The 55391-nt window shown below is 60.3% G+C and carries 57 protein-coding genes and 4 pseudogenes (2 of these 61 cut by a window edge); 20 read left to right on the forward strand and 41 right to left on the reverse strand.

Features of this window, described 5'->3' with window-relative positions; all coding sequences use genetic code 11:
* The 5 genes from IVA80_RS10485 to IVA80_RS10505 all read right to left on the reverse strand — a co-directional run.
* Window positions 1–199, reverse strand: the start of a protein-coding gene (locus tag IVA80_RS10485; protein ID WP_247428835.1) for a hypothetical protein. Its footprint begins 317 nt before the window's first position; only the first 199 of its 516 coding nucleotides appear in the window; its start codon is at window positions 197–199; the stop codon falls past the left edge of the window.
* Between the two features lie 294 nt (window positions 200–493).
* Window positions 494–964, reverse strand: a complete 471-nt coding sequence (locus IVA80_RS10490; protein WP_247428837.1) for a hypothetical protein — start codon at window positions 962–964, stop codon at window positions 494–496.
* A gap of 260 nt (window positions 965–1224) precedes the next feature.
* A complete protein-coding gene (locus IVA80_RS10495) occupies window positions 1225–1374 on the reverse strand; it encodes a hypothetical protein (RefSeq protein WP_247428839.1) in 150 nt (49 codons plus the stop codon).
* 400 nt (window positions 1375–1774) lie between these two features.
* Window positions 1775–2008 carry a hypothetical protein gene (locus IVA80_RS10500; RefSeq protein ID WP_247428841.1) on the reverse strand — a complete coding sequence of 78 codons (234 nt, stop codon included), beginning with the start codon at window positions 2006–2008 and terminating at the stop codon, window positions 1775–1777.
* 158 nt (window positions 2009–2166) lie between these two features.
* Window positions 2167–2502 carry a nuclear transport factor 2 family protein gene (locus IVA80_RS10505; protein WP_346347984.1) on the reverse strand — a complete coding sequence of 112 codons (336 nt, stop codon included), beginning with the start codon at window positions 2500–2502 and terminating at the stop codon, window positions 2167–2169.
* A gap of 370 nt (window positions 2503–2872) precedes the next feature.
* Between IVA80_RS10505 and IVA80_RS10510 the strand changes: the two genes are divergently transcribed.
* Window positions 2873–4762, forward strand: coding sequence for an MASE1 domain-containing protein (locus IVA80_RS10510; RefSeq protein ID WP_247428843.1), 1890 nt, complete (start codon window positions 2873–2875; stop codon window positions 4760–4762).
* Between the two features lie 9 nt (window positions 4763–4771).
* Here IVA80_RS10510 and IVA80_RS10515 read toward each other — a convergent pair whose 3' ends face one another.
* Window positions 4772–5227 (reverse strand): response regulator, encoded by a 456-nt coding sequence (locus tag IVA80_RS10515; RefSeq protein ID WP_247428846.1) that lies wholly within the window; start codon window positions 5225–5227, stop codon window positions 4772–4774.
* Between the two features lie 457 nt (window positions 5228–5684).
* Between IVA80_RS10515 and IVA80_RS10520 the strand changes: the two genes are divergently transcribed.
* The 4 genes from IVA80_RS10520 (at window position 5685) to IVA80_RS10535 (ending at window position 8482) form a co-directional block, all read left to right on the forward strand.
* Complete coding sequence (locus IVA80_RS10520) at window positions 5685–5903, forward strand: hypothetical protein (RefSeq protein ID WP_247428848.1); 219 nt, start codon at window positions 5685–5687, stop codon at window positions 5901–5903.
* Between the two features lie 1126 nt (window positions 5904–7029).
* Complete coding sequence (locus IVA80_RS10525) at window positions 7030–7518, forward strand: hypothetical protein (RefSeq protein WP_247428850.1); 489 nt, start codon at window positions 7030–7032, stop codon at window positions 7516–7518.
* Between the two features lie 28 nt (window positions 7519–7546).
* Complete coding sequence (locus IVA80_RS10530) at window positions 7547–7939, forward strand: hypothetical protein (RefSeq protein ID WP_247428852.1); 393 nt, start codon at window positions 7547–7549, stop codon at window positions 7937–7939.
* 108 nt (window positions 7940–8047) lie between these two features.
* Entirely contained in the window at window positions 8048–8482 is a 435-nt protein-coding gene (locus IVA80_RS10535) for a hypothetical protein (RefSeq protein ID WP_247428855.1), read from the forward strand.
* Window positions 8483–8689: 207 nt separating this feature from the next.
* On the opposite strand, the gene IVA80_RS10540 is transcribed toward IVA80_RS10535, so the two are convergent.
* The 3 genes from IVA80_RS10540 to IVA80_RS10550 all read right to left on the reverse strand — a co-directional run bounded on the left by IVA80_RS10540 (window position 8690) and on the right by IVA80_RS10550 (window position 14718).
* A complete protein-coding gene (locus IVA80_RS10540) occupies window positions 8690–11881 on the reverse strand; it encodes an ABC transporter substrate-binding protein (protein ID WP_247428857.1) in 3192 nt (1063 codons plus the stop codon).
* A 138-nt stretch (window positions 11882–12019) separates the two neighbouring features.
* Window positions 12020–13729 carry an arylsulfatase gene (locus IVA80_RS10545; protein ID WP_247428859.1) on the reverse strand — a complete coding sequence of 570 codons (1710 nt, stop codon included), beginning with the start codon at window positions 13727–13729 and terminating at the stop codon, window positions 12020–12022.
* Complete coding sequence (locus IVA80_RS10550) at window positions 13726–14718, reverse strand: formylglycine-generating enzyme family protein (RefSeq protein WP_247428861.1); 993 nt, start codon at window positions 14716–14718, stop codon at window positions 13726–13728. The genes IVA80_RS10545 and IVA80_RS10550 overlap by 4 nt, the downstream gene beginning before the upstream one ends.
* Before the next feature lie 131 nt (window positions 14719–14849).
* On the opposite strand from IVA80_RS10550, the gene IVA80_RS10555 reads away from it, so the two are divergent.
* Window positions 14850–15215, forward strand: coding sequence for a hypothetical protein (locus IVA80_RS10555; protein ID WP_247428863.1), 366 nt, complete (start codon window positions 14850–14852; stop codon window positions 15213–15215).
* A 50-nt stretch (window positions 15216–15265) separates the two neighbouring features.
* Here the strand turns inward: IVA80_RS10555 and IVA80_RS10560 are convergent.
* From IVA80_RS10560 to IVA80_RS10595, 8 genes and pseudogenes are all read right to left on the reverse strand, one after another.
* Window positions 15266–15607: pseudogene (locus IVA80_RS10560) on the reverse strand (IS30 family transposase); the annotation flags it as partial.
* A 734-nt stretch (window positions 15608–16341) separates the two neighbouring features.
* Window positions 16342–16698: a hypothetical protein gene (locus tag IVA80_RS38580; RefSeq protein WP_346347985.1), complete on the reverse strand. Its 357-nt coding sequence runs from the start codon at window positions 16696–16698 to the stop codon at window positions 16342–16344.
* Window positions 16698–18380 carry a DNA polymerase/3'-5' exonuclease PolX gene (locus IVA80_RS10570; RefSeq protein WP_247428865.1) on the reverse strand — a complete coding sequence of 561 codons (1683 nt, stop codon included), beginning with the start codon at window positions 18378–18380 and terminating at the stop codon, window positions 16698–16700. Before IVA80_RS10570 ends, IVA80_RS38580 begins: the two co-directional genes overlap by 1 nt.
* Before the next feature lie 25 nt (window positions 18381–18405).
* Window positions 18406–18921, reverse strand: coding sequence for an inorganic diphosphatase (locus IVA80_RS10575; protein WP_247428868.1), 516 nt, complete (start codon window positions 18919–18921; stop codon window positions 18406–18408).
* A gap of 43 nt (window positions 18922–18964) precedes the next feature.
* Window positions 18965–19156: a hypothetical protein gene (locus IVA80_RS10580; protein ID WP_247428870.1), complete on the reverse strand. Its 192-nt coding sequence runs from the start codon at window positions 19154–19156 to the stop codon at window positions 18965–18967.
* A 584-nt stretch (window positions 19157–19740) separates the two neighbouring features.
* On the reverse strand, window positions 19741–20928 hold the full coding sequence (locus IVA80_RS10585) for an MFS transporter (RefSeq protein ID WP_247428873.1): 1188 nt from the start codon (window positions 20926–20928) through the stop codon (window positions 19741–19743).
* Window positions 20929–21225: 297 nt separating this feature from the next.
* Entirely contained in the window at window positions 21226–22254 is a 1029-nt protein-coding gene (locus IVA80_RS10590; RefSeq protein ID WP_247428876.1) for a glycosyltransferase family 4 protein, read from the reverse strand.
* A gap of 126 nt (window positions 22255–22380) precedes the next feature.
* Complete coding sequence (locus IVA80_RS10595; RefSeq protein WP_247428879.1) at window positions 22381–24000, reverse strand: alpha-amylase family protein; 1620 nt, start codon at window positions 23998–24000, stop codon at window positions 22381–22383.
* A gap of 1294 nt (window positions 24001–25294) precedes the next feature.
* Here IVA80_RS10595 and IVA80_RS10600 point away from each other — a divergent pair.
* Both IVA80_RS10600 and IVA80_RS10605 read left to right on the forward strand, forming a co-directional pair.
* The gene (locus IVA80_RS10600) at window positions 25295–25651 is read left to right on the forward strand and encodes a PRC-barrel domain-containing protein (RefSeq protein ID WP_247428882.1); all 357 of its coding nucleotides are present in this window, start codon (window positions 25295–25297) and stop codon (window positions 25649–25651) included.
* Window positions 25652–25791: 140 nt separating this feature from the next.
* The gene (locus IVA80_RS10605) at window positions 25792–26160 is read left to right on the forward strand and encodes a response regulator (protein ID WP_247428966.1); all 369 of its coding nucleotides are present in this window, start codon (window positions 25792–25794) and stop codon (window positions 26158–26160) included.
* 51 nt (window positions 26161–26211) lie between these two features.
* Here the strand turns inward: IVA80_RS10605 and IVA80_RS10610 are convergent.
* From IVA80_RS10610 to IVA80_RS10625, 5 genes and pseudogenes are all read right to left on the reverse strand, one after another.
* Window positions 26212–27385, reverse strand: a pseudogene (locus IVA80_RS10610) (PHB depolymerase family esterase).
* A 5-nt stretch (window positions 27386–27390) separates the two neighbouring features.
* Window positions 27391–27810 (reverse strand): CopG family transcriptional regulator, encoded by a 420-nt coding sequence (locus IVA80_RS10615; RefSeq protein WP_247428884.1) that lies wholly within the window; start codon window positions 27808–27810, stop codon window positions 27391–27393.
* A gap of 43 nt (window positions 27811–27853) precedes the next feature.
* A pseudogene (locus IVA80_RS10620) lies at window positions 27854–29013 on the reverse strand (glycosyltransferase family 4 protein).
* Window positions 29014–29026: 13 nt separating this feature from the next.
* Entirely contained in the window at window positions 29027–29161 is a 135-nt protein-coding gene (locus tag IVA80_RS38330) for a hypothetical protein (protein WP_256467356.1), read from the reverse strand.
* Window positions 29155–29364: a hypothetical protein gene (locus tag IVA80_RS10625; RefSeq protein ID WP_247428887.1), complete on the reverse strand. Its 210-nt coding sequence runs from the start codon at window positions 29362–29364 to the stop codon at window positions 29155–29157. Before IVA80_RS10625 ends, IVA80_RS38330 begins: the two co-directional genes overlap by 7 nt.
* Window positions 29365–29466: 102 nt before the next feature.
* Between IVA80_RS10625 and IVA80_RS10630 the strand changes: the two are divergent.
* A pseudogene (locus IVA80_RS10630) lies at window positions 29467–29904 on the forward strand (DNA ligase); the annotation flags it as partial.
* 384 nt (window positions 29905–30288) lie between these two features.
* Here IVA80_RS10630 and IVA80_RS10635 read toward each other — a convergent pair.
* Genes IVA80_RS10635 through IVA80_RS10645 form a run of 3 tightly spaced genes read right to left on the reverse strand, consistent with a single transcriptional unit; the run spans window position 30289 to window position 31968 of the window.
* The gene (locus IVA80_RS10635; RefSeq protein WP_247428890.1) at window positions 30289–30459 is read right to left on the reverse strand and encodes a hypothetical protein; all 171 of its coding nucleotides are present in this window, start codon (window positions 30457–30459) and stop codon (window positions 30289–30291) included.
* Window positions 30460–30519: 60 nt separating this feature from the next.
* Window positions 30520–30837, reverse strand: coding sequence for a hypothetical protein (locus IVA80_RS10640; protein ID WP_071911000.1), 318 nt, complete (start codon window positions 30835–30837; stop codon window positions 30520–30522).
* A gap of 24 nt (window positions 30838–30861) precedes the next feature.
* Entirely contained in the window at window positions 30862–31968 is a 1107-nt protein-coding gene (locus tag IVA80_RS10645; protein WP_247428894.1) for a DUF1236 domain-containing protein, read from the reverse strand.
* 229 nt (window positions 31969–32197) lie between these two features.
* Between IVA80_RS10645 and IVA80_RS10650 the strand changes: the two genes are divergently transcribed.
* Entirely contained in the window at window positions 32198–32425 is a 228-nt protein-coding gene (locus tag IVA80_RS10650) for a hypothetical protein (protein WP_071910996.1), read from the forward strand.
* 181 nt (window positions 32426–32606) lie between these two features.
* Here IVA80_RS10650 and IVA80_RS10655 read toward each other — a convergent pair whose 3' ends face one another.
* On the reverse strand, window positions 32607–33023 hold the full coding sequence (locus IVA80_RS10655; protein ID WP_256467357.1) for a DUF305 domain-containing protein: 417 nt from the start codon (window positions 33021–33023) through the stop codon (window positions 32607–32609).
* 188 nt (window positions 33024–33211) lie between these two features.
* Here IVA80_RS10655 and IVA80_RS10660 point away from each other — a divergent pair, with 188 nt between their 5' ends.
* Window positions 33212–33412 carry a hypothetical protein gene (locus IVA80_RS10660; RefSeq protein ID WP_071917262.1) on the forward strand — a complete coding sequence of 67 codons (201 nt, stop codon included), beginning with the start codon at window positions 33212–33214 and terminating at the stop codon, window positions 33410–33412.
* Here the strand turns inward: IVA80_RS10660 and IVA80_RS10665 are convergent.
* The 6 genes from IVA80_RS10665 to IVA80_RS10690 form a co-directional block, all read right to left on the reverse strand.
* A complete protein-coding gene (locus tag IVA80_RS10665) occupies window positions 33409–34482 on the reverse strand; it encodes an FAD-dependent oxidoreductase (protein ID WP_247428899.1) in 1074 nt (357 codons plus the stop codon). The two genes, IVA80_RS10660 and IVA80_RS10665, sit on opposite strands and share 4 nt — an antisense overlap.
* A 514-nt stretch (window positions 34483–34996) precedes the next feature.
* Complete coding sequence (locus IVA80_RS10670) at window positions 34997–35512, reverse strand: LysR family transcriptional regulator (RefSeq protein WP_346347986.1); 516 nt, start codon at window positions 35510–35512, stop codon at window positions 34997–34999.
* A gap of 203 nt (window positions 35513–35715) precedes the next feature.
* On the reverse strand, window positions 35716–36378 hold the full coding sequence (locus IVA80_RS10675) for a peroxiredoxin-like family protein (RefSeq protein WP_247428901.1): 663 nt from the start codon (window positions 36376–36378) through the stop codon (window positions 35716–35718).
* Between the two features lie 117 nt (window positions 36379–36495).
* Window positions 36496–37341, reverse strand: coding sequence for a hypothetical protein (locus IVA80_RS10680; RefSeq protein WP_247428903.1), 846 nt, complete (start codon window positions 37339–37341; stop codon window positions 36496–36498).
* Window positions 37342–37352: 11 nt separating this feature from the next.
* Complete coding sequence (locus IVA80_RS10685) at window positions 37353–38768, reverse strand: ATP-binding protein (protein ID WP_247428905.1); 1416 nt, start codon at window positions 38766–38768, stop codon at window positions 37353–37355.
* Complete coding sequence (locus IVA80_RS10690) at window positions 38765–39430, reverse strand: response regulator (protein WP_247428907.1); 666 nt, start codon at window positions 39428–39430, stop codon at window positions 38765–38767. The genes IVA80_RS10685 and IVA80_RS10690 overlap by 4 nt, the downstream gene beginning before the upstream one ends.
* 101 nt (window positions 39431–39531) lie before the next feature.
* On the opposite strand from IVA80_RS10690, the gene dsbD reads away from it, so the two are divergent.
* The 6 genes from dsbD to IVA80_RS10720 all read left to right on the forward strand — a co-directional run bounded on the left by dsbD (window position 39532) and on the right by IVA80_RS10720 (window position 45128).
* Window positions 39532–41361 carry a protein-disulfide reductase DsbD gene (gene dsbD, locus IVA80_RS10695; protein ID WP_247428910.1) on the forward strand — a complete coding sequence of 610 codons (1830 nt, stop codon included), beginning with the start codon at window positions 39532–39534 and terminating at the stop codon, window positions 41359–41361.
* A 24-nt stretch (window positions 41362–41385) separates the two neighbouring features.
* Entirely contained in the window at window positions 41386–42033 is a 648-nt protein-coding gene (locus IVA80_RS10700) for a DsbA family protein (RefSeq protein WP_247428912.1), read from the forward strand.
* A gap of 32 nt (window positions 42034–42065) precedes the next feature.
* Window positions 42066–42734, forward strand: coding sequence for a L,D-transpeptidase (locus tag IVA80_RS10705; RefSeq protein WP_247428914.1), 669 nt, complete (start codon window positions 42066–42068; stop codon window positions 42732–42734).
* Window positions 42735–42953: 219 nt separating this feature from the next.
* Window positions 42954–43466 carry a DoxX family protein gene (locus IVA80_RS10710; protein WP_247428916.1) on the forward strand — a complete coding sequence of 171 codons (513 nt, stop codon included), beginning with the start codon at window positions 42954–42956 and terminating at the stop codon, window positions 43464–43466.
* Window positions 43467–43569: 103 nt separating this feature from the next.
* On the forward strand, window positions 43570–44205 hold the full coding sequence (locus tag IVA80_RS10715; RefSeq protein WP_247428918.1) for an NrsF family protein: 636 nt from the start codon (window positions 43570–43572) through the stop codon (window positions 44203–44205).
* Window positions 44206–44570: 365 nt separating this feature from the next.
* Window positions 44571–45128 (forward strand): DoxX family protein, encoded by a 558-nt coding sequence (locus tag IVA80_RS10720; RefSeq protein ID WP_247428920.1) that lies wholly within the window; start codon window positions 44571–44573, stop codon window positions 45126–45128.
* 268 nt (window positions 45129–45396) lie between these two features.
* On the opposite strand, the gene IVA80_RS10725 is transcribed toward IVA80_RS10720, so the two are convergent.
* The 7 genes from IVA80_RS10725 to IVA80_RS38200 all read right to left on the reverse strand — a co-directional run bounded on the left by IVA80_RS10725 (window position 45397) and on the right by IVA80_RS38200 (window position 51346).
* A complete protein-coding gene (locus IVA80_RS10725; protein ID WP_247428922.1) occupies window positions 45397–45741 on the reverse strand; it encodes a protein-disulfide reductase DsbD N-terminal domain-containing protein in 345 nt (114 codons plus the stop codon).
* Between the two features lie 159 nt (window positions 45742–45900).
* Window positions 45901–46869 carry a PHB depolymerase family esterase gene (locus tag IVA80_RS10730; RefSeq protein ID WP_346347987.1) on the reverse strand — a complete coding sequence of 323 codons (969 nt, stop codon included), beginning with the start codon at window positions 46867–46869 and terminating at the stop codon, window positions 45901–45903.
* Window positions 46870–46905: 36 nt separating this feature from the next.
* Complete coding sequence (locus IVA80_RS10735) at window positions 46906–47496, reverse strand: DoxX family protein (RefSeq protein WP_247428928.1); 591 nt, start codon at window positions 47494–47496, stop codon at window positions 46906–46908.
* Window positions 47497–47644: 148 nt separating this feature from the next.
* Complete coding sequence (locus IVA80_RS10740) at window positions 47645–49033, reverse strand: tetratricopeptide repeat protein (protein ID WP_247428931.1); 1389 nt, start codon at window positions 49031–49033, stop codon at window positions 47645–47647.
* A gap of 40 nt (window positions 49034–49073) precedes the next feature.
* The gene (locus tag IVA80_RS10745) at window positions 49074–50438 is read right to left on the reverse strand and encodes an OpgC domain-containing protein (protein ID WP_346347988.1); all 1365 of its coding nucleotides are present in this window, start codon (window positions 50436–50438) and stop codon (window positions 49074–49076) included.
* 252 nt (window positions 50439–50690) lie between these two features.
* Window positions 50691–51044, reverse strand: coding sequence for an SDR family NAD(P)-dependent oxidoreductase (locus IVA80_RS38195; protein ID WP_253075730.1), 354 nt, complete (start codon window positions 51042–51044; stop codon window positions 50691–50693).
* Complete coding sequence (locus IVA80_RS38200; protein WP_346347989.1) at window positions 51041–51346, reverse strand: SDR family NAD(P)-dependent oxidoreductase; 306 nt, start codon at window positions 51344–51346, stop codon at window positions 51041–51043. Before IVA80_RS38200 ends, IVA80_RS38195 begins: the two co-directional genes overlap by 4 nt.
* A 167-nt stretch (window positions 51347–51513) precedes the next feature.
* Here IVA80_RS38200 and IVA80_RS10755 point away from each other — a divergent pair, with 167 nt between their 5' ends.
* Window positions 51514–52131 carry a TetR/AcrR family transcriptional regulator gene (locus tag IVA80_RS10755; protein ID WP_247428935.1) on the forward strand — a complete coding sequence of 206 codons (618 nt, stop codon included), beginning with the start codon at window positions 51514–51516 and terminating at the stop codon, window positions 52129–52131.
* 77 nt (window positions 52132–52208) lie between these two features.
* Here the strand turns inward: IVA80_RS10755 and IVA80_RS10760 are convergent, their stop codons facing one another.
* Both IVA80_RS10760 and IVA80_RS10765 read right to left on the reverse strand, forming a co-directional pair.
* Entirely contained in the window at window positions 52209–52820 is a 612-nt protein-coding gene (locus tag IVA80_RS10760) for a transglutaminase-like cysteine peptidase (protein WP_247428937.1), read from the reverse strand.
* 60 nt (window positions 52821–52880) lie between these two features.
* Window positions 52881–54110: a DsbA family protein gene (locus tag IVA80_RS10765; RefSeq protein WP_247428939.1), complete on the reverse strand. Its 1230-nt coding sequence runs from the start codon at window positions 54108–54110 to the stop codon at window positions 52881–52883.
* A 326-nt stretch (window positions 54111–54436) separates the two neighbouring features.
* Here IVA80_RS10765 and IVA80_RS10770 point away from each other — a divergent pair, with 326 nt between their 5' ends.
* Window positions 54437–54616, forward strand: a complete 180-nt coding sequence (locus tag IVA80_RS10770) for a hypothetical protein (RefSeq protein WP_247428941.1) — start codon at window positions 54437–54439, stop codon at window positions 54614–54616.
* A gap of 246 nt (window positions 54617–54862) precedes the next feature.
* Window positions 54863–55391, forward strand: the 5' portion of a protein-coding gene (locus IVA80_RS10775) for an NAD(P)H-binding protein (RefSeq protein WP_247428943.1). Its footprint extends 179 nt past the window's final position; 529 of the gene's 708 nt are visible here — the first part of the coding sequence; its start codon is at window positions 54863–54865; the stop codon falls past the right edge of the window.

Raw genomic sequence — 55391 nt, forward strand, 5'->3', positions numbered from 1 at the left:
TGGAGCGAATGATAGCTGGTCGCGACACTATGAGGCGTGGCTGCTGCGAGTTGCGGTCGATCCTCTCCGCTATGTCGTGGTGGAGACGACGGATGGCCCTGATCTGGCGAAAGTCACAAACGAACGTCGCGCTATGCCGATCTGCCAAAGCGCTGATCCGCGTGCCGGCAATCACAGCCGCGCGCACCTTCTCGACCAATTCCGGCTTAGGTGTGTGAGTCGGGTTGGTATGCCGGAAGCTGACGCACGCCAAGCACTGCCGATGCCACCGACCGTCCCCCTGCAAGTAGCTCTTGCCATGGATGGCATATGAATGTCCGTGCGAGCAGAACTCTCGACCGCCACGATGGCCCTTCTTCTTATCGGCCAGTTTGCGATTGCGCTCGACCAGCGCCAGAGCCCATGAGCCCCAATTTCGATACCCGACGCAGTGCTTTTCAAATTCGTTTGCAGATACGATGGCCTTTGTGCCTCTGACGTAACCCGTCAGCCATCATTTGCTCATCCCGTTTTCGAGGGCTGACATACACGCGGTGGCCTGCGCAGGCCTCATGTATTCTTCCTGATGTGGGATAGCGGCACGCGCGTTGATTGTGTCAAGGCATTCGCCTAGCGTCGCGCAGTCGGCTGGAGGGGGGCAATTTATACAGATTTCAGCGACGGCACAGTCGGGGATGCTAAAATTTCGCGCCTGCAATTCTGGGAATATCGGAATATCCTCTTCAGCGACGTTCGCCGGCCGCACGGGAAGATTAGGATCCGGGCGTCCCTTTCTCTTGTCCGCCAGCTTGCGGTTGCGCTCAGCAAAGACCAATGCCTTTGCGCCCCACTCCGGACAGAGCTCGCAGTGCTTATCGAATGCCTTCTTGGAGCAGATTGTGTTTCCGCCACGACCGACGATTGTACGTAACGTCTCGCCAGCCTCCAAGCGCGTCATGAAGCTCGCGGCCTCGGTGGCATTCATCGTAAACACTGCGCCTGCGATCAGTTCGGAAAGGCACGACTTGCAGACCCGTGGGGCCGTCTTGCCGGTTCGGAAGCTCGACAACGGCAAGCTCTGCTCACATCGACGACCGTCTCCATTCGTTGGATAGTGGGCGCGGAATGCGCAACGCGGACCCGAATCCTGAATCGCGATAACGTGGAATCAGTCGCGGCCATCAGATTAGCGCATTCAGCGAGGATGGATTTTGAGTCGCAGCCGGCTTAAGAATGCGGCGCGGCTCATGCCATACCGCCTCGTTGCCAGTCCTGCGTACCGACCTGTTCAAGCAGCCCGTCATAATCGCCTACCGGATTCGGCGCCGTCGTGCTCCAGGTCGCGCCGGCCACCAACTGCCCATCGCTCTTGGAGATGCGGATCGAATGGAACATCGCGTTCGCGATTAGAGATAAGGGAACGAAAGCCCCTGCCAGGCTTTAAGCAACATGAGGCCGTCGCTCGCCGGTACTAACACGGCGCATGTCGCGGATAGCCAAAGGTCGTTGCCTACGACCCGCTGCTCTGAATACAAGCGCTCGCGCAGATAGCCAAAAGCGGCGGTCTCCAGTTTCCCCCATATCGACATTGACTAGCCGGGCCATCGTTCGAGAGATCGGCGAGAGGCTACGCGCGTCGCTGAAACCAGAGCCGAAACTGCCGGCGCGCCTCAAAACGCAAATCGACCGGCTTCGCGAATTGGAGCGCCCACCGTCAATCGTTCCCGATTCGGAGCATTGGAAAACAGCGGGTACACGACCAAGATTCGAGACATGCCGTCCGATCGGACGATGTCTATTGCGCGGCGCGTCCCTTGCCTGACTGTTCCTCTACGGCTGTCGCGGTTTCTTCCAAGCCCTTTTCGTAATTGCCCGCGAACCTCTCAATGCTATCGGCCCACATTCTCAGCATTGAGACCTGGAAGCGCATAATCGGCTTCAGGGCATTCATGCCGATTGCTGTCGCTGCGGTGATGCGCCCTTGTGGGTCGCGCGCGATACGGTTTGCGCTAGCGATCGTGTCTGCCATGCGGTTCGCTCCTTCGCTCTGGTGTTATATGACCTAAAGCTAAGTGTCGGGTCGTGCACAGCGTGATTCTAAACACTCGGCCAAAATTTGATCCGCAGCGAGTCTCGCACATCGGTCGTCATGCAATTCGTCCAATTTTTTCAAGTAAGCGACTGCCGCTACTTGCAAGAGATCGAAATCATCCTCGCCGGTATCACAAAGGTTGGCGACGTAGCGATAAAGGGCGGAACGCCTGTTATCGTTCTCGCTGATGCCGCTGTGGAGGAGCAAGTAGTTCCGCCAAGCTGGAGATTGTCCAGCTCCGACGCTGGATATTGCCGAAGGCGGTCCACCCAATAGGCGCGGAAACCCTCTCTGCCGGTGATGGTTTTCATGCCGCCACAGCCGCAATGGACTATCGCATCCTCAGCATACATTCCAAGGATAGTTTCAATCTCGCCAGCGCGGTAGGCGTCGAGCCAATCAACCGCAGCGGCCATCGGGTCGAAGGACATATTCCTCACCTACATGCCGGTATCGAGCGCAGGTTTAGAATTGGCCTAATGAACGGAAGATGAAGTCGGAGACGTTCCATGTCCGTAGTTCTTCGGGCATGAACGAGTTCAGCCGAGCAATTTGGTGGCCCCTAAGTGGTTGACCGCATCTTTCATCCCGAACCCAGCAGCTTCTGCTCGTGGCCCATCGCGTCGGTGGCGGGGCGCAGCGACATGTCCGGAGTCGGGCGCAAACCGGAAGTCACCGGCTGAGGGGCAAACCGACGCTCGTGACCCAAGGCGGACATTGCTTGTATCGCGTCCCGCGCTCTAGCTGACGATTGTCCCCCGTGCTTTGATGGGCAAGACTGGGATCCCGAGGGAGGCTGTCTTGACCGGCAAGCGCGTGGAGCTGACGGCGATCGGCGTCGCTCTGGCGGTAGGGATCGCATATTTCCTGGGGGCGCGACTTAGTCTTTATCTGCTGACAAAGCCCGACGGCGTAGCCGTGTTCTGGCCGGCCTCCGGCGTTGCCGCCGGCGCCCTGATAGCCCTTGGTCCTCGTTATAAATGGCCGGTGGCAATCGGAGCGGCCGCGGCAACGATTGTGGCCAACCTATTGGGCGACAGGACTTTCGCGGGCGCCGCAGCATTCGCCTTGTGCAATGCTGGTGAAGCGTTGCTTGCGGCTGGCTTTATCGAGCGTCAATTTGGTTCGAGGTTCGCCCTCGACCGGCTGCGCCGGGTCCTGGGATTGCTCGCAGCTGCGGTTTTTGCGAGTGCTATCTCCGGGATAGGTGGGACTCTGGGGTTCAAGTTGTTCCACTTCTCCGCTGCACCGAGTCTGACCATCTGGCAGCACTGGTTCGCATCCGACGCGCTCGGCATTATGACGGTCGCGCCGCTGCTGATCGGAGCTGCGGCCGCAAGCGGCCGTCCGTCGTCGCCGAAGGAGGCCGTCGAAGGCGCCGTAGCGCTCGCTGCGATCACGATGACGAGCACCATTGCTATCTTTCTACCGCGCGTGTCCTTTGTGACTGTGGTCCCCATCGCCCTGTTGTATCCACTGCTGCTCTGGCTGGCGGCCCGCTGCCAGCCGGCGTTCGCCGCCGCAGGCGCGTTCATCATTGCGCTGACGATCGTGTGGACAACAACCTTTGGCATTGGATATTTCGGTGACCCCGATCTCCCGATCGACGACCGCATCCTGGGTGCTCAAGCTGGTATCCTGACGACCTCGCTCTGCACGCTGGTTCTTTCCGCGCTGTTCGCAGAGCGGCGTCAGCAAGAGGCGGCGCTCAGTGAGGTGGCGGCCCGGCTGGAAGACGCCTTGGCGGCGGGAGCAGTGATGGCGTTCGAATGGGATGCCCGCACGGATTTATCGCGTCACAGCGAGAACGCCGCGAAGCTTCTTGGGTACGACCCGCAAGAACCCCTAACGACAGCTCGCTTTCTTGAGCTGATCCATCCGGATGACCGCGCACGCTTCAAAGCGCAGGTGAAAAGTGTCCGGCCCGACAAGCCTTCGTATGCGGTCGATTTTCGCGTGATGCGGCCGGACGGCCAGGAAATGTGGCTCGAGGAAACAGCAACGGCCGAGTTCGACGCAGCCGGGAAGTGCATACGCATCAAGGGCCTGACCCTTGACACTACGGAACGCAAGCGAGCTGATGAGCACCAGCGCTTGCTGGTCGCCGAGCTTGACCACCGCGTCAAGAACGTGCTTGCCCGCGTTGCCGTGGTTGCCATGTATACGCGACAGGGCAGCAGCACGATGGACGAGTTTGTCCAAGCCCTCGATCAGCGCATCCAAAGCATGGCAGTTGCGCACGCATTATTGAGCCAGGTCAATTGGCAGGGCGTATGCGTCGCAGATATTGTGCGCCATCAATTGGCTCCCTATGCGACGAAGGCGAATACGACAGCCTGCGGGCCCGACGTCGCGCTCAGCGCCGCGGCCAGCGAAGCCCTGGCGATGGTGCTGCACGAGCTTGTAACGAACGCCTCCAAATACGGCGCACTGTCGGTCCCGGAGGGCCGGGTGTCCGTTAGCTGGGAATGCCGGAATAGCGGCGAAGCGGCGGCAGTGCTGATAATCGTGTGGCGCGAGGCGGGTGGACCGCCAACATCGGCTCCGTCTCAATACGGCTACGGAACCAGCCTCATTTGCGATCTCATCCCTCACGAGCTCGGTGGTACGGTCGACCTCGCGTTTTCATCGGATGGCGTGTCTTGCACAATCGAGATTCCCCTCAAGACGGATACAGCCGACGTGGCGTGAGATGGCTCCCTATCGATCCCTTTGCCGGGCAATGATCGGGCGCAAGACTCCCAGAAACGTTTCAACGCTGACGGGCTTCTGCAGAATGACCTCGGCTTGTCCGGAAGGTAGAGAAACGGCCGTGTAACCCGTGATGACGACGACCGGAATGCGCAGTTTGTGCAGCCGATCAATCAGGTCGTTGGCCCGCTCGCCGCCTCGCAGATTGATGTCGACGATGGCCACGTCGGGAGTGCGCTCGGCAACCAAGCGATCGCCATCCGGAATGGTGGCAGCCGGGCCGGCCACATCAGCTCCCAATGCGCGAAGTAGACGCTTGATGGCGATGCCGACGTGCCAGGAATCCTCGACCAAGAGGATACGCGCGCCTTTCAGATCCGACGATTCGGATGGATTTGGCTCGTGAGCGCTTGATCCCGTCAGGGATGCTGGCGGTTTAGCATTCGGTTGCGAAGGTGAATTCATTGGTGCCCCTGCAGCGTCCAATCAGTTAGACCCTATTGCACCGCGATTACTCCACTTGCTCCTGGGTGGCGTCCGATTTCAGGCCGAGACATTAGCCGGGGCCTGGGCGGCTGCCTATGCAGATTCGGACCTCGAAGCCGGTCGGTGGCGTTCTGGCGCCAATCGGACGCGCGACGTCTGTTCTTGGCCCGTTTGAGACGTGCCGGTCCGATCTGACCACGTCCGCTTATCCGGTTAGACCGGAAGTCATCGCCTCACGGGCAAACCGACGCGATTGACCCGAACCGGAAACCCGACCGGGCGGAATAATGCGTCCGTCCTGTCCAAAACACGAATAGGTGAGTTTTCCAGCTATTGACGTCTTGGTAGGCATTAATTATTATTAAATGAAAATTAACTGCCAATAAACCCGCAGAGAAAAAGATCTGAACCCATTTAAAAAATGTGGAGCAAATCAATGAAGATCACCTCGGGGATTTTGTCTGCATTAGCTCTGGCCTTCACCCTAATAATTTCTGCGCCGCCCGCCCTAGCCTGCAACGGCAATGGCAATTGCGAAAACGCGCCCGGCCAAGTGAAGGGAGCCCCCGGGCCAATTGCTGGCGCCGGCCTTCCGATTCTCGCCATTGGCTACGGTGTCTACTGGTTGGTTAAGCGCCGTCGTAAGGTTGACTGACATTGGTTAGCCCGCCTCCCCCGGGGGCAGCCTGTCATACCTGATATTTCGGTGGGTACTTCAATCGGTCGCAAGGGGCGCAGGCCAATCCCGATGAATGCGATGGCGAGCCTGTTATAATCAGCCGCGCAGGCGAGGCGTTGCAGTTAATCGCAATCTCCGCTGAATCGGGTCGGACGAAATCGCTGTGTCCGCTTTCGTTTACGCCAGAGTTCAAAGCGATTTCTTCTCAAGCAAGACTCGACCTTGGTCTGGCAAACATTCGGCGGCTAACAACGAGGCGAGGCGCTGGATTGTGATTGCATGTTCAAACGAGTGGATTGCGCGCAGTTCATTGCGAATTCGAGGCAATTGTCGCGTGGCGAATTCTTCGCGGGGCTATTCGCTCTCGGTTGTGTAAGCGGCCTCACATCACGCATCATCCAATCAGTCAACCGGCTTGGATGGGCGGAGGCGCTTTTCAACACCTTCGGGATTAGCATAATTGTGTGGATCTCATGTGCCGCCGGGGTATCTCTTGTTCTCCGAGACCGAACGTTTGGGGTGCGTCCGTCAGAGCTGGCCATGGGGGCAGGTTTTGTCTTTCTGGTCATTCTTCCGATCGGAGCCCTGAGCTGGCTCGCGGTAACCGCTCTTAGTCTCTACATTATTGTCTCCGCCAATGTCGGCTCATCTCGACGGGGCGCTTTCATATTACTGGCTACCACCGTGCCCATGCTTTGGAGCCGATTGCTTTTTCAGTTTTTTGCCAATCTGATATTGCAAATCGACGCATCACTCGTTGGTTGGATATTGGGCACTCACCGGACCGGGGACATCGTGGAATTTGCTGACGGATCCGGAGTTCTTGTAATCTGGCCAGCTTGTTCTTCGCTTGCGAACGTGTCTCTTGCAGTCCTGTGTTGGACTACCGTGAGCCAATTGGTGGGCACCAGGAATTCCGCTTACGATCTGTTGTGGTGCCTTTTGGCCTGCATTTCAGTAATAGCAGTGAACGTCGCGCGGATAAGTTTGATGGGTTTGAGCCAATGGCATTACACGACAGTCCATGGACCATGGGGAGATGCCGTCGGCAACACAATCATACTCGGCCTGATAGTCGGCTTCAGTGTTCTTGGGGTGAGGCGTGAACTATTCCGGCGCATTTAGGTGGTCTATCGCTGCCGTGCTTTTGCTGACAATTGGATGGAAGATCGCAAGCCAGCCCGAAACTCAGCACTATTTGAAGGCCGACCTTATCAAATTCTTTGAACGCAACCACTTCAATGTCGTCGTGACCGACGAGGTTGTGAATTACACGCCGATTATCCGGGCGACCAGAGCCTCGTGCCATCTGCAGATCGCAACACTTATTCCCGATGGCTCGAACACGGATCTCATTCGGCATCTCGCTGCAGGTACAGATCGTTCGTTCGTCGTCTTTCGCGGCACGGTGTACGCTCAACAGCCCGTATTCTGGACAGTACTCGATTATTTTTGGTCCAAATTTCTTCGCGAGCTTGGATTGATTGAGCACATTACGCCCGTCATTAGCGTAGCGGTGAACTCATCCTGCAATGGCGAAGGACTTCCGTGGGGTGAGCTAGAAAGGGGTTTCAGGAGAGACCCGCGCTGAACGCCATTGATTACAACGAGGTGAGCTGATGGCGGGTATTGGCCCCATCGCTTCAGTTGACGCATCGGACATGCGCGGGACTAAGGCCGAGGTTGCTTTGGCCAGCGTCACCTCGCGGGTTCCCGGCGACGCCAAGATTCTCAAGGGCTCTGAGGTCAATCCGTTCAAGTCGGGATCAGGGTCCTGGGAGCGCACCGAGAGGGTGCTGAAGAACGTCGGCAAGACGCGCGAGCAGATCGAGAAGCTCAGCGACGTGCTGGCCACTACGATTCGGAACCTGCTGAAGCTCGGGATCATCAAGATCGTTGCATTTAATCTAAAGGATGATTTCCATATTGGAGGAGGTGCTACATTCGGATCAGCGGGTAGCCTGCTCAGTCCCCTTCAACCTGGCCGACTAGTTGGTAAGGTTCGCGTTTGAACTCTCCCGCGCCGTCATTACTGTGATTGGATTGCCAATTGCCTTTCCCGCCGCGCGGATGGTGTCGATGAACAGCTTCGCGGCCGGGTTCAAACCAATCGGACCACCATGTCCTCTAGCTCCAACGCCAGTATCGCCAAGAAAGCGCGCACGAAGGCTGAGGCGGATTTTGCTACCTGGCTCATGATGGCCAAGCTCGGTGGTTTCGATGACCTGCCGTCCAGCGCCCAAAGCTTTCTGACTAACTATCGAACTCGGCTCGAGACAATGAGCGAGGCCGAGTCCACGGCCGTAGCCGTTCGCGAGGTCTACAGCGCTTATTACAGCGAGATGGGAGGCGTAGGCGCAGCGCCGGAACCAAAGGCTCGGACGCCAACGACAGAGGGCAAAGTCGTGCGGTCCCAGAGACCGCCTAGACCTCAACCCGGTCAATCGGCTGCGCGCCATTCGACGAGGCCAATGACCCGAAAATCCCTCCCGGCACTGCTGATTTTCGCGAGCATGGTGGCACTGGTTGTCGCATTCGGATTTCTAGCGCAGTAAGACCGCCCGCGGGTTGTGTGCGACGTCCGCTTTTTCCCCGATAGCGACCCAAATAGCGGACATCGTGCACTTCGCATTTGGCCTAGAAGCGGAATTGGTAGAACATGTTCGACCAACATCAATGTCAGCGTCGGACATCCGCGACGACGGCTGTTTGAATAGTATTTGGTTGCCTGCCGGTTACCCTCGAGCTTCTGACGCGGGCGGTTAGATCAGCTCTCTATCTTTCCGTGCTTCCCTCATCATGAACCTGGCTAGGGAATCTTCGGGAAACTCTTTCAGGATGTCATGATAGGCCGGCTCTGCGGCTGAAAAATCTCCTGCCTCGAACTTTTGCGAGGCAAGCCATGTCATTGCGCTCAGTTGCTCATCCCGATCGCGGACCCTCACGTCCGGATCGTGGCTCGTACGAAGAGCGAGCAGTTCATAGATCATGAACTCGGTCTTGCGGCCTTTCACCTGAACCCGCTTGATCGGCCGCGCGAGTATATCGGCCTCCACCTGGTCGTAGATGCTGTCGCTGATGCAGATCGTGGTGCCAAACAGCTTGTTGATGCCTTCCAGGCGGGCAGCAACGTTCACGCCGTCCCCCAAGGCTGTATAGCTCAGCCGGTTCGAGGACCCGATATTGCCGACAAGGACGTTGGCGCAATTGAGCCCGATCCTGATCTGAATTCGCGGCCGTCCTTCCGCCTCCCAGGCATTGTTGACACGCTCCATGCGGCGTGCCGCCCGAACCGCAGCGGCGCAGGCGCGCAGAACGTGGTCGGGGCGCTGAACCGGGGCATTCCAGAACGCCATCACGCCATCGCCGATGAACTTATCGACAGTGCCGCCCTCTTGCGAGATCGCGGACGAGACCTCCTCGAGATAGGTCGATATCTGGACCAGCAGGTCGTCTGGCGCGAGCGTTTCGGAGTGGCTCGAAAAATTCTCCAGATCGGAAAAGAACACCGTCAGGAACCGCGGCTCGACGCCAAGGGTCAGCGGAATGCCCGACTTGATGAGCTGCCGGACCACGTCGAGCGGAACGAAGGAGGAGAACGATTTCAGCGATGTTCGCAGCAGCGAAGCCGCCGATTCCAGCTTCGCGATTTCCTGGATATTCGATGGCGGACGCGCGGGCGTATCGAAATTGAGGCTTTCGATCGCCTGCAATTGCCGGGACACGTTTTCGACCGGGCGCGACAGCCGGCGTGAGGCGAAAAAGATGAAGAACAGCTCGACCAAGGTAAGACCGATGATCACGATCAACATCAATCGATTTGTTTTCTTCAACGTGCCGACGAAATCGTCGACCGGCGTCAAGGTGATCACCTGCCAAGGCTGACCGAAGCCACCCGGGAAATTGGCGAAGGCCGCGATATAATCCCCTCCGTTCGTCGGAGACTGGAAGGCGAAGCGGTCGTTGCCGGCATTGGCACGCTGGCGGTGAGCCTCACGCACATCGGGATCGTCGATATCGCTTAGTGTAGCGATTTTGAGCGCTCCGTTCTCGATGCGAACGCCTTTTTGCTTTTCCGGGAAGGCAATGATTTTGCCGTTGCTGCGGTCGGCGACGAAGGTGATGCTGCGCGCGCTGGCCCGATGCCTGTCGAGAAAGCGCGACAGAACATCGACGGTTATGTTGGCCGATGCGCAGCCAAGAAATTCAACGCCGCGGAAGATCGGAATCCGCAATGAAATGATGGGAAAGCCGGTATCGGGATTGATTGAAGGTTCGGTTACCGCAAGCGTGCGCGTCGTCTTTGCAAACTGATAGCCGGGCAACCTGCGAATGTCGGTGTCCGTGCCAACATCGTACTTGCCGACCTGGTTGGGCCATATGTCGAAAAATTTGCGATGGCGCACCCGTGAGAGCGCATAGGTGATCGCATCGATGTAGCTTGCGTGCCAGTTCGCGGTCGCCGGAATTTTGGGATCAGCGCGGCGGCGATCCTCGTCAATACGGGTGACCACACGATGATAGCCATCTTCGAAGCTGACATAGGCGGCGTCGATATATGCGCCCGAGGTCAGCGCGCGATACAGAAGGTCGCTGCTTTGTTCGGTACGGAAGTATCCGGGATCGGCTGAGGCCAGTTCAGCGAGAAAGCGCAGCGGGCTTTCGGTGTTCTCGATCAGATCCTGGGTGCGCTCAACGCCGGCCCGGCTGGTCTGCGCGACCGCATCGTTGAGGATCGACACCATCCCGGCCGAGTTCTTGTTGTAATTATAGATCAGGATAAAAATGAGGACGGGAATGCTGAGGCCGATGAAGAGCAGTGACATGATCAGGCTTAGTCTCGGACGTCTCATCGTGACAAACCGCGGCAGCGCGCCCAATCGGGCTAATGTACCGCGCAGGGTGCGGCGACCTCGGTAGGCGACCAGCGCCGCAATCACCAATCCGGCCGTTACAAACAGCAGCACGATCAACCAGCGCCGCAGGCTGGCGCCATTTCCATCCCAGATCAGAGCCGCGGGTAGCTTATCATCGGCCAGCAACCCCAGTTGCCGATAGGTCGCGGCGATGCTTCGCCAGCGCGCAGGATCCTGTTCGCCGATCCGTGCCGGGTCGCGGCCGACCAATGCCTCCGTATGCTCGGCCTCGAACAGTAGGGCATCGCGGCTCTTTTTGTTCGAATAGCTCCGGATGATCAGATCGACCGTCGCGTCCTTGTTGGCGAGGGCATAAGCCCAACCTTTCAAGCTGGCCGCCGTGAATGCAGCGACCCGGTCCGGCTGAGCTTGCACCTCCGCTTCGGAGGTGCATAAATTATCGCCGTAAAAATCGATGCCGGATGCAGCGGGCTCAAAGGTACGATAGGCCGCGCCCAGCTGTTCAAGGACGAACGGCTCGCTGGTGCTGTAAGCAACCATCGCGTCGGCCCGGCCGGCTAGCAGGTCGCGCGGGTTTCCTTCGTGCGGGACCCGCAGCATCGATTGATAGTCCACCCCTTCGCGCTTCAACATCGCGGCGATCTCGTCGCTTCCCGGCGTGTCCATCAGCGTACGGCCGCGCAACTCCGACAAGCTGCTGATATCGGCCCGGCGCGCGACCAGGATGACGGCCGGGGAACGCTGGAAGATGGCGGCCAGCACGACCAGCCGGCGGCCCGCCGCCCAATCACGCAGAACGCTGGCGGTGCAGACCCCGAAGTCAGCCTTGCCGCCGGCAACCGCCTCAGAGACATCGATACCGGGACCGCCCTCGCGGATGGTGACGTCGAGACCGGCGTCGCGATAGAAACCCTGCTCGAGCGCCTGATAGTAGCCCGCGAACTGAAACTGGTGCTTCCATTTGAGTTGAAGGGATACCTGATCCAGCGCGGCGGCAGGATGCGAAGCGAGCAGGATCAGGCAAGCGGCCAGGACCAGCCGTTTCAGCAGAGCAAACTTCGGCCCACTCAGATTCACAATTGCTTTTCCAGTTGTCTTGCTTCTTTCGTCAGCTGAAGAAACTTCGCTCGGTGCGCCATGCTAGCACGCGGCTTTGCATGGCGGGCACCCCGCTGTCGGGGTGCCCGCTAAACATTGGTCAAAACCTCGGCGGACTTACTTGGCCATCGCCGCCCTGGCAGCCTCGATTTTCGCTTTCACGGCGTCGAGGTTGAAGCTCGCGCCCTTCTGCATCGGCGGAAACTCGATTGCGGTCTTCGCCAGCTTCTCCACGTGCTGCTGGACAAACACGAAGCGCCAGAACTCATATTTGAACCACGAGAAGTACTCCTGCGACCCTGTTTTAGACCCATCACCGGGCCAGCCGGTACGCTCGAACGGATCGAGGCGAAGGTTGGTCAGATAGGGCACGTCAACCTTCGTCTTGTCACCGAGCCAGCCGCCGGGCTGGTCGATGAACCGATACTTGTAGTCATCGATGCGCACGGCACCGAGCTCGCTTTCCCCGAAATAGAAAATTTCGTGGCGGTTCGAAGGCCCCTTGCCAGTGATCATGTCCATCTGATTATAGCCATCCAGATAACATTTGTAGGTCTTGTCACCGATCTGTTTGCCCTTCTTCAGCTCTTCAGCGATGTTGGGGTTTCCTGCCGCCGCAAGGAAGGTCGGAAACCAATCCAGTCCAGAGATGATGCCGTTCTCGACCTTGCCGGCCGGCACCTTGCCGGGCCAGCGGATCATCGCCGGAGCGCGAAAGCCGCCTTCCATGACCGTGCCTTTGCTCTGCGCGAACGGCGTCTGTCCGCCATCGGGCCAGGTGAAGACCTCGGTGCCGTTGTCGGTGGTAAAGACGACGATAGTATTGTCATCGACGCCCATGTCCTTCAGCTTCTGCATCACGATGCCGACGTCGTCGTCGAGTTGTGCCATGCCGGCCTCGTGGATGGTCCAGCCGTTCTTGGAGTTTCGTAACGCTTGGTACTTCGGCGACAGATGCGTGACGATGTGCATGCGGGTCGGATTGAGCCACAGGAAGAACGGCTTGTTGTCGGCATTGGCCTTGTCGATGAACTTCAAGGCAAAGTCGCGGATCTCGTCGTCCACGGTTTCCATTCGCTTCGGATAAAGCGTTCCGGCGTCCTCGATCTTCTGTTTCCCAACTTTGCCCCAACGCGGATCGACAGTGGCGTCGTCGACGTTGGTTGCATACGAGTGGACCATGTTGCGTGGACCAACTGTATTCAGCAGCTCCTGCGGATAGGCGGGGTGCGCCGGGTCTTCCATCGCATCGAGGTGATACAGGTAGCCGAAGAATTCATCGAAGCCGTGCACGGTCGGCAGAAATTCGTTTTTGTCGCCAAGGTGGTTCTTGCCGAACTGACCGGTGGCGTAACCCATCCCTTTCAGTGCGGCGGCAATGGTCACGGCCTCCGCCGGCAAGCCGGTGGGGGCGCCGGCCTGGCCAACTGTGGTCATACCTGTGCGGATCGGCAGCTCGCCGGTAATGAAGTTGGCGCGGCCTGCGGTGCAGCTCGCTTCCGCGTAGTAGTCGGTGAACAGCATGCCTTCGGCAGCGATCTTGTCGAGGTTCGGCGTCCGGCCGGCCATCATGCCGCGGTGGTAGGCACCGAGATTCCAAATGCCGATATCGTCGCCCATAATGACGACGATATTGGGCCGTTGTCCGGCCGGTGCGGGCGCCGGCGCCGTTTGCTGCGCTTGCGCGGCACTTGTCAGGCCGACGGCCGAGAGCGCCGAAGCCGCGATCAGAGAACTGCCGCTCAACAACAGATCGCGGCGTTTCAATCCTGCGCCGGTTGGCGCCGTGCTGGTTTCAGGCTTTTCTGAGATCTTATCGTTGCTCATGACGTGATCCTCTTCCTGGTGATACACCTGAAGCCGACATGGCTTGCAGAAGTGTCGATCGGCTCTGCATGACGCGCGGCCGGACGATAGCGGCGACAGTAATTTGGCGCGCAGAGATGCGAGCCACCTTTAAGCACCTTGCGTGGAAACCTGACGTTCGGTTGACGAGCGTCGTAGCTCGCGGTCTCAGGTCCCCCGCGCGGATTTTCCGGAATGCAGCACGCTTTGGGCGCATCGGCTTCATGCTTCTGCGAATACCAATCGGCCGTCCATTCCCAAACATTCCCAATCATGTCGTGCAAGCCGTAGCCGTTGGCGGGGAACGCGGTGACGGGCGAAGTGCGCTCGAAACCGTCAGCCGCCAGGTTCACGTGCGGGAAATTACCCTGCCAGGTGTTCGCCATGTGCTTGCCACCCGGCGTTTGCTCGTCGCCCCAAGCGAATTCCGCGCCGTCCAGTCCGCCGCGTGCGGCAAATTCCCATTCGGCCTCGGTCGGCAATTCCTTGCCGGCCCATTCGGCATAAGCTTCGACGTCCCGGTAGGCCACGTGAACAACCGGATGGTCGTCGAGCCCGCTGACGTTGCTGCCCGGACCATACGGACGACGCCAGTTGGCGCCGAATTTGAACGTCCACCATTGTCCCCAGTTGCACAGGTCCACAGCTTGCTTCGGCGGTGTGAAGACCAGCGAGCCGGCCTTGAGCATATTTGGCAAAGCACCTGGATAGTCTTTCGCGTCAGGTGCAATTTCGGCGAAGGTGACGTAGCCGGTCGCGTTAACGAACTTGCGGAATTGGCGATTGGTGACGGGTGTGCGGTCCATCCAGAATCCGTCCACCGTAACCTGATGGGCCGGTGCTTCCTCTGGATAATGCCGATCCGAACCCATGCGATAGGTGCCGCCTGGCACGTACAGCAATCCGTGATCCGCCGGACGTTCGAACGACTGTCCGCGGTCAGTCGACGATCTCATATTGACGAAATTCATCACGAACTTTCCGGCCACGCAACAGCTGCCTGCCTTGCTTCACTCATCACATTGGCCGAGAGCTGTTTCGCTGGCTATGCAGTTTCGGCAGAAACGCGGTCACGCCAATTCAGTCAGAAACGTGCCGCAGCGTGGTCGATGGCATTTCTCCGAAGATGGTGCGGTTAGGTTACGGCGAAGCGCCCAAGCTCCAGGAATTGATGTTTTCGGGCAATCTCTGCGACGCTTGTCGTTGCTGGGTCGGCACGTCGCAATGCCGAGCGCGCCATGTTCAATCGTCGCAGCAAAAAGTACCGGGCAGGACTCATGCCCAAAACCTCGGTGCAGCATACCCGCAACGTTCGCTCTGGCACGCCGATCGCCGAGCAAAGCGCGTGCATGTTCAGCTGCGTGCCACCATGCACCGTCAACGCGTCCTCGAACTGAACCATGATATCGGCATGGTGCCGCTTGCTTTTCTGATTGCCGCCGCCGTCGGCCGTCAGGCAATTGACTAACGCGTGGAGCAACTCCTGCTCGAGCGCTCGTGCGACCTCCGGATTTTCGATTAGTTTATGTCTGGTTTCGACGAGACCACAGACCTTGAATGGAACCGCAGCAGGCGCACAAGCGCCTCCGCCGGCGTTTTCCAGCCTAGCGTCTTTCTCGGTCGGGCATTGAGGGCCGCTGCCACAGCGGATATCTCGTCGGCGCTATGGATGCTCAAGTCTGAGCCTTTCGGGAAGTACTGCCGCAGCAACCCGTTGGTGTTCTCGTTAGTGCCGCGCTGCCAAGAGCTTTGCGGGTCGCAGAAGTAGACCTGGATACCCGCATCGATCTTGAGACGATCGTGCTGAGCCATTTCGGCTCCCTCATCCCAAGTCAGCGAGCGACGCAGTTCTTCGGGTATCTGATAATGATGATGCGGCGTTGCGCGCATACCGCCCTAGCGGGGGATAGTTGCTAACTTGCCGGCGTGAGGAATCTCCTCCGATGATTGCCGCCCGGAACGATGCGTGACCATCACTGATCGGAGGACATGTCGGTGATCACCATTGCGGATACGCAGAAAGATCTCCCTGGCTGGCCCGCGGGGTGATCGAACCCTGGCTGATCGAGCTCGCCAACGATCCGGGCATGGGGTGGGCCGTGGCCGATGAGGCTCCCAAAGCGGGATCCGAGACAGCCCGCCGACCGTGCCAAGCGGCGGCGCGAACGTCGTCGCGAGGCGCGCGACCGCGCGAGAGCGAACGCCTCTTGAGGTGAATCGAAGCCAAAGAAGAAGCCGGCTGGGCGGGGCGGCTTAAATAGTCCCGGACTGTCGATTGCCTCCCCAGCCCCAAGCGTTCCGCCGTTACCTTGTTTGCGGCCATGCCGGCCCAATCTACCGGCCGCATCTCGATTCGACGATGAGGCAGCCGAGTTGTGCACCGGGCTCTTACAGAGCCGGTAAGGCGCGAAGCGAGGTGGACGGCAGCCGAATCCGCGCGGTGTGGCCGGCCGCGACCGGTCCGCCAGCCCGAACCACGCCCAATACCCCACATTTGAATGGAGGGCGCGTTTCCTCCGACGAGAGAACCCGCCGTTTCAAGCCGGCCCGGAAGCGGTCGATGAGCACACAGGGCGTGCAGAGCCCGGTCAGCTCTATGATCGCCGTCGGTCCGAGTTCGATGAGGGACCCGAGCGGCAGGCGCTCGAGGTCCAGGCCGCAGTGGTGATGTTTTCGCCAAGGTCGCCCGCGCCGACCTCGAAGCCAATTTCGAGAAGGGAAGCGAGGAGCTCGGACGGAATCAGGTGGACCTGTCGGAGATTGGGCAGGCGAGGCTGGCGACGGGCGAGATAGCGGTGCCGGACGAACGCGCCGGCGTGGGCGTCGCCTTCGACGCCGTGGCCTTCCACCAGGACTATGCGGTCCAAGGTCGGTTTACTGAAGTGGTGCCCGCGATCGGCGGCGACCGCCACCACCGTTCCCTCGAGCGAGAGATCGTGCGCCTGCAGCATCAGGCAGCGCGGGCGAGCGAGCGCCGCTTCTGGCGGAGGTAGCGCGTGATCTCCGGAAGCGTCATCGCGTTCAGAACCCGGTCGGCGGGAACTCCGCCCTTGCGGGCCATCTCGACGCCCCAGTGCATCTGGTCGAGTTCGGGAATCGAATGTGCGTCCGGATTGATGCTCATCATGCAGCCGAAGTCGAGCGCCGCCCGGTGCCAGCGCCAATCGAGATCGAGCCGCCATGGATGGGCGTTGATCTCGACGACGACGTCATGCTTGGCGCACGCGCGAAGCACCTTCTCGACATCGATTTCGTAGCCTGGCCGCCGCTGGAGCTGCCGCCCGGTCATGTGGCCGATGATTGTGGTGTGAGGATCGGAGATGGCACGAAGCAGCCGCTGCGTCTGCGCCTTGCGGTCGAGTTTGAAGCGGCCATGGATGCTCGCGACCACGAAGTCGAAGCGATCCAGCACGTCATCCGGATAGTCTAAGGACCCGTCGGCCAGTATGTCGGATTCGATGCCTTTTAGAATCCGGAAATCCTTGCCGAAGCGCTTGTTCAGCCGGTCCGCTTCCCGGTGCTGGTCGGCGATCTCCTCGACCGATAGGCCGCCAGCGTAGTGCGCGGACTTCGAGTGATCGGCGACGCCGAAATACTCGAAACCGCGCTGGCGCGTAGCCTTGGCCATGGTCTCCAAGGCCTCGGTACCGTCGGAGGCATCCGTGTGGCAGTGAAGGATTCCGCGCAGGTCCTGGTCGTTGACGAGCTTCGGCAACTTGCCCTTCAGAGCCAGCTCCAGCTCACCGCGCCCCTCCCGGAGTTCGGGATCGATGAGAGGCAGGCCGAGTGCGCGATAGATCTCGGCCTCGTCGCCCGCGATCAGGGTGCGGCCCTTGTGCAAGCCGTCCATCTCCAACCGCATTCCTTTCTCGGCGGCCAATGCCTGGAGCTGCTCAACGTGGGCGGCAGAGCCCGTGGCGAAGAGAAGGGCGGCGCCGAAGCGCTTGCGGTCGGACAAGCGGATCTGCAATCCGTCCGCTACGGACGTCTTCGATGTTTTAGCGACCTTGGGCGCTTCCGCAACGATCGTGAGGTCGCCGACGAGTTCGCAGCCCCGGCGGAAGTCGCCTGCGATCGTCACGCGCTTGAGCTCGGGCCGGGCCTTCCGAAGCGAGTCCTTGGCGTGCGCGAGCAGGGCGGCGGCACGGTGCAGGTGAAGGCGACCCTCTCCGCTTTTCGCGATGGCCAGGTTCTGCAGGATCTTGGTCTGCAGCGCGGCGCCCAGTCCTTTGGCCTTCTTGATGCGGTCGTCCTTGGCGGCGGCCTCCAGCTCGGCGAGCGAGGTGATACCGAGATCCTGGTAGAGACGCAGCACCTTCTCCGGGCGGAGGCCGGGCACGGCGAGCATCTCGAGCACTGCCTCGGGAATCTCTTTCCGTAGTCTTTCGAGGCTCGGGTGAGTGCCCGTCTTGTGAAGCTTGGTGACGATGTCAGCTATGGCATAGCCGACGCCCGGGATTTCCGTAAGCCGGTCTTCGGCGATGAGCACATGCAGCGGAACGGCGAGCGCTGCCAAGCTATCGGCGGCGCGCGAATAGGCTTTTGCCCGGTAGGGATTGCCTCCACGCAATGCGGTCCGCTGCGCGTATTCGCGAAGCAACGTGGCGACGGTTGGCGTATCGACCTTCGACATTTCTTCTTTTCCGTCGGTCCGATACCTACCGAGAGAGCCGCTTGATCATCTTCACTGCGCGGGCCGGACCGCGCCAACCCAGGAATTCGAGCTTCTTGTCATCGAGCACGTTCGTGGCGCGGAAGAACTTCTCCAGCTCCTCGCACGCGCGAGCTGGAAGGTGACGGATGTCCTGCAGATCCGTTTCGAGAGGGGATCGATCAGGAACCGCAAACAGGCGGTCATTTCGCTCCTTCTTGCCTTTGGACTGCTGCTCGACCTCAAGGATACCCACAGGCCTGCATCGAAGAACCACGCCAGGATAGGTCTGCGCATCATGGATCACCAGGACGTCGAGAGGGTCGCCGTCTTCCGCCTCCGTCGATGGAATGAAGCCCCAGTCGTACGGATAGGTAAGGCCGGCCATCAAAGGCTTCGCGAGCGTGAACACGCGCAGCTTCGGATCAAAGTCGAGTTTGCAGGTGCTACCGCGCGGGGTCTCGATAACGGCGTAGATAAACTGTTCGTCGGCCCAAGTCGGAATCTTCAGGAGGTTCGTCATAAGTCCGCTTCCGCTTTTGGTATTGCTGCCGACGCCGGGACCGTCAGCCCGTTTTCTTCTCGCGGCGAATGCCCTTGAATTTTCTCGCCGGCGCCTTCTTCTGGTCCATGAACTTCCCGGTCTTCTTGTTGCGCTTCGTCCAGGTGCTCTCGCCCATCGCCTTGGAGCGAAGCTGGGTGCGCTTGCGCACGGCGCCTTTGCGGGCGTTGTCGCCGGTGGGCTTGTTCGACGCCATGTCGGATCCTCTTCAGGTAAATTGCTTGAGGATTAACGGCAGGCGACGAGTGGGGTTCCGCCAGCGGCCGGCCGGTCCATTGCGGCGTGGAACGCAGCGAATTTGTACTCTTGGCTAATGATCCCTTCGCGGGCCGCTTCGACCTTCCGACAAGAGCCGTCCGAACACCACTGAGTTGCAAGCGGAGTGGCCGCCAAGCGCGCCGGAAGGAGAAGAGACATGCTGGGAGCAAGGATCCGGTAGCACCCGCAGCGCCCGGTGCTCGGCGGCGGCCGGCATACCGCTTCCCATTGTCCTCGAGGGACAGCCTGCATCGGTGACGGGGGCCAATTTGGGCATCGGCAAGGCCGTCGCCCTTGCGCTCGCCGCATCGACTCGGACGTCGCCATCAACTACGTCTTCGCCCCGACGGCGGCAGAGGAAGTGGCTCACGCTGTCGAAGCTGCCGATCGGCGGGCGATCACGGACCGGGCCGACGTCAGCAACGAAGAAGAAGTGCAATCAATGTTCGGGCGAGTCATCGCTCATTTCGGAACGCCGCTGCGGCTCGCTCCGGCCTCAGTACCCTTGCACAAGTGCGCCTGCTATGCAGCCACGAAGCGAGTCGGTAAATTGGTGAAGCCGAACCAGGCAAACGGCACTGCGACGCCGCACAAAATTGCCATCGGAAAGAATGCTGCCGCTCCATACTTGGCATAGAGCATTCCTGATAACAGCGTCAGTGCGGCAGTTATCAGACCCGAACCGAAGGCATAGACAGCTTGGGCGGTTGCGGCTAGTCCGACCGGAATAAAAGTCCCCATGATGCGCATGCAGGCAAGGTGGAGCAGCGCGAAAGTCAATCCGTGTAGTGGCTGCAGAACCGAGAGGATCAGAACGGAGGTCGTCACGCCCGAAATAGACCAACGTATGATGCCAGCCGCGGCTGCTAGGGCAGCCGCACCACGCACGCCCATCCGCCTGAGTAATCCGGGACCGATTAGAAAAAATACGATGACTTCCGCGGCTACCGCCTCTGACCACAACAGACTTATGGCCGATGGCGCTAATCCAGCCCCGCTCCACCGGATCACTGCAAATGCGTCCTGCATCGCGTGACTCCCATAGACCAAGGCTGAAACCAAGATCAGAATCCGAAACTGCGGCATGGCAAGAAGTCCAAGCACCCGAACGAAGATAGGGGATGCGCCGGCGCATGGCGCAGATCGAGTGGTGATCTTGGGCACCAATGCGGTTACGCCAGCCGCCACCACAAGCAGGAATGCATTCAGCCAGACGATCGGCGTGAGATCAGTGCGGCTGATCAGTTGTCCGACGGACAACGTACCCAATACGAAAGCCATCGAGGCTGAACCGCGTATCCAGCCGTATTCAAAGGGTCTCGTCCCTATCTGAGGCTTTGCTGTATTGACTGCCAACGCGTCCGCGATTGACGTCGTGGGAGCAAGCGCTGCAGCTTGAACCAAGGCCAGCGAAAGCAGTTGCGAGAAGCTATCGGACGACAACAATGCAGCGGCCGCGCCGGCCGCCACGGCGGCACAGGTTGCGAGCACAAGACGCAATGATCCCAAGAAGTCGGCGAACGTTCCAATTAATGGGCCGGCGGCAAGGCGCATTGCCATTGCAGCAGCCAGTATCAGGCCGATTTGCTGCGGGGACAGAGCTTTCGTTTCGAAAAATTGTGGCCAAAAAGGCGACGCCACGCCAAACGCGGCATACAAGGCGACGTAAAGAATAATATAGGCGATCGGTCCATTAACGCGTTGCAGCACTGGACACCTGCCCGACGCCCCGCTGGCCGGCCTCATTGAGCACCGGTGCCGCGTCCTCGCGGCATATAGCAACGGAGAAACCCCTCTTGGGTTTCAAGGGGCGAGCGCGGTCCAATTTGGACCCACCCACTCTTTTCGTGCCGACCGCGGGCAAGAAGCCGGCGAGAGAGTCGGCGGCGAAGAAGTCAGCCGAAAACAGCAGCGGAGGCGGCGTAATCCGGGCTATGACTCGGCCAAGTAGGAGGACGCGATCCAAGCGCCGGTTGCAGCAGATCGGCGGACTTCGCGGGGAAGACGCTACTGTGCGCCCAACATCTGTTCGTAATGTCGGACGTAATCCTGTGCCATCCGTCGCGCAATGAAACGCTCTTCGAATTTTGCCCGGACACGCCGCCGATCTAGTCTTGCGAGCCTTGCCGCGGCTGCAACGGCTTGGCCTTCATTTTCGACGATGAAGCCGGTCACGCCTTCATCAATGACCTCCGGCACTGACCCAGACCGATAGGCAATGACCGGCGTTCCGCAGGCCATGGCCTCGATCATCACCAATCCGAAGGGTTCGGGCCATCTGATCGGGAATAGCAACGCCGCTGCATCCGCGAGGAACGACTGTTTCGTCTCGTCATTCACTTCCCCGACGATCTGGACTTGCTTGCCGTCGATGTGAGGCTCGATGCGCTCCTTGAAATAGCCTGTCTCGGCCCGCGGGATTTTCGCGGCGATGCGCAGCGGGATCCCTGCTGCGCGCGCAATACGAATTGCGTCTTCGGGGCCTTTGTCGGTGCTCAGCCGCCCAAGAAAGGCCAAGTACGATCCGGAGGTAAACGAAGCGCGAAACTGCCCGATGGGTAAGCCGTGATATACCGTCCCGCACCAGTTCGCGTTCGCCAGCGGGACGCGTTGATGATCGGAAATTGAGACAAGACAGGCACCCGGAAATGCGTCGAGTAGTGCCGGCAAGCCTGGCAGATCCAACCGCCCATGCATCGTCGTCACGAAGGGGACGCCCAACCGGCTGAGCAATGGCATATGTAGCCAGTCGATGTGGGCGTGAATCACCTCGAATTCAGGAGCGCGACGCGATATTGCCTCCAACAGAACAGCCATAGCTGCATTTGGGTCGGTCCGCGGTCGCCCAAGGCGAAGCGCACGTGGCCAAACCGGATGAAGCGCAGCGTGTGTCTTCGAGTCGCCGCTCGCAAAGAGCGTGACCTCGTGCCCAAGCTCGACCAGTGCGTCGGCGAGCCAGGCGACGACCCTTTCCGTGCCACCATAATGCTTCGGCGGAACGCTCTCAGCCAAAGGGGCAATCTGGGCTATCCTCATTGAGATCTTCCACGGAAGCTAGCCTCGGTCTCTTCTTCGTTGCGGCTGGGGCGAACCGCGGCGAGACATAGCCGCAGCATTGAGGCGATAGGCCATTTTGTTCGTCGACAATGCCTCTGTACAAACCTAGTCAACCCGAAACCAGCGATAGCCGTAGCCATCAAGTTCAACTGCAGCATCCGTGCTGGGCTTCGATGAATAAATTCGGTTGCCAAATACATCGGTCAGCTTCCGTCCCTTTGGAAGATCTTTGACATGTGTGCTGCATTCCACCTGCGATAGATTGTGCAGTATGAGCACCGCCCGGCCCTCCCAGACAAAATGCTGGATCAGGACCGAGGGGCAATCGCTTTGGGGAAGGGTCCACTCGCCCCAACCGATTTCTGCACAAGACTGGCGCATCTCGACCAGCCGACGCATCCAGTTGAAGAGCGAATCCGGATCACGCTGCTGGGCGATGGCATTTACCTTGGCTGGACCGTATTCGCCGTCGCGGATCATGTGATGCAGCAACCGATGCTTGGGTAGCGAGGAGAATCCGCCGTTCTCCTCGTCGCTCCATTGCATGCACGTACGCACGGGCCATCGCTCGGGAAGCGCGAGATCGTCACCCATCCCCAACTCGTCCCCGTAGTAGATGACCGGAGTGCCAGGAAGGCTAAAGAGCAGGCTGAATGCAAGCTCAATGCGGCGGCGATCATTTCCCAGCATGCCTGCGAGTCGGCGACGAATTCCGCGTCCGTAGAGTTGCATTTTAGGAGTGGGCGCGAACGCAGCGTAGACTTCTTCGCGCTCTTCGGACGTCAAACGTCCGAGGTCCAACTCATCATGGTTGCGCAGGAACTGGGCCCATTGTGCGAATTGCGGCAATCCAGGCAGCGCGGTCAGACAGCGCTGCAGCGGTTCGGCGCTTTCGCGCGCAAGTGCAAGAAATAGGTGCTGGTTCAACAGGAACGCGAACAAAAGATGGATGCGCGATCCATCGCCGAAATAGTGCTCAAGCTCTGCAGGAAGAACGTTGGCTTCCGCCAACAACACGGCGTCACCTTTGCGCCAGGATAGGAAATCGCGAAGCTCCCCAAAATATTCGTATCGGCGCGTCGTCGGACGATCCGGACGTATTTCCTCAACCACGAACGGGGCGGCATCGATGCGGAATCCGGACACGCCAAGTTCAAGCCAGAAGCCACAAATCTTGAAGATTTCTTCGCGGACCGCAGCGCAGCCAATGTTTAGATCAGGCTGATGCTGGTAAAATCGGTGATAATACCATGCCTGCGCACAGAGATCGTAGGTCCACACGCTCAACTGAAAGCCGGGAAAAACAACGCCATCCGTGCTGTTTTCTGGCTCGGTGTCAGACCAAACGTAATATTCGCGAAACGGCGATGACGGATCGGCGCGGGCCTGCTGAAACCAGGGGTGTCGTTCTGAAGTATGGTTGATGGGGAGATCGACGATCAGCCTCAATCCCCGAAGCCTCGCCTGGTGACTGAATTCGACGAAGTCGCCCAGGGTGCCGAGTGCTGGAGCGACGTTGTAGTAGTCGGTCACATCATAGCCGTGGTCCAGCCCGGGGCTCGGATAGAAAGGGAGTAACCACAGACAGTTTACGCCAAGCTGAGCAATATGATCGAGCTGCCCGGCTAGGCCCTTGAAATCGCCGATGCCGTCTCCGTTGCCATCCTTGTAGGTGGCGACGTTGAGGCTATAAATCACGGCATTTTTGTACCAAAGATCAAGCATTATCTAAGATCCTAACGGGCGGCGGCGCGCTAAATCATTGCTAGTGGCTGCCGCGTCTGACCCCGCTAAGATCCAGCCCATGCAGTAGGGCCAAGGTCCGACGGCTTCTTCAACGCCGGGAAGTCTTAGAAGTTGCTCTGCGACCGTGTCCCGCATCGCCCGCATTTGGGCCTTGGCCAAAGGGTAGCCTTGGGTTTCGGTGATTCGTCCAAGGCTCGATTCCAAATGCTGTGGACGGGAAATAATGGCAATTCGGCGGAATTCACTCGACAAACCGTCTTGGACGTTCTTGGAGGAGCCCCGGTAGCTGAGGCCACGCCAGCAGGCGGCTCCCCGGATCGAACTATCGCCGCGCCCCGAGCCAACTAGAATTGACGGTGACGGTCTGGGGCTGCGACCCGAGGCGGCGTATTCGTTGTGTTTCGCTCGCTTCGCGCTCAAGGACGAAGTCCCCTCCTGGGGCGAGGTCGTACACCTCGATTAAGCGCAGCGGCTGCTCCAACACCGCACTGCGTAGATGTCCTCGAGTTTCATGGCGCCCCTGATCACAGTCAGCGACGACGCGGTCCAGCAGCGTGTGGTCGAATCCACGCCCGATTCTCGCGTCGTGGCGGATCGCCATCTCTATCGTGTCGACCAGGGACGACATGCTGGACGTGGGAAGTCCAGTAGCCGGGATGCTTGAGATCGTGACCCCACCGGCGTGGCGTGGAGCTCGATCCGGACCTCGGTATCGCGGACGGCGGCATATTCCGCCTCGACCAGCTCGGCGGCGGGGACGATGTCGGTGGCGCCTATCCGCAAGCCGATTTCGGTGACGTTCGCAATGGGTTTCTCGCAGCATCGGAAAGGCGGCATCGGTGAGTTGGATGGGTCTAGCCGTCATGGGAAGGGGCTAGAATTGACCCGGAGATATGGCCCGGAGCCGCCGCGGGCGAAGGTTGGCTATCCGCGACAGGCGCCGTAGTTCAACGGCGGGCGACGGTCTCTTAGGGGTCAATGGGGCACGCTGAGTATCGTTCCTCCGACCTTCCGGCTAGTCTCCGGAACTGCCAATGGACGAGCGCCGAACCACGCGGTCCGCAAGCTCGAGGCCGGGCCCAACCGCAATCTGCACCGCGCAGAAGCGCGAGCCCGGGCGCCTTCTGGGGCGAGCGTCGCCAGCCTTATCCGGTCCGGTTGGCCGCCGCCGACGGCGAGAAGCCCTCGCGGCTTCAGCCAAGAACGGAGCCGTAAGCCAGGAACGCTGTCATCGTCGTGCGGTTGACTGGAAGACAACATCCAGGAGGTCAACATGGCCATGGAAGATCGGGAGACCTTCAGTCTCATCGGAAGCGACAAGCTCGAGGGCACGAACGTGTACGGATCCGACGGCGAAAAGGTCGGCTACATCGAGCGCGTCATGATCGACAAGGTCAGCGGCAAAGTGTCGTACGCAGTGCTCAGCTTCGGCGGCTTCCTGGGCATCGGGGACGATCACTACCCGCTGCCGTGGCAGTCGTTGAAGTACGACACTGGCCTTGGCGGGTACCGAACCAATCTCACCGCAGACAGGCTCCAGGATGCGCCAAAGTATGGCAACGACAACGCCTGGGATTGGGATGACCTCGGACGAGCGAGAGCAGTAAATGATTACTATTCCGGATTCTGACGCTTGCCGGCAAGTGGGCCAGCCGACGGCGACCAAGGCGTCAGCCGTCGGCAGAAGCGCAGAAGCGCTCTGTCCAGAAACTTGAGGCGCCGGCGGTGCGAATACTCCTCGTCGAGGACGACCCTCTCATCCGCGAGTTCGTGGTTGAGGCTCTGCGAGAGGAAGGATTCCACGTCGTCCATGCAGCCAATGGCGAGGAGGCGCTGGCGTGGTGCGGGCGGCGGGTCGTCGACCTTCTCATCACGGACGTCAAGCTGCCCGGGAACGTCGACGGATGGCAGATCGCCGAACGCTGCCGCGAGCATGATCCCGGACTCCCGGTGATCTATGCGACCGGTTTCTCGCCCGTCTCACCCCGTCCCGTTCCCGGAAGTCTGACGTTGCAGAAGCCCTATCGTCCGGAGGACATCGTCAGGGCCGTCAGGCGGGTAGCTCCGGATCAGGCGTACGCGCCGCCAACGCCGCAGCGGGAATTCCGCGAACGGCGAGTTTCGGCGACGCCAAGCTGATCCGGAAATTCCGGGACGCGCCGGGCGACCGGCTCGCGTTGCTAAGCCCGACTAACCCGGGAGCGGATGCTCGAGGAAGAAGCGCAGCATCTCCCTCGTCGCGTCTGGCCCGCGCGGATCGGTGTAGGAGCCGGCGGGACTGCCGCCCGACCAGGCGTGGCCGGCACCGTGAACGTTCCAATGCTCGGAGACGGCGCGCCCATTCGCGTCGGCAAGGTTCGTGCGGGTGTAGGCGTGCCCATGGGGCACTCGTCCGTCGCTCACCTTTCGCTTTCAAACCTGCCGCCTTGACGGACTGCTCGATGATCCGGTCGCCGTTGTTCGGATGCACCGTGGCGTCGCGATCGCCATGGAAAACGATGGTCGGCACTTGCGGTCCACCATCGGCAATTTTAGACCCGTCGCCCTGACGCATGGCGGCGAACGCTGAGGGAAGATCGCTTGCCGCCCCGCAGGCGAGGCCGGAATGGATCCCGACGGCCGCGTATAGATCGGCGTGGGTCGCTGCCATGATGGCGGCGGCCGCCCCGCCGGCCGACAGACCCGCGACGTAGACCCGCTTCGGATCGATCGGATAGTCCCGCATGATTCGGCGAGTGATGCCTGCGATCAGCGAAGGCTCCCCGACCTCCCGCTGCTGGTCGGCCGTGCGAATCCAATTCCAGCATTTCGCCTGGTTGGCTTCATTGGGCTGCTCCGGATAGACCACGAAGCAATTCCGCTCTTCCGCCAGGAAATTCATCCGGGTGCCTGCCGCGAAGTCGTCTGGCGACTGGGTGCAACCGTGAAGCATGACCACGAGGGGAAGCGGTTTTTCCTGCGAGTGGCTTGGGACGAACAGCTTGTAGTTCCGGCTTCCATTCGCGCTGCGGAAGGTGCCTGCGATGAACCTCGTGCCTTCGGGTGCGATATCCGTCGTGGCAGGCGGAGCGCGGGTCATCGGACCACGCAGGTTGAGTCCGGGGAAGTCTTTCAAGCGATCGAAGCGTTGCAAAGGAGCGGGAGAAACCCGGGTGGTTCGTCGGCTTTCCTTCTCCTCCACGACGCTGGGCGTCACGTCGATGGTCGGCGGCTCGAGCCGAGCTGGCGAGACACGGGCGGTGCTGCCCGACGGCTCGGAGGCGCTCTCGCCGCGGAGCATGCGCTGCAGGAGCGCGGTGGCCTCGACCAGGTGGCCCGCACGCGTGAGGCGCGTGGCCTCAGAAATCATGTTCTGATTCAGCATCGCATTCACCCAGTTCTGTCGGAGAGTGCGGCCTTGACCGCGGGAGTGGCGTGAAGGGCACCGAGCACCGAGACCGAAGCAATGGTGGCGCGGGCCAGCTCGGGGGTGACTTCCTGGGCGATGGTCGCGAGACCCAGCACGTTGATGTGCAGCATCTCGCCGGCGCGCCGCGCCGCTTCGAGATCCTCGCGGCTGTAGTTCCGCAAGCCCAAGTCCAAGCTCTTTCGGACCGTCGACTGCTTCACGACGTCCGCGTGGCGTTCAAGCTGGTTGCGGATGGCCGTCCGGATGAAATCCGTGCGGTTCGAATAGAACCCTTCCTGCACCATCAGATCGACCTGGCCCAGATCGACATAGCCAAGGTTGATCGTGATCTTCTCGGTATCGGGGATCCGGGGTCGCAGCTTGCGAACATTGCCGGCCATGAAAGCATCCATTTCAATCATCCAATTGGATGGCTATTGGATGTCATATGGATGTTCGTGGCGGCGTTTCAAGGGCAGCGAAAATCGAATAGCTGGGCGCCGGTAGTTCGTCGGCCGGCCTCGGTTCGGGCCGATGTTCAGCGTTTGGCGCGGCGATTGCCGCAGCCGAGTGCCCCACCGCGGCAGAGATCAATCCGCGGTACGCGCTTTCATACGCTCGCGCCATTCGGTCCGCGGAGAAGCGTTCCTCGAAGCGGGCGCGTACTTTTCGTCTGTCGAGCCGGCCCAGATCGCCTACGGCTCTGACAGCCTGCTCCTCGTCTCGACGATGAAGCCGGTCTCGCCGTCCTCGACGACCTCCGGCACGGAGCCGGAACGGTAGGCGATCACTGGCGTCCCACAGGCCATCGCCTCGATCATGACGAGGCCGAAAGGCTCCGGCCAATCGATCGGAAACAACAGGGCCGCGGCCTCTGCGAGGAACGGCTGTTTCTTCACCTCGTCCACCTCGCCGACGAGCTGGACCGCCCGACCGTCGATGTGGGGCTCAAGTTGCTTCTTGAAGTAGGCTGTCTCGCCGCGCGGAATCTTGGCGGCAATGCGCAAGGGCATTCCGGCGGCGCGCGCGATGCGGATGGCGTCCTGGGGGCCCTTTTCCGCGGTCAGGCGGCCAAGGAACGCCAAATAGGATCCTTGATCGAAAGACGGGCGAAAGTTGTTCGATGGCAGTCCGTGCTGGATCGTGGCGATCCAATTCGCCTCCGGCAACGGCAGACGCTGATGGTCCGATATCGACACGAAGCCCGCGCCGGGAAACTGCCGCAGCACCTCGGAAAGGCCCGGCAGGTCGAGCCGGCCATGCATGGTGGTCACGAAGGGCACGCCGAGCCGACTGAGCAGCGGAAGGGGCAGCCAGTCGATGTGCGCGTGGATCACGTCGAAGTCTTTCGCGCGCTTTGCGATCGCCTCCAGCAGCACGGCGCAGGCGGCATTTGGATCGGCGCCCTTACGTCCGAGACGCAGCGCGCGGGGCCACACGGAATGAAGCTCGCCTTTCGTCCGGGAGTCGCCGCTCGCGAACAGCGTGACGTCGTGGCCGAGCTCGACCAGTTCATCCACCAGCCATGCCACGACCCGTTCCGTGCCTCCGTACAGCTTCGGAGGGACGCTTTCGGCCAGGGGAGCGAGTTGAGCGATGCGCATCGATGCCGATCCTCTAGACCGAAAACATCGAGCGGAAGAACAGGACGATGGCCGCGGAGGCGAGTTCTGAGACGGCCAACAACGTCCAATCCGGCCTGGCGCTGCCGACCGCAGCGCGCCTGACGAGCACGTCCACCAGCCTCAACATTCGTCTTCGGGAAAGCGCTCAAGGTAAGCCAAGTTGAATCCCGTGAGTTCTTCGGCGTCGCTCACACGCGCTTCCCATCTCCCTTGCAGATGACGCTCCAGCAGGCAGCGGCGGGTGTCGGAAGCATCGACATCGCGATGCTTCGCCAGGTAGAGAGACCAGACCGTATGTACCGCCGTGCGCAGCGGGACGTCATCGACCATGTTCGGCTCCGACGAGTAGAGATCTCGCTGGATGCCAACTCGTCTTGGAAGATGAAGTTTCTACTTTTTCCCGAAAAATCGTGTCCCCGTCGAGTCGAGTCAATCAACGGGCGCGCGATGTTCGCGCACGCCTGCAAGCTCGGACTCGAGGGCGTGGTATCGAAGGACCGTGACTGCGCCTACGTCAGCGGCCGCGGCAACAGTTGGGTGAAGAAGACCTGCGCGGAGCGGGAGACCCTGACCATCGCCGGCTTCGCGCTCGACGAGGGTAAATGAGACGGTATCTACCTTGGCCGACGCAAGGACGGCGAGCTGATCTACGCCGGCAAGGTCGACCATGGCTTCGACAAGGCCTCCGCCGCCGACCTGCAGATGCGGCTGAAGCCGCTGATCCGGAAGACGCAGGCCTACGCGAAGCGCGTCGGCCACAAGGGCATCTGGGTCGAGCCGAAGTTATTAGCGGAGATCGAGTACCGGGCCATATCTGCGGAAGGCAAGGTCCGGCATCCCTTCTTCAAGGGCTTGCGGGAGGATCTGTGATCGGTAGGCGCCTCGCCGCTCGACCTGGACGCCGCTGCATTGTCCCCGCCCGCAAATGCCTCGACTTGCAACGGCGACCCTGAACCTAACCGCCACATCGCGTTCACCGTGGCCGGAATCTTCATTTGCTCGCAAGCGCCTTTACCGGGACTGCAGCCCATGAGGCCGCCGGACTTGGATTGACCGGCTCGGTACGGCTAGGCGGGTACCGCCCGCCCTCCAAAACTTCCTGACGACCCAGAGGAACGATAGCTCGGCTGCCAGGTTTTCCCGAAGCCCCTGCCCTAAGGGGCAACCCCGACCTGGCCCCAAAGCCCCCGAGCTGGGGCTTTCGGTCGTCTGCGAGCCCGCCAGGGGGCTGGTGAGTTAACGGCCCCTCAGTCTTTAGTCCGTCGGCCTTACTCCGGGAGACTCTTCAGCCCCGAGAAGCTTCAGCGCGGTATCGATCTTGGCGAGAAGCGCCTGGATTTCGGCACGCTCGCTCGGGCCAGGTCCGGCTTCAAGCCGCGCCAGCAGTTGCTCTTTCTGTCCTAACAATCTGGCAAGAGCGGACATCCGATCACCGCAACGTCGATATCCGTATGAAAGGGCCGCTCGGGAGCGGCCCTTCATTGGTCACCAGCGGCCGGTGCCGAAGCTGAAGCCGATGCTCGGGCCACCGCCGTAGTAGCCGTAGCCGCGATCGTAGTATCCTGGTCCGCCGTAGTAGCCGTAGCTCCGGCGCACGACGTAGCCGTCATCGTCGCCGTAATAGCGCTGGACATAGCGGGGACCGCCGGTCCGGAAGCAGCGGCCGTACTCGTTGCAAACGAGCCGGACCTGGTCGATGCCCGATAACTCGGGTGAACCGACCGCGGTCGGATTGAGCGGAGCGGCAGGGGCAGCCGACGCCAACAAGGCCGTCGCGAAAGCTCCGAGTGCAATTGTCTTCATGAGCGTTCTCCTTCCTTGGCAAGATCAGTCGATCTCTTCGATGACACGACGTTCCTGCGGTTCTACGATGTAAGTCCGGCTATCCCTGTGAATATATCGGTACTCCCGCAGACTCGGCGCCTCGCGATAGACCTCGTCCGGGAAAGCATCGACCTCCACGCCGTCCGGCACTCGCTCGCCTCGGCGGATCTCGGTTCGCACCGTACTGCCGGTCGTTTGCCGTTCGCGCTCGACGGGACGCACCTTGGCGTGCTTGCGGATCACCTCGCGGTCACGATCGCTGAAGGTGACATTGCGCTGCTCGGAGCGCGCCGGCGCTGCCGCCGTCGAGCGGCCCGAGTACGGCATCACGGCGACGATCTTGTAGCTGGAGGGCTCCACGATGACGATCTCGTCTTTCACCAGAACGAAGTCGTAGCCTCGGTACTGGGGCACGATCTCGACCACCTCCGCCGGCAGCGGCTGCACGCGGACGTCGCGCGGCACGACCGTGCCGACCGACAGCGAGAAGTTCACGTCGTTGAGGGGCTGCACGTTCAGGTGCGAAATCGACGTCCTGATCCGCGTCCGCTGCTGATCGTTGATGTTCACCGACGCATTCATGTTGGTGTTCGACGAGCGATCGGCCGTGTTCTGCTGGTTGTTCGGCTGCTGAGCCGTGTTGGTCGAGTTGCTGCCGGTCGGAGACTGCGCCTGATTGCCGTTCGAGGCCGGCGGATTCGCGCTCTGAGTCTGGCCGGACGAGGGCGAATTGGTCTGCGCCTGGTTCGAGGGCGTAGTGGTCTGGTTGGAAGGCTGGCTGGTCTGGGCCTGATTGGTCGAGTTGCCGGAGGTCGGCGCCTGCGTGGTGTTGGACCCGGTCCCGGAATTGGACGACTGGTTCGCAGCGTTCTGACCAGTCGAAGAAGGCTGCTGCGTCTGGGCCGAGTTCGTCGAAGGATTGCTGGCCTGCCCGGACGAGTTGGGCGACGGTGTAGTGGACGTGGAGGACGGCGTCATCGTGGAAGTGGAATCCTGAGGTCGTTGCGCGGTCGGCGAATTCGAGCTCGAAGTGTTGGGTGACGACTGCGCAAATGCCGAAGTCGCAATCGCGACTGCAGCGGTCGTAGCCAAAAATAAACGCTTGTTCATTTGAAACTTCCTGAATGCGATCGCCCCGTTAACACGCGATGGTGGGGTGAGTTCCAGATCGGGAAAACTCGGCAATCAGAATTGCACGTGCGCCGACGATTTGTTCCCTGAGAGGAAGATTGCTGCGACACCGCAACAGCGCGCTACGGCAGCTTTCGGGAACAAGTGGAACTTGCAACTGAACCCGTCGTTGGCAGTGACTACTTTGAAGCCACTGGAGGAGACAGAAATGAAGAAGCTGATCGTTTGCGGCGCGCTCGCCGCGTTCGCTCTGGGTACGCAGGCGGCCAGCGCCGCCGAGTTCTACATCATCCGCGATGCCACCACGAAGAAGTGCACCGTGGTCGATACCAAGCCGACGACGACCACCACGACAGTCGTGGGCGACGGTGTCTACAAGACCAAGACGGAAGCGGAGTCCGCCGTCAAGACAACCAAGGTCTGCACCGAGCAGTAAGAACTTCGGACGGACCGGCATCGGCCCAGGCGAATACAGTTGCCAGTATTCCTGTTGTGGGTCGTCCCCGCGGCGATCGTCATCGGCGGCGCCGGCTATTGGTAAATTCACATGCATTGAGTAAATGGAAGTTCGCTTCGAAAGTGGCCCGTCCAATCCCCTCGGATGGGCCACTTCTCCGTCAAGCGATGCTGTCCAAAGGACCCGCGTCCCTGCTCCCAAGGCATTCGAATACTTTCGGAGACGCCGTACAAGGCGACCGCCGCGTTGACGCCTCCGGCGATCGGAAAAGCAAAGTGAAGGCCGACATATTGCGCGTTGCCTGTCGCACCGCTTCAATACCACTCACATTCTTCATCAAGGCGATCTCGCCCTTTTGTTCACGACGTATCGCCTGCGCCATCAGCCGCAGGCGCAGATCGCCGGATGAATGCCACTCGTCGCACGCCATCTGAACAGCCCCCGCATGATGCAGGCTCATCATACGGATAAAAACCGCGTCAAATTCGGCGCCGGCCGCCTTCCGCACTTCCGCCATTTGTGCCGGCGTCAAATATCCCGGCATCGCCGCGTGCTCATCGCTGGAGCAAATCGGCATCGGCTCGCAAAACCATCCGCCCCACCCTTGCTCAAAGATGCGGCTCTCACCCGTCTGGCGGCTGGCGACCTCTCATGTCGCTCCTCAAATCATGGGAGGCAACGATCCGCATCCGCGCCTCGTGGGTTGCAGGAACGGATAGCTGCCGAGACATTTGTTGTGCGGGAGGCCTGTAGGAGGAGGATCAAATGGACAGCGAAGACGCCATGGCGAAAGTGAAAGAAGTGTCGGAAGGCGTGCGGGAGACTGCCCGCACTGTGCGGCAGAGTCTCGAAGAGGGTCAGGCCCCTGGCCAAGCGCTCGGCTTTCTCCGCGACGTGGTTCGGGAGGCTCCGCTTCCCTCATTGCTCGTCGCTTTCATGCTTGGCTGCCTTGTCGCCCGCCGTTAGCCGGAAATGTCACGGTCGATCGCAAAGTCATCGAGCAGGGGCGACGATCCTCCCGAAAGTAGCGAGCCGATGAGCTCCGCGGCGAGGAGGCTGAAGGTGATCCCGTTACCGCCATAGCCAAAGGCCGCAAAGATATTCTTGGAGCCGGGCACTGCGCCGATGAGGGGCAGCCCGTCGCAGGTGGTGTCGAAGGCTCCTGACCAGGCGAATGCAACGTGGTTAGAGGTGCGGGGCCAGAGAGCTCTCAGGCGTTCCTTGAGCACCCTCACCTTTGTCGGGGTCGCCGCGTCACGAACGTCAGGCTGAATAAGCCCATGATCATCCTCACCGCCGAAGATGATGCGTCCATCGGATGTCGTACGGGCATAATGGTAGTTCTGGGTCGCTTCCCAGATGAGCGCCTGCCCCGGCCATAAATTATCCACCTGCGGCGCAGTTGCGATCGCCCAACTGGAGGCCGGTTGTTGAGCCGTGGGCCGCACGATGTCCGGCATGACATAGCCTGTCGCAAGCACCACATGGTGCGCCTCGATCGAAAACCCGTCTTCAAGGCCGACGGTCACGGTCGAGGCGGTGCCGTCATAAGCAACCGCGTTGGCCTTCAGAAGGCGGGCGCCGCGCTTGAGAGACAGATCGATTAGGCCGCGCGTGAGCAGAACGGGATCGGCGTCGGCTGCGTCCCTCGAGAGGAGGGCGCCCGCGCGGGCGATCGCGAAGCGTTGGATAAGTTCGGCATGTCCCAGTAAGAGGGACGGCAGATCAGCGCGGCTTCTGACGCTATATTCGTCCTGGATGAGCTTCGGACTGTCATCGGCGGCAAGGTAAAGCGAGAGACGCGGCCGCATGCGACACGCGATTCCATACTGCGCAGTCAACGCCCGTAATCCCCGAGCGGCCTGATGACTGGCGCGATAGCAGCGGGCTGCCTTCTCGAAACCGTAAAGCCGTGTGAGCTGGAAAAGCGGACGGTCGATTTCCCAAAGTAGCATTGCGGAGCTGGCGACCGTGCTGCCCAGGCTTGGAACCTCGCGATCGATGATGACGACCTGCCGATCCTTCTTGCGAACCAAGCTTGACGCCGTCTCGGTGATCGTGACTTCAAGCGTGGGTCGCACCTTACCGGCTAGAAGGTGCCCTCCCTGTACGCTGCCATCACGTGGGCCGGGTACAGCGTGGAGATGCAAGTTGGCCTAGTCGCGGACGTCCGATCGTTGCCGTGACGATACGCCCAGCTCCTATCAACTCGTAAAGCTTCGTGCGTCTCAAGCCGGTCTCTTCGCATGCATCGTCAATCGTGCAGGTGAGCCGCTGGGCGAATGGCATCGTGCTCGGTTCTGCGGCTGTCGGACCGGATAGACTGACTTGTGACTGTTGTTCGCCAGTTTTCTCTCATCGATTGTATCTCACGTGGCCCTGCTATTCGCACAAAGCACGACAGGCCAAGAGTTGATTGTGCGACGCGCAACGTCAATGCGAACATCCGAGGGCGGTCGCGCACGATAGCGCTCGCCAGCGGCGGTTTGAATATTTCCGGACACCAAGGGCGGCGAGGAAATTTTTTCGCGATACGCCATCACGCCGAGGCTAGTCCGCTAGTGTCGGCAGTAAATTCCGCAAGCGCTCGGCAATGCGCCGGGCGGTAAGGCTCGAATCCGAGAGAACGCCCATCCGAAGCGCGAGGTCGATCCCGGCCTCGATAAGGTCGACGTTGCGGTCATCGAGCACGATGTCGATGTCGAGCGCAGGATGGGCATCGAGAAAGCGGGCCAGTCTTGGAATGACGTGCAGCCTGGCGAACGTCACCGCGGCACTGATGCGTACCTTGCCAGATAGCGCGGCACCGGCGCCGCGAGCCGCGGCATCTGCTTCATCGGCTTCCTCGATGGCCCGCCGCGCATGATCGTAGAAGCGTTGCCCAGCTTCCGTGGCCGAGAGGCCGTGGGTGGATCTTACGAGGAGCTGGACACCGGCGCGTGCTTCGAGCTGCGCGATCGCCTTTGATATCGCGGGCTGCCCTATGCGGAGCTGTCGCGCAGCGCCCGAGAACGATCCGGTATCGATCACGCGAACAAATGCTTCCATGGCGGCGAGACGGTTCATAGGCTTCCCTGAAGATGCCTCGATTGGACTTCACGCGGATAAGGGCGCTTGGTCAAGGCTGGAAGTTTTGATTCAATAGAGGACTTAGCTTCTGAGCCCGACGGCATGGAAGCCAGCTATCGCTGCCCGCAGCGCTGACCGGCTGTCGCGAACCAGGCCGCGATGCAACGCGATAGGCGGCAAGCGTTTAGCGCTCTGCCACGCTATGAACGCGTTCCGCCGACTGCGTGACGTAAGGCCTCGATCAAGGCCTCAGGCGCAAGCCGGCGGCGGTAGTCGATTTCAACGAAAGAAAAGACGATCCGACGGTTCTTTGCGACGATGAAAGTTGCCGGCACGGGCAGCTCCCATGTCTCATCACCGTTGTGCGCCGGGAGCGCCTTGCCGTTCGAACGCAGCGCCTCCCGGAGCTCCTCAGGCAGCGCATAAACCAGGCCGAAGGCCGAAGCCACCGAATTGCCGACGTCGCTCAGGACGCGAAAGCCCAGGGCGTTCTTTTCGGCGGTCGAAAGCGAACGATCAGGCAATTCCGGAGAAATGGCGACGAGGCTCGCGCCGTATGACTCGATCTCGGGCAACGCGGCCTGATAAGCACGGAGCTGTAGGTTGCAATACGGGCACCAGCCACCGCGATAAAAGGTCAGAATCACCGGTCCTTGCCTGAGCAGTTCACTCAAGGACACCATCTGCCCGGTAGCGCCGGACAGGGTAAAATCCGGAGCCAAATCGTCCACCTGCAAGACATCCTGAAGCGGAAACGCCTCCCGCAGTTCTTCGACCTTTCGGTCATAGAGCGCCGCGCGCCCGGCCGGCGCGGTTCGTTCAAATTCCGCTTTGAAGTCTGCCAAGTCTTGTTCAAGACCCATGGTCGCGATCCCCTGCTGACACTACTTTATTATAGAACGTTCAATCTAGAATGACAATCTGCAGCCCCGTGGATCAGGTGGCTCGAGGCTGTCGATTGCTCGAGAGATGCAAGCGCTTTAGCTTGGTGTTGCGTGCCGAATGAGCGAGCAAATACCGGTCATGCGCGCGATGGGATGGCGGACGAAGCGCCGAACAGCTGCCAATGCCGGCTCGATCGGTTGCTGCGAAACCGGCGTTTGAATTGCGCTTGCCGCCTGTGCCCCGGCCTGGCTTCCCAACCGGCGCGTGGCGGCGACGAGGGACGCGAGTTCACCTGATTCATGGAGCGGAGCAAGCATTGTCCTGACCACCACGAGGTAGACCGGCCAGTGGGCCAGATGGCGATACATGCTGGCGGTCAGAGCAGGATCTTTGTCTTCGCCAAAGCCGTTCAGTTCGTGCACGAGGTTGGCGAGCGCGACGGGCATCTCGACCAACGGAACGAGCCGCGGCAGCTCGGCGCGTCCGGGAGCGGTGTAGGAGGTCGAGCTTTCAGCCGGTCGTGGGCCCGGTTCTGGCGAGGGCATGGTTCGGTCAAACCGCGCCAGAAAAGCCGAAAAACAAACGAGCGCCAGCGCATTCGTATGTTGATAGCTGTCCAGGATCTTACCGCTTGCCGCGAGGGCTCCGTCGTCGATGCGGGCCGCATGGAGCGCGTCCCTTGAAATGGCGGGCATAGGCGGAAGAGCGAGATGCGAGCGAATGTGCACTGCGGGGCCGATGGCAGCACCCTGATAGAGCGGTTTCAGCGCTGTCCAGACCCACTCAAGGCTGCCGGGTATTGTTGCGAGGTGCCGCCAAATCAGGTTCACGACCTCAACGTCCAGCGTCCGCCGGATATCCTCAAATATCTCAGCCGTCGTTCCCGTCGCGGATTGCTCCGTGATCGCGGGGACCGGATCGCTATGTGACGAAGGAGCCATCGCGCATTACCTCAGGCCGGCAAAGGATTGGAGGCGGAAAGCGGGGCATAGGCACGCAATTCCTCGTCCCCGATCGACGCAAAGGCGTGAGACGGCGACGGCCAAAGAATTTCCGCGCGCAGGCCGGGTCCCCCGGAGCGGCTTTTCAGGCGGAGCTGTGCTCCCCCTGCCCGCAGCGCCAGCGTGACAATGGAGAGGCCAAGACCGCTTCCGACAGCCGTCTTATTGCGCCCACGGAAGAAGCGGTTGGTAACGAGCTCAAGCTCGTCCTCCGCGATCCCGGGGCCGGTATCCTCCACGAAGAGCACCATGCCGTCCGCCGTGCGTTCCGAGGACCAGCGAATGGTGCCGCGTTCTGGCATATGCCGGACGGCATTTTCGTGCAGGTTGCGGACCGCCAGAAGGAGAGCGTCACGGCTCGTGGTGGCAACGGTCCGCTCCAGTACCGGATCGATGATGACATCCGCCTCTCTGTCCGCGGCCGGCAGCGCGGCGAGCATTTCGTCCACGACTTCGCCGAGGCGTACCGGCGTGAGAGGTACACCGCGCTCGGAATCGAGCCTGGCGATGGTAAGCAACTGCCGGACGAGCCGCGTGGTTCGGTCGACGGAGAACAGGATCTGGCGAAGGGCTGCGTCTCGCACGCCGGACTCCGTGGTGGTCATCGCGATCTGGGCTTGCGTGCGCAAACCCGCGAGCGGGGTACGAAGCTCGTGGGCGGCAAACGCCGTGATGTCTCGTTCATGGCGCAAAGCATGATCAACGCGGCCAAACAAGTTATTGAGCGAGGCGACCATCGGCTGGATTTCGGTCGGAACGCCCGTCGTGAGAAGCGGCGTCATGTCATCGGCGTCACGTCGCTTGAGGTCCTCTGCGAGGATTTGTATCGGCCCGAGGCCACGGTTGAGGCTTACCCAGATCAGCAACGCCAAAAGGGGAATGGTCAGCAGCATGGGTCCCGCGAGCCCCTTGATAATGTCGGTTACGAACGCCTCACGCAAACCCAGGCGGTCGCCCACCACTACCCGCACGTTCTTGGCGGGATCCTCGGCGGTGAAGACGCGCCACCTTTCGCCTTTGATGGTGCGCTCGGAGAACCCCGTCCGCGTGTCGCTCAGCTTTTCGCTGGGCGTCCCGCTGGATCGGGCCATCAGCCGGCCGTCCAGCGACCAGATCTGGCATGAGAGTTGGCGCTCATAACTGAGAGGATCGCCAGGATGGCTGGCATCGGCATCTTTCTGAAAGGACCCGGTGCCATTGGTTGACGCCAGAGACAGGACCATCCGGGCCGCTTCCTGTAAACGGGAGTCGAGCACATTTTCAACCTCCCGCGTCGTTCCAAAATAAACCCAGCACGTCGCGGCGAGCCAGATCAGGCCCGTTGCGGCGACGAGAATGAAGAACAGCCTGCGCTTGAGCGAGTTCATGCTGCGTCCGACCTCATGCGATATCCGATGCCACGAATGGTCTCGATACGGGCCCGCCCTATCTTGGTACGCAACTTATGGACGTGCACTTCCACCGTATTGCTCTCGATTTCCTCTTGCCAGCCATAGAGCCTGGCCTCCAGATCGCTCTTGGAGAAAACGACGCCCGGCCGATCCATGAGAGCGGAAAGGATTGCGAATTCGCGGCGTGACAGAGCGACCTCACCGCCGTCGACGGAAGCCGTCAGGCGCGCAAGGTCCAGGGTTACGCCATTGTGTGATACTGAGGAGACCGCTCGCCCTTCCTGGCGCCGGCTGATGGCCCGCACCCGTGCGGCGAGCTCATTCAGGTCGAAGGGCTTGCCCAGATAGTCGTCGGCGCCCGAATCCAATCCCTTGATGCGATCGGAGACCTCATCAAGCGCCGTTAGCAAAAGAACAGGCACGCGATCGCCCTTGGCACGCAAGGATGCAAGGAGGTCGAGCCCGGATCCGTCGGGGAGCATGACATCCAGAACCACCGCATCGAACGTGTCGACCGCAAGGGCTGCCTGACCGTCGGCGCAGCTTGACACGACGTCGAGCGTGGCGCCATGCAAGCCGAGGCCGACCTTCAGGCCATTGGCGAGGACCGTATCGTCCTCGACCACGAGAATCCGCATCTGCGCCTGCTCCTGTTGTTGCCCCCTCTCGGCAGCGAACCTTAAGGCTGGCTTAAGGTAGCGGCGGCACGGGATCCTCCGTTCGTCACGGAAGGGTCTCCATGCCATACGTCCGCAATCTCGGATTTGTTACAGTTTTGCTCGGCTTTATCGCGGGGGTGCTGCCCGCCGGAGCCGCGGGAATTATGCCGCCAGATCAGGCGTTCCAGTTCCACGCTGAAGCTACCGACAAAGGAGGCGTCCGGGTCGACTGGTCGATCCTGCCCGGACACTATCTTTACCGTGACCGGATCCAGGCTTCCGTGGATGGCCAGCCTGTTGCGATACAAACCGTGCCCGGGGAGTCCAAGGATGATCCCAATTTCGGCCCGACCGAAGTCTATCACGGGTCGACCACCGCCACCGTTTTGGCCGAGGCCTTGAACAACAAGACCACGCTGACGGTGACCTATCAGGGGTGCGCCGAGAACGTCATCTGCTACCCGCCGATCTCGAAGGCGATTGACCTTCCGACCCTGCGGGTCAGCGATGCCCAGGATAATCCGTCAGCCGGCGCACCCGCGGACAAAAGCCTGGACCAAGACCAAATGGTCACGACAGCGGATGCGGCGAACGGGACGGAGGACGAAACAGCGGCGCTCCGCGGCCGCGGGCTGATCTCGACCATGTTTGCCTTTCTCGGCTTCGGGATATTGCTGTCGTTGACGCCTTGCGTGTTTCCGATGATCCCAATCATGTCGGGCATGCTGGCGCGAACGGAGGGCCAGCTCTCGCTCGGACGAAGCTTCGTGCTGTCGTCGGCCTATGTCTTGGCGATGGCGGCGGCGTACGGCACCCTTGGCATATTTGCGGCGTGGTCGGGTGAAAACCTTCAGGCCGTATTGCAGACGCCTACCGCGATCCTGGTGATGAGCCTCGTGTTTGTGGTGCTGGCGTTGTCCATGTTTGGACTGTTCGAGCTTCAACTACCACAGTCCTGGACGGCAAGGTTGGCACAATCCGCCGGCAATAAAGGCTCGGTTGGCGGCGCTGCTGCGCTCGGTTTTGGATCGGCCCTGATCGTGGGTCCGTGCGTCACGCCGCCGCTCGCCGCCGCGCTGATTTACGTGGGACAGACCGGCGAGGTATTGCATGGCTCGCTCGCCTTGTTCGCGCTCGGTCTTGGCATGGGCCTGCCGCTGGTCGCGTTCGGTGTCTTGGGCGCCAGGGTCCTGCCTCGTTCGGGTGCCTGGTTGATGCGTACCAAGCACATCTTCGGCTTCGTATTCCTGGCGCTCGCCGTCTGGATGTTGTCACGCGTCCTGCCGATCCGTCTGATGGCGGCGATGTGGGGTGTCTTGTTTCTTGCAATCGGGGGCTACTTCGTTTCCTTCTGGATGCTCGCCAAGCCCCGCACACGCGGTCACGCTGCGGCAGTTGCGATCGGAATGCTCAGCCTCGTCTATGGGGTAGCTCTTGCCGCGGGCGCGGGAGCTTCGATCTATGAGCCGCTGCAGCCGCTCGCCGCCGTCGGCCTTGTGACCGCAAATGCCACCGGTTCCAGCGATGGATTGCATCTCGTCACCAACAATTTTCGAACCATTACGAACGAAGCCGGTCTCGAACACGCCATCGAAGTCGCCCGAAAGCAGGGAAAGACGATCATGGTCGACTTTTCGGCGGAGTGGTGCACGGAATGCAAACTCATGGAGCGCAACGTCTTCTCGCAGGAAGCCGTCAGGCGCGCGTTTCGCGGCTTTCTATTGGTGAAAGCCGACCTCACGCATTTCGATGGTGACAGCAAGGAATTGATGAAGCGATTTAGCGTGGTCGGACCGCCAACAATCGTTTTCATCAGCCCAGATGGACGTGAGATCCAGGAAGCGCGGATCGTCGGCGACGTCAGCGTTTCGGGATTTCTCAGCAAACTGGCGAAAGCCGTTCGAGCCTGACACAAACACAAAGGAGACGATTCCTTGACCGACAACATTTCGCGCGCGCAGTTTCTGCGGCTTGCGGCCTTGTCCGCGACTATTCTCGTGCTGCCGTCGGCGGCTCTCGCTGATGAGAACGAAATCACACGGAACATGATCTTCAATGATCCGGAATCGCCGACGGGCGGCAATCCCAATGGTGACCTGACGATCGTCGACTTCTTCGACTACAATTGCCCTTATTGCAAAGGGGCAGCGAAACCGCTCGAGAAAGTCGTCAAAGCCGACGGCAATATTCGTCTGGTTTACAAGGACTGGCCGATCCTCCATCCGACATCCATCATCGGCGCTCGTCTCGCCTTAGGAGCGAAGTATCAAGGCAAGTACCTGCCTGTTCACCATGCGTTGATGAACATCGATGGCTATGGCGTCGAACAGGAGAAGATGATCGAGGCCACCCGCAATGCGGGGGTCGACGCCGCGCAGCTCGATGCCGACATGACCGCCCATGCGGACGACATCGCGCGCCTGGTCAAGCGCAACTTGAACATCGCCGATGCGATCGGCTTGCAGGGCACTCCCGGCTTCCTTGTTGGCCCGTTCAAGGTCAACCAGGCTTTGAATGAACAGGGGTTCGTGCGGGTCGTGGCCGACGCTCGCGCGCGTCAAAAGACTCCACAGTCAAAGTAACTTTTTCACTCGCAGTTGAAGGCATCACGTTTATGCAATGGGTTTTCGATTTTCGAAGCATGCGAACAGTCCTGTCCGCAGGCGCGTTGTCCACTTTCCTGGCCGGCTGCTCCGTGACCGGAGGTCCGGTTGCAACCGCATCGTTCATGCCAAGTGGATCGGGAGCGCCGGTCCGGTATGCAAACCTTCGATCCGAAAAATTCCCGATTGATGAGGTCGACGTATCGCGTATCGATCCTCAGTTCTTGCGGCAGACGGTCGCCTATCGTTCACCCTATCCGGCCGGCACGATTGTCGTCGATCCCCATAAACGCTTCCTCTACCTCGTCCAGAAGGACGGTCAGGCGACGCGTTACGGGGTCGGCGTTGGGCGAGAGGGACTCGCGTTCTCCGGTACAGGCAGTGTGCAGGAAAAGCGTGAATGGCCGCATTGGACGCCAACCAGTGCGATGATCGCGCGCCAGCCTGAGCGCTACGCAAAGTGGGCCAAAGGCATGGAAGGTGGCACCGGAAACCCGCTCGGCGCGCGGGCCCTCTATCTTTTCAAGGATGGAAAAGACACCCGATACCGGATTCATGGCACGACCGAGCCGGACAGCATCGGCAAGGCCGTGTCTTCGGGCTGCATCCGCATGATGAACCAGGACGTTATCGATCTCTATTCTCGCGTATCGCTCGGGACGAAAGTAGTGGTGCTTTAGCCGGCCGGCTGATGGCGAAGATCCTGCCGTAGCGGTCGCATATCGCTTGAAAGATATCGCGGCGGTTGGACGCGTTACGGGTCAATCGAACCGATGGCCGGGCAAGATCGGTTGGCATCACAAACGCGTTCATTAACGGAAAACGTCGATTTTCTTCAGCTGCGCTTAAGGTGCGCTGTCCCTCTGGAGGTCATCGCAACCCTCCATAGGACCGTCCTCATGCGCATTCTTACGCAACTCATGGAACCACTTCGCGAGTGGGCACCGCTGCCTCTCCGGCTGATCGTCGGTTACGGCTTCATGGCTCACGGCTTCGCCAAATTGACGCGAGGGCCGGACACGTTCGCCGTCGTCCTGCATACGCTTGGCGTCCCCATGCCAGAGGTCGCCGCGTGGGCGACAACAGCCGTTGAGATATTGGGCGGCGCGTCGGTCTTCACCGGCTTCCTTATTCCGATCGCCAGCATCCCGTTGGCTGTGGTGGTGCTGACGGCACTTTTTACCGTCCATCTTCCCTACGGATTCTTTTCGGTGAAGCTGGCGCAAGTGACCGAAACAGGCACCAAGTTTGGGCCCGTCGGCTATGAAATTCTGGTCTTGTACCTCGGCGGGCTGGCTACCCTGGCCATCGGCGGCACCGGCCGGCTGTCTCTCGATCGCTGGATCGAGAATGCGCGCGTTCGAAACATGCAGCTGTCACCAGGGAGCGGGGTAAGCCCCCGCACTTTGTAACAAAGCTCGGCGCGTTGCGAATAAGAAGGTGAGGCCTTCGCGTTCAGACGAATGAGCAAGAAGCGGCGCGCATTTGCGCCGCTAAACAAGGGAAAACCTCGCCGTGACAACCGAGGAGCTCATCAGGGGACTTGCCGCCGATCGCATGATCGAGCCTCGCGCCGGCTGGTTCCTGACGGCTGCATTGCTCCTCGGCACGTCCCTTGTCGCTGTGATATTTTTTTCCGCTATCGGGTTTCGACAGGATATCGCATGGGCGCTGGGAACCGTGCGGTTTCTGTTCAAATTCGCCGTCGTCATTCCTCTGGCGGGGCTGGCGACGGCCGCGGTATTTCGCAATACCGCGCCTTTACCCTCCCCGAGGTGGCAGGCGCGGCTTCTGCTTCTTCCGGCGATTTTACTCATCTTCGGCGTTGTCGCAGAACTGATCGTCGTGCCGAGCTCGGACTGGTTGATCAAAGCGATCGGGTCCAATTCGATGAATTGCATGACGATCATTCCGACCCTTGGGGCCGGCCCCTTGGCACTGTTTATCGCGGCCTTGAGGCGTGGCGCTCCTTCCAATGCCGGCGTCTGTGGCGCGCTTGCCGGCCTTGCCGCAAGCGCGATTGCGGCCACGTTCTACGCCACCAATTGCTTCGACGACAGCCCGCTGTTCGTCATCACCTGGTATCCGCTGGCGGCGAGCATTCTGGTATTGTCCGGCTACTTAGCGGGCTTGCGTTTCCTTCGCTGGTAGGTGGTTTACTGCTTCGAGGCGTTGCGGCTCGCCGCAATCCCGATTGTGGTTCGTGCTTGATCTGCGCAACCCGTTTGGCGCTTTGCCCCCAAGGACGGCATTGTTCCCTCACACCGTGCCATGGACGATCCTATGTCGGCGGTGCGCTGTTAAAAAATGATCGCTTCGACCTAGAGATCTTCCTGCTTCCTCTGGACGGCAATCGATTGGGCTGAACTGACTCACCGCGTTTTGAAACACGAACGGCCCTCGAATCACACTCTCGACGTCTGGCTTGAATAGCTTCGCGTTGATCGCGCAGACTCTCTCCGAGAAACGCTGAGAGACGAGTCGGCGGTCAACCTTCATCACAAAGTGAGCTATGCATGACCAGACTAAAACTCCCGTATCTCAAGACCAACGCCAATCACAGCATTCTCGAGTTGATCGCAAAAGGACAAGCGTTCATCTCGCTGTCCGTTGCGCGTTGGGCTCCGGTCCCCCTTCGCCTTATCGTCGGATACGGTTTCGCGGAACACGGTTTTGCCAAGCTCTTGCGAGGCCCTGATAATTTCACGGGGATCCTGCACGCGATGGGCTTGCCGGCGGCCAAGACACTTGCGTTGCTTACGATCTGGACGGAGATCATTGGAGGCGCGTGTGTTGCGATCGGCGCGCTCGTGCCTTTGGTGAGCATTCCGATGGTCATCGTGCTGCTGGTCGCAATCTTCACCGTGCATCTTCAATACGGCTTTTCTTCCATCAAGTTGCAGGCTATCGACGCGACGGGCGCGCGTTTTGGCCAGCCCGGCTATGAGACGGACCTGCTTTACCTTGCTTGCTTGATCGCGCTTGTAGTGGGCGGAAGCGGACCGCTCTCAGTTGACCGGTGGCTGGCGCGCAGAGTGAGACGACGCGCCCACCATGGCGGTCGAGCCGACTAAACCAGCGAAGGGAGCGGGGCATCGCTGCCTCCGCGGTTTAGGGACGCGGAGGCAGCGCATCGGCTCGATTGGCATTTCCAAAGCAGAAGAACAGCGCCTGCAGCGTCTTTCTATTCCTGCGAGCGGCGCGGAGAATCAACCAGGGAATTGGTGGCGTCGACGTAGCTTTCGCTTGGCCGCGCGCTGATCGACAATGATGATAGGTCGATTGCTTTACGAATAGGCGGATAGCAGAACGTGTCCTGGCCGCAGCCTTTGTACGTGACAATCAACAGCCCCTCTGTGGCAGTTGTTCACCCACCGTGTCGGCCATGGCGATGCTTCGATACACCTCGCGCATACCCGAGACGCGATATGGCCCGAAGCCTTCGAATTGTCCTTTCGGCGTCGCCAGCCTGACCATGCGCCCGTCAAGCGTCGCGCTGATCTTGTCGCGATACAGGTAGTAGCCGGGTGCAATCGTCCAAGTCAGTTCGAGTCCGACTTCTTCCTCGTCCCGCTGGACGCTCATCACGAAAGCCTCGTCCGGCTGGCGCGGCAGGAACGCGGCGCCCGCGCCCATCGCGATGGGCGACGCTGCCAAGACCAACGCGAAGGCCTTTCCATAGGACATCGGATCGCACTCCAGTTTCATGAGGCCGTCTATCGATGTCCTGGCTTGAGGCAGCCTTAAGCGCCGGCCCGTCGATCGCCAACGTCAGAGGGCTGAAACCATCCCGGTCGCCGGAAAACATGCCCCGCGATCGAGACCGTGTATCAGCTGGAAGTCCGCCTAATGCGCTATTGCGCGCCAGGCATGCTCGACCCATCCGGCGACGGCGAAATGGCCACCGGCGTGAAGGCAGAGCTCCAGAAGTCCGCCGTCGGCTTGCCGAGCCGACCGCTCGCACGTCAAATGAAGGTCTTCGCTTCCTTTCAGGCGCACCGGCTCTGAAGCGTGGAGGATCCGGGGACCCCCTAAGATCGCAAAGCTATCACAGACGCTGTCTTGCCGGATGCCTGGCGCAACTTCCCTTCCCCCGAGCGGTACCGTCGTGTCAGCTAATCCATGCAGATGGAAAAGCACCGGAAGAGGCGCCGCGCATCGATCCGGTGCAGGCTGCCAGAAGGCACCGGACATCGGCGCGAACGCCGCAAACATGCGAGGGTCTCGGCAAGCCAAATACCAAATCATGGACGCGCCTTGCGAAAAGCCGACGCCCAGCAGGCGCTGGCGGTCGATGGGAAAGCGCCTCACGATGTCGTCGACAACCGCATTCGCGTAGGCAAAATCGTCGCGGTGATGCGTTGGGGACGAGGGAAACGACCAGGTTTTCTCTTCACCGTTGAGTGCAACGAGCACTATTCTGAGGCGCTCCGTGGTGGCCGCCAAGGACGCATCGGCCATGACGTCTTCGGCGCTCTGCTGCCATCCATGAAAGTAGACGACAGCTCCAAGCGGCCGGCCGGCAGGCGGGTTGCTTGGGAGCCGAATTCGGTAGCTGCCTTCAGGTATGAGGCAATCGGACGTTGGGCCACATCCGAAGCTCGCCCTCCATGGAAGTGATGCGAGGAGGAGCATCAGGAGCGCAAAGATACGGGGCCGCGTTCTCCCTGACCGGCGCGCAACATAGGCGCCTTTCACGCGAGCGAACAATAATCGCCGGTTCATTGGATGCGAGACAAGGCGGCATGTTCGCATGCTTGTTAGCCCGGAACTCAGGGGCGCGACGTCCATTGGATCGGCCGCAGCGTGGGTCATGCCATCACTTTGCAACCCTGTGACATTCGGTCTCGGTCAAGCCGGAAGCGGGATTCCGATTGAGCGCGCCAAGGCGGTGATCTGCTGCCATTGCCACCAAACGATGATTACTGCGCAGGTCCAGACCGAGCACGCTTGCTTGAACAGGACGCCGCCATCGCCGTAGGGATCAACTCCCAGCGGCGTCACGAGGTGGAAAAAGATCGCCCCGGTCATGAGCAGCAACGCCCCGACTGCGCCCAATCCCTGAAGCGCGGGCGTCAGGATGAGCACCGATGCCAAAATCTCGCAGAGACCGACGCCGATGCGCATGACGGCCTCGTGGACCGGAAAGCCAAGCCAGTCGGTCAGTGTTACGAAGAGCTGCACACTGCCTTCATCCCCGAAAAGCTTATACTGTTCATACCAGAGGAAAATGAAGGCGACGTAGGCGGCTCCGATCCAACGGATTCCGACGGTCAAGGGCAGCGTGCGGGATTTGGACGACAAAACCGCGACAAGAAGGATGAGAGGCAGCAAAATTCCCGCGATACCAAACTGGCTAATCGCCGGATTGCCGGTTGCAACAGCCGCGCCAATAAGAAACGTTCCCAGGATGTCTCGTTCGCTGTTTGGATCGCCAATCATCGAATTCCCCTGGTTCAACCGCAAATTACCCGTCGAAGGTCGCAGGACCTGGGCCTGCGACCTTAAGGCATCCTTAAGGCGGGGACGTCGTTCAGCGTCCTCACAGCGTCGTTTTGATGCTTTACTGGCGCTTTCCGCGTGTTCAGCCTCAGTGGAGCGTTGATTTGGTCGATGCCGCGGTGAGCGTCGAGAGAGCGCCCAGTCGAACCGAGCTTTGCTGAAGCTGGTTCAACCGTGTGAGGGCAAACCGGTTTTTTCCCATACGTGCCGCTAGCCGATGCGAAAGCAGGGTTGCGGCCTGTTCGTCGTCGCCACTGCGAATCAGGCTCTCGATGTACACCTGCTCGAACAAGTCACGTTGGGCGTTGCTGCCACCGATGTCGCTCATGGTCGACCGCGCAGCGGAGAGCCATTTCGCGGCTGCAACATAATCTCCGTTCTGGAAGGAAAGGAGCCCGCACGCGACTGTGCCACCGCACCTGGCCGCGACGCGCCGTTCGTCGCTTGAGTTGGCAAAAGAGTCGTCTACAACGCGGCGCGCGAGTTCGTCGGCGCTCTTAACCCTGCCGGCGCCGAGCAACGCCAACACATAGTGCACGTCAGCAAACACGAGACGGCCGTCATTCGCCCGGCGTTCAGCGCGATTGGCGATGTCCTCCCAGCGACTTCCGACGTCAATTCCCTCATACTCCAGGCGGGCAAGCAGGGAGGCGCAGCTTGCGATGTCCCGGTAATCGTCGGAGCAGTCAGTCGCCATGCTTTCATCGTATAGAGCCGTTGCCTCGGCAAACTGACCGGCCTCCATGTTGAACAAGGCGTGATGCCATGTCAGGTGGAGGCTGAAATTGTTCGCGTGCGCCCAATTCCGCCGATCCGCAAGCCACGCCATGCCCTCTTCGGCACGCCCGGTCATTTCGAGCACATGCGCGACCGCGTGCCGGCCCCAGACGTCTCGTGGCGCGAGATCGACGGCTAACCGCCCGGCGCACTCGGCCTCGGCGTAAAGATGCCGCTCCTCGAGCGCAAAAGCCAGGCAGCCTTGCGCATATCCGGCGTAGGGGTGATGCCGGCCGAAGGCTGGAACGACCTTATTCAGCACCAGGAGCATCTGCGCCTGGTCGCCGAGCGCAAACCGCAGCGTGTGTGCCAGCTTGATGGCCAGCATATCGCAGGGACAATCCGTCAGTATTTGCTCCAAGATTGCAGCCGATCTCCGCGGCGCGTCGAGAATCCACTGCTCGAGGGCCTGAAGGTACAGGTTTTCGCGCGCGCTGATGCTGCGCTCCGACTGCGCGCGCCAGGCTTCATCCATGCATACGACCGCAGCAGGAACGAGATCGGCACGCGCCAGAGACAGAAGCAACAAGCCGTTCACGGCATGCGCAAGCGCAAATTCCGGATCCAGAACGAGAACGCGCGCGATCCGTTCGGCTGCCGACGCATCATGAGACACAATCGCTTCAACAGTCTCATTCCATGCTTCCCGCACTTCGTCACGTGTAACCGAGACAGCGTTTCCAGATAGGTCATTATACATCGCGCGTCATCCAGCAGAGAGTAGGAGAAGAACATCGGTTTTAATTGGCGCTGCGCATAAGCATGCACGTGGGGCAGTCGACGTGGAACGGGACCTCAAGTGCCCGCTGCAGCGAGACAGGCGCCTGCGTTGTCGCCTTCCAGGGCGATTGCATGAACCATCGAACTGTTCGGGCCACGGCATAAAGTGCGGCGAACGCAGCAATATTGATTGCGGCCACGGCGATCTCGGACCCTCCCGCAAGCTCGGCCAACGTCGCACCGAAACGCGCCAGCACGACGCTGGCAAGAAACGTGGCGAGGGATTGCTGTCCGATCTGGCTGATCACCCGGCCCGCTCCTTGACCAAGCTTTGCCCTCCAAGGTTCGATGAGACTAACCACGAGATAGGCCAGAGCCAAGAAGTGTGCGATGCGGAGCGGATGAAGGTCGGTCTTCTCCTGGGGGCCGAAAAAGAGGTCACGCACGCCATTCAACTCGGGCCACCGTTCGAGGATGACCCAAAAAGACAAGGGGACGGAAGCGGCGACGAAGATCGCGCATGCTAGCATGAGCTTCGGCGCCGCAAGCCGCGGCACGGGCAGCCACTTCATTCGGATGGCGAACCCGATAAAAAAGAGCGCCTGCCACGCAAAGGGATTGAGAAACCATCCGCTCCCCGTCCAGGGATTACCGGGAAGGTTCAAGCCGGCTGACCAGACAGCCGCGTACAATGACAAGCTGATCACGAACGGGGCGAGTGGGTGGAGGCGACGCGCTCCGATCATGACCGGCACCATGGCCAGGATCGCGATATACATTGGCAGGATATCGAGGAGATCGGGTTGCCAGGTCAGCGTGACGATCCCCAGAAGCGCCCGGCCCGGCTCCGTCAAAAGCGGGCCAAACTGGGCGCGTAGGATGTCGAGGCCAAAGATCGCGTCGGAAGCTGCGGCAAGCGTGATCAATGCGAGGACGAGGCATAACTCGGCCCAATAAACCTGCCAGATGCGATGGATAATGCGGGCTGTGCCGATGGACATGCCGTGCCGCGCAAAGGTCCCGCCGAACGCGATTGCGCTAGCGAGGCCCGAGCAGAACACGAATAGCTCGGCGCCCGATGAGAACCCGAAACGAGCCGGAATGAAGCCGTTCCAGCTGTTACCTGGCATATGGGCGATGAAGATGATGAACATCGTGATTCCACGGAAAAAGTCGAGACGCTCATCCCGGGCGCGCGCCGGCGTCGGTCCCGGCCTGACGTCAGCTATCGCTGGCGGTGACGTTACCGTTGTGGCGGCAAAACGAATTCTTCTGTCGGACATCTCACGCTCCCTGCACGTGGGAGGCGTTTGCGGGCGCCAGCTTAAGGCAGGCTTAAGGCCCGGTTCCAAAGTCGCTTTGCGCCAAGCCGGACACGGCACCATCGCGAACGGACATTCTAAGCGTTATTTATCCGGAAAGCCGGCGAGCATGCCGGCCCCCTCTCAGATCTTCTCCAGGAAAGGACACAGGGCGCCTTGGGGCTGCAGAGGCGACGGTTCGCAACAATTCTGGTTCCGCCGGGCCCGAGGCGCGAGTTTACAGAGCGCCGATCAATTTTCCCATATGGTTGCCGAACAACCGAACGCTCGCAGATCGGGGAAGGATGTATTTGATCATGAACGCGGCAAAGGCATTTACCGCTCCGGGCACAATGAGATCTCTGCTGCCAAGAGCGTCAAGGCCAATTCGAGCAACTTCCTCGGGGTCCATCTGGGGACACTCGAGAAATCATAGCCCGCATTCTGCAATCCTTCGGTCTTCATTCCGCCGGGAGCGACAACGGTCACGTCGACCCCTGCGGCCTTCATCTCGATATGCAAAGCCATGCCCAACGATGTGATATAATTCTTTCCGGCCGCATAATTGGCCTGATAAGGGCATGCGGAAAAGCCGATCAGCGACGACACGAACAGAATTCCGCCTCGGCCCCGCTGCTTTAATCGCTTGCCAAAAAGATGGGACATTTCGAAGGGCCCAACCGTGTTCAAGCGAAAACTCGCCCGCTCGGTTTCGAAATCATTTTCAACAAAACGGCCCAGAACCAGGGAAGCCGCGTCATCACAACGAGCCCGATGTCAATCTCGCTTGTCTGTCTTGCGAATTCCTCGGCGGCACCCTCGCGTCCGAGATCCAGGACCACGGTCTTGACTGCAATGCCGTGGGCGTTGACGAGTGACGTTGCCAGGGCTTCCAGCTTCTCTTTTCGTCGCGCGACGAGAACGAGATTCATCCCGCGTTGGGCGATCTGTTTGGCAAACGCTTCGCCGAGACCGGCGGAGGCGCCGGTCACGAGAGCATAGGAGCCGTATCGCTTCGCGAAATCGTCGTTCCTGAGATCTCTCTTGGATGCCTAAGCATGCCGGCCGCACCGACAAGGCGACCGCTCTGCTCTTGATAATTTCTGTACCGAACGATACAACTAGTTGAGCGAGACCATTACTGTCAAGGACTAATGTATTGAAAGGTACAAAACAGCCGCCAACCGACGTTGCCCGTGGTCGTCCGAAGGCTTTCGATTACGAAGAGGCGCTCGATACCGCCATGCGCGTCTTTTGGACCAGAGGCTATGACGGTGCTTCGCTAACGAATCTTACCGACGCGATGGGCATCAATCGCCCGAGCCTCTACGCGACGTTCGGCAACAAGGAAGACTTGTTTCAGCTCACGCTGGAGCGCTACGCGCAGCAGAACGCGACGGTCTTTGCAGAATGCCTCTCACACGTTTCCGCCCGCGCGGGCATGGATCGTCTGTTGAGAGAGGCTGCTGAAGCGTTTGCGAGCCCCGCGAACCCGGGCGGCTGCTTCTGGAACCAGGCCCTGATGTCCTGCGCCACGGCGACCAGTAAGATGCAACGTCACATGAAAAAGATGGCGGCCGGTTTCGATGCAACCCTTGTCGGACGTCTTGAGCGCGCGGTCGCAGATGGCGAACTGCCTCCCGGCACGTCTACCACGGATCTCGCCCGTTATTTCTCCGTCGTATTCCAGGGGTTGGGGCTGCAGGCTCGCCGAGGTAGCACCCGAGACGAGCTCCACCGCGCGATCGACATGGCTATGCGGGGATGGCCGACCTAGAGTCGGGAAGACGACTTGGCTTTGTCGTCTCTCGCCGGCGCTACAAGCTGCCACGTCTCGCTTGTCAGGCAGCCACGCTAGCGTGCCGTCGCCGTTGCGGCCGGGGAAACCGGCGCGCCGATTGACACCCACTGATTCAGGTTCGTTTGGGATTGCCGCTTGATGTAGCGATAGCCGGTTTCGTTCCAGGGGACGACCGTCGTAATCTCGTTATCCAGGACGAACTCGCCTTTGTCCGTCGTCACCGTCAAGACGGCGTGTCCTTCGTCGTTCCTGTCGCGGACGACGGTAACGAGCAGTGTTTCTTGCGGCCACCCCGCATCGATCAACATTTTGCGCTTTTGAAGGACATAGTCCTCGCAGTCGCCATGTCCGTCTGACGGATAGGACCACTTCTCGATGGTGCCCCAATGGTCGCTATCGGTGATCGGCTTCACCGTGTCGTTGACGTATTTGTTGACGCGCCCGAGGTCTGCCCAGACCTTGGGGGTCATGACGATGTCCCGCGCCGACGTTGCCTTTGACACGCAATCGGCTGGATTATCGGTGCAGAATTGCGTCCATCCCATGGGCGGGGAAACCACCGAACCGATCGCGGCACGGCGGCTCGCATCTTCGGCGTGAGCGGTACCAGTCAAGAACAGAAATGCGATGCTCGTGCTCAGGATATTGGCGGTCTTGGTGACCATGATGCTCTCCTCGGCGTCTTGAGAGCATCCATGGCACAGAGGCTTTGAGAGCCTGATACGCTATTGCCTCAAATTTGAACTACTGCTGCTTGCAGCCGAAAGTGCAGCCTGCATTCGGCCTGCACCCACGGCGCCGACGATGACCTGGTCGCCGATCACGAAAGCCGGCGTTCCGTTCACCCCGAGAGCTTCAGCTGTCACGAAGTTCTCGCGCAAGATGGCGTCGATGTCAGGATCCCTTAGGTCGCGCTTGAGCTTTGCAGCATCGATCCCCATGCCTGTTGCAGCAGAGAGAGCAAGGTCGCCGGTCATTGATCCTTTGGCTTTCATTAAGGATGCGTAGTAGCGCCATCGCAAGGCAAAGTCGCTGGTCTGGCGAGCCATCGCGAGAGCCAACCGGCTCGTGTCGGTCGAATCTTTTCCCAGGATGGGAAATTCACGGAGGACGACGCGCAGTTCAGGATTGTTGTCGACCAGCTTTTGAATGTCACCGACCGAATTCCGGCAGAACGGGCAATTATAATCGAAAAAGGCGACCAGATTCACTTTGCCGTTTGGATTTCCGATGATCGTGCTTCCTCGGGAGGACAGCAGCTGCTCCCGGTACTGCACCAGTACCTTGGCCTGATCGGCCTTCTGAAGCTGTTCGGATCGCCGCTCCAGCTCCATGCTGGCGTCCCGGAGGACTTCCGGGTTTTGAAGCAGATATTCTTTGACGACTTCGCCGATGGCTTGTCGCTGCTCGGAGCTCAAAGGCAGCGATAGCTGCTGCGAATGGGCGGTTGCACCTAGAAACGTCAGCGCAGCGAATGCCGCGATCGCAAAGGTTGTGCGCGGCACAATCGTTCGCAGGTTAAAGCTGGGCTCGTCGGTGGCTCGATTATTCATGTCATTCCATGTTCTTGGGGGAAGGCCTGCAGGCGGCTCATGCCGCCGCCGGCGAATGAGTGCGCGCAGCCGCGCCGCCATTTCTTCGAGATCGAACGGCTTGACCAGGCATGCGTCCACCCCGGCCTCGAACCAGCGGACCCGTTCTTCGGCGCCATCGACTGCGGTCAACAGGAGGATGGGGACTCGATCACCGCTCGCCTTGCAATCGGCAAGAAATTCGGAACCTGACGTATCGAGGCGCACGAGATCCAGGACAATCGCGTCACAATTTAACGTGACCGGGTGCGTCCTTGGATCGAGATCGATCTGCACCTCATCGACAACAAATCCTAAACGGCTCAGTCCGGACTTGAGGCCCGCGCGCGACGAAGGGCCGTCTCCTACAAGTAGGATACGCATGAGAAAGGCTCCTGTTGAGGCCTCCCTCGACGGCGAAACTTAACGGCAGCTTAAGGCTGCAGCCCTCGGTGGACTGCCGCACAGGCGATCAAGGATTTACCTCGTCTTGGCTCCCAAGGAACTCCGGGGTTTGGCGGTCGTCCGGAATAGCCCACGCGTTCCTAACCATTGCATCGTTCGGAGTAGCTATTTTGGTGCAACTGATATACAATACATGCTGAGGGCAGCTTTCGTGCGCCCATTGGCCGCTGCGGGTCACGGACTTCCCCGAGGAGGTTCGCGCCGCTCTTGGCAAAGCGTTCTCGCCTGAAGGTCGCGAAGCGTCGTTGCAGAACCTTGATTTCCTGAACGGCTTTCTTCTCTCGCAACGGGCCTTTACCGAAACGGAACGCGCCTATTACACGAAGCCTTTCCTGGTGCCCGGTGAAGATCGCCGCGCGATGATGTCGTTTGAATTTCCCGTCGACGGGCAGCCGCCACACACGGCCAAGATCGTCGATGATTAGGCTCGTTGGCTCGCGCAGAACGGCACACCCAAGCTCTACATACGAGCCGACCCCGGCTACATCGGCACCGGGCGCCTACATGCGTTTTCGAGCGCCTGGCCGAACCAGAAGCAACTGACCGTCAAGGGCGGCCACTTCCTTCAGGAGACAAGCCCGAAGGAAGTCGGCGAGGCCATTGCGGCCTTTGTCGCCGAAATTCGCGGCATCGCACGCCCTTAATTCAGCAACGCTACAAAGGACACGACCATGGGAAAAATTCTTGTGACAGGCGCCAGCGGCCATCTCGGACGTAAAACGCTAGACCATCTGCTCAAGCGCTTGCCCGCGACCCAACTCGCCGGCCTTGCGCGCGATCCGGCCAAGGCCCAGGATCTCGCCGGCAAGGGCATCGACATTCGCAAGGGCGATTATTTCGAATACGATTCGCTGCTGAAGGCCTTTGAGGGCGTCGACAAAGTGATGCTCATTGCAACGCATGGCTTCACCGATCGCAACACGCAACATTACAATGTCATCACCGCCGCGCGACAGGCTGGCGTCAAGCACGTCGCCTATACGTCGATCGTGCGCAAGGAGGGGTCCGATTTCGTTCTGCCCGAGGGTACGGAGACCGATATCTTCGGTGAGCAGACCCTGAAGGCATCCGGCCTGACCTATACTCTTGTACGCCATCCACCTTTCATGGAGGTCCTTCAATTCTTCATCGGCGAAAAGGCCTATGAGGCTGGCGTGAGGGTCCCGGCGGGCAGCGGTAAGGCGGCTCCAGCCACGCGCG

Source organism: Bradyrhizobium sp. 139 (assembly GCF_023074175.1).
Taxonomy (GTDB): Bacteria; Pseudomonadota; Alphaproteobacteria; order Rhizobiales; family Xanthobacteraceae; genus Bradyrhizobium.

Bases quoted from the DNA above. Each gene is read 5' to 3' on its own strand.
- IVA80_RS10490 (WP_247428837.1), bottom strand. From the start codon at position 964: ATGAATGCCACCGAGGCCGCGAGCTTCATGACGCGCTTGGAGGCTGGC.
- IVA80_RS10495 (WP_247428839.1), bottom strand. From the start codon at position 1,374: ATGTTCCATTCGATCCGCATCTCCAAGAGCGATGGGCAGTTGGTGGCC.
- IVA80_RS10500 (WP_247428841.1), bottom strand. From the start codon at position 2,008: ATGGCAGACACGATCGCTAGCGCAAACCGTATCGCGCGCGACCCACAA.
- IVA80_RS10505 (WP_346347984.1), bottom strand. From the start codon at position 2,502: ATGTCCTTCGACCCGATGGCCGCTGCGGTTGATTGGCTCGACGCCTAC.
- IVA80_RS10515 (WP_247428846.1), bottom strand. From the start codon at position 5,227: ATGAATTCACCTTCGCAACCGAATGCTAAACCGCCAGCATCCCTGACG.
- IVA80_RS10520 (WP_247428848.1), top strand. From the start codon at position 5,685: ATGAAGATCACCTCGGGGATTTTGTCTGCATTAGCTCTGGCCTTCACC.
- IVA80_RS10530 (WP_247428852.1), top strand. From the start codon at position 7,547: ATGGCGGGTATTGGCCCCATCGCTTCAGTTGACGCATCGGACATGCGC.
- IVA80_RS10535 (WP_247428855.1), top strand. From the start codon at position 8,048: ATGTCCTCTAGCTCCAACGCCAGTATCGCCAAGAAAGCGCGCACGAAG.
- IVA80_RS10545 (WP_247428859.1), bottom strand. From the start codon at position 13,729: ATGAGCAACGATAAGATCTCAGAAAAGCCTGAAACCAGCACGGCGCCA.
- IVA80_RS10550 (WP_247428861.1), bottom strand. From the start codon at position 14,718: ATGAATTTCGTCAATATGAGATCGTCGACTGACCGCGGACAGTCGTTC.
- IVA80_RS38580 (WP_346347985.1), bottom strand. From the start codon at position 16,698: ATGCTGCAGGCGCACGATCTCTCGCTCGAGGGAACGGTGGTGGCGGTC.
- IVA80_RS10570 (WP_247428865.1), bottom strand. From the start codon at position 18,380: ATGTCGAAGGTCGATACGCCAACCGTCGCCACGTTGCTTCGCGAATAC.
- IVA80_RS10575 (WP_247428868.1), bottom strand. From the start codon at position 18,921: ATGACGAACCTCCTGAAGATTCCGACTTGGGCCGACGAACAGTTTATC.
- IVA80_RS10580 (WP_247428870.1), bottom strand. From the start codon at position 19,156: ATGGCGTCGAACAAGCCCACCGGCGACAACGCCCGCAAAGGCGCCGTG.
- IVA80_RS10590 (WP_247428876.1), bottom strand. From the start codon at position 22,254: ATGAGGATAGCCCAGATTGCCCCTTTGGCTGAGAGCGTTCCGCCGAAG.
- IVA80_RS10595 (WP_247428879.1), bottom strand. From the start codon at position 24,000: ATGCTTGATCTTTGGTACAAAAATGCCGTGATTTATAGCCTCAACGTC.
- IVA80_RS10600 (WP_247428882.1), top strand. From the start codon at position 25,295: ATGGCCATGGAAGATCGGGAGACCTTCAGTCTCATCGGAAGCGACAAG.
- IVA80_RS10615 (WP_247428884.1), bottom strand. From the start codon at position 27,810: ATGGCCGGCAATGTTCGCAAGCTGCGACCCCGGATCCCCGATACCGAG.
- IVA80_RS38330 (WP_256467356.1), bottom strand. From the start codon at position 29,161: ATGTTGAGGCTGGTGGACGTGCTCGTCAGGCGCGCTGCGGTCGGCAGC.
- IVA80_RS10625 (WP_247428887.1), bottom strand. From the start codon at position 29,364: ATGGTCGATGACGTCCCGCTGCGCACGGCGGTACATACGGTCTGGTCT.
- IVA80_RS10635 (WP_247428890.1), bottom strand. From the start codon at position 30,459: ATGTCCGCTCTTGCCAGATTGTTAGGACAGAAAGAGCAACTGCTGGCG.
- IVA80_RS10640 (WP_071911000.1), bottom strand. From the start codon at position 30,837: ATGAAGACAATTGCACTCGGAGCTTTCGCGACGGCCTTGTTGGCGTCG.
- IVA80_RS10645 (WP_247428894.1), bottom strand. From the start codon at position 31,968: ATGAACAAGCGTTTATTTTTGGCTACGACCGCTGCAGTCGCGATTGCG.
- IVA80_RS10650 (WP_071910996.1), top strand. From the start codon at position 32,198: ATGAAGAAGCTGATCGTTTGCGGCGCGCTCGCCGCGTTCGCTCTGGGT.
- IVA80_RS10655 (WP_256467357.1), bottom strand. From the start codon at position 33,023: ATGCCGATTTGCTCCAGCGATGAGCACGCGGCGATGCCGGGATATTTG.
- IVA80_RS10660 (WP_071917262.1), top strand. From the start codon at position 33,212: ATGGACAGCGAAGACGCCATGGCGAAAGTGAAAGAAGTGTCGGAAGGC.
- IVA80_RS10670 (WP_346347986.1), bottom strand. From the start codon at position 35,512: ATGAACCGTCTCGCCGCCATGGAAGCATTTGTTCGCGTGATCGATACC.
- IVA80_RS10675 (WP_247428901.1), bottom strand. From the start codon at position 36,378: ATGGGTCTTGAACAAGACTTGGCAGACTTCAAAGCGGAATTTGAACGA.
- IVA80_RS10680 (WP_247428903.1), bottom strand. From the start codon at position 37,341: ATGGCTCCTTCGTCACATAGCGATCCGGTCCCCGCGATCACGGAGCAA.
- IVA80_RS10685 (WP_247428905.1), bottom strand. From the start codon at position 38,768: ATGAACTCGCTCAAGCGCAGGCTGTTCTTCATTCTCGTCGCCGCAACG.
- IVA80_RS10690 (WP_247428907.1), bottom strand. From the start codon at position 39,430: ATGCGGATTCTCGTGGTCGAGGACGATACGGTCCTCGCCAATGGCCTG.
- dsbD (WP_247428910.1), top strand. From the start codon at position 39,532: ATGCCATACGTCCGCAATCTCGGATTTGTTACAGTTTTGCTCGGCTTT.
- IVA80_RS10705 (WP_247428914.1), top strand. From the start codon at position 42,066: ATGCAATGGGTTTTCGATTTTCGAAGCATGCGAACAGTCCTGTCCGCA.
- IVA80_RS10710 (WP_247428916.1), top strand. From the start codon at position 42,954: ATGCGCATTCTTACGCAACTCATGGAACCACTTCGCGAGTGGGCACCG.
- IVA80_RS10720 (WP_247428920.1), top strand. From the start codon at position 44,571: ATGACCAGACTAAAACTCCCGTATCTCAAGACCAACGCCAATCACAGC.
- IVA80_RS10725 (WP_247428922.1), bottom strand. From the start codon at position 45,741: ATGTCCTATGGAAAGGCCTTCGCGTTGGTCTTGGCAGCGTCGCCCATC.
- IVA80_RS10730 (WP_346347987.1), bottom strand. From the start codon at position 46,869: ATGACCCACGCTGCGGCCGATCCAATGGACGTCGCGCCCCTGAGTTCC.
- IVA80_RS10735 (WP_247428928.1), bottom strand. From the start codon at position 47,496: ATGATTGGCGATCCAAACAGCGAACGAGACATCCTGGGAACGTTTCTT.
- IVA80_RS10740 (WP_247428931.1), bottom strand. From the start codon at position 49,033: ATGTATAATGACCTATCTGGAAACGCTGTCTCGGTTACACGTGACGAA.
- IVA80_RS10745 (WP_346347988.1), bottom strand. From the start codon at position 50,438: ATGGTGCCGTGTCCGGCTTGGCGCAAAGCGACTTTGGAACCGGGCCTT.
- IVA80_RS10760 (WP_247428937.1), bottom strand. From the start codon at position 52,820: ATGGTCACCAAGACCGCCAATATCCTGAGCACGAGCATCGCATTTCTG.
- IVA80_RS10765 (WP_247428939.1), bottom strand. From the start codon at position 54,110: ATGCGTATCCTACTTGTAGGAGACGGCCCTTCGTCGCGCGCGGGCCTC.